Origin of the sequence: Ewingella sp. S1.OA.A_B6, from assembly GCF_049889095.1 — a bacterium.
In the GTDB taxonomy this organism is placed as follows: Bacteria; Pseudomonadota; Gammaproteobacteria; order Enterobacterales; family Enterobacteriaceae; genus Ewingella.
The window spans coordinates 1-57,671 of sequence record NZ_JBLJFK010000011.1 but is presented as its reverse complement, the minus strand read 5'-3'; the positions used below and the strand labels follow the sequence as shown (position 1 = coordinate 57,671).

The 57,671-nt window shown below is 54.3% G+C and carries 49 protein-coding genes, 1 tRNA gene and 1 other RNA gene (1 of these 51 running past the window's edge); 26 read left to right on the top strand and 25 right to left on the bottom strand.

What is annotated here, in order from left to right:
• Window positions 1-110: the 5' portion of a DNA-3-methyladenine glycosylase I gene (locus ACMV8I_RS17200; protein ID WP_498866421.1), read on the bottom strand. 460 nt of this gene lie to the left of the window's left edge; 110 of the gene's 570 nt are visible here — the first part of the coding sequence; it begins with the start codon at window positions 108-110; the stop codon falls past the left edge of the window.
• A gap of 192 nt (window positions 111-302) precedes the next feature.
• Between ACMV8I_RS17200 and ACMV8I_RS17195 the strand changes: the two genes are divergently transcribed.
• From ACMV8I_RS17195 to ACMV8I_RS17160, 8 genes are all read left to right on the top strand, one after another.
• Window positions 303-2,303, top strand: a complete 2,001-nt coding sequence (locus ACMV8I_RS17195) for an autotransporter outer membrane beta-barrel domain-containing protein (protein WP_498866420.1) — start codon at window positions 303-305, stop codon at window positions 2,301-2,303.
• Between the two features lie 154 nt (window positions 2,304-2,457).
• Window positions 2,458-3,372: a glycine--tRNA ligase subunit alpha gene (glyQ, locus tag ACMV8I_RS17190; protein WP_104923844.1), complete on the top strand. Its 915-nt coding sequence runs from the start codon at window positions 2,458-2,460 to the stop codon at window positions 3,370-3,372.
• 9 nt (window positions 3,373-3,381) lie between these two features.
• Window positions 3,382-5,451 carry a glycine--tRNA ligase subunit beta gene (glyS, locus tag ACMV8I_RS17185; RefSeq protein ID WP_498866419.1) on the top strand — a complete coding sequence of 690 codons (2,070 nt, stop codon included), beginning with the start codon at window positions 3,382-3,384 and terminating at the stop codon, window positions 5,449-5,451.
• Between the two features lie 794 nt (window positions 5,452-6,245).
• Window positions 6,246-6,968 carry a DUF3053 domain-containing protein gene (locus ACMV8I_RS17180; protein WP_498866418.1) on the top strand — a complete coding sequence of 241 codons (723 nt, stop codon included), beginning with the start codon at window positions 6,246-6,248 and terminating at the stop codon, window positions 6,966-6,968.
• A gap of 191 nt (window positions 6,969-7,159) precedes the next feature.
• Complete coding sequence (locus tag ACMV8I_RS17175; protein ID WP_498866417.1) at window positions 7,160-7,951, top strand: DsbA family protein; 792 nt, start codon at window positions 7,160-7,162, stop codon at window positions 7,949-7,951.
• Between the two features lie 535 nt (window positions 7,952-8,486).
• The gene (locus tag ACMV8I_RS17170; RefSeq protein ID WP_498866416.1) at window positions 8,487-10,400 is read left to right on the top strand and encodes a PTS mannitol transporter subunit IICBA; all 1,914 of its coding nucleotides are present in this window, start codon (window positions 8,487-8,489) and stop codon (window positions 10,398-10,400) included.
• Window positions 10,401-10,660: 260 nt separating this feature from the next.
• On the top strand, window positions 10,661-11,809 hold the full coding sequence (locus tag ACMV8I_RS17165; RefSeq protein ID WP_498866415.1) for a mannitol-1-phosphate 5-dehydrogenase: 1,149 nt from the start codon (window positions 10,661-10,663) through the stop codon (window positions 11,807-11,809).
• Window positions 11,810-11,955: 146 nt separating this feature from the next.
• A complete protein-coding gene (locus tag ACMV8I_RS17160; RefSeq protein WP_498866480.1) occupies window positions 11,956-12,504 on the top strand; it encodes an MltR family transcriptional regulator in 549 nt (182 codons plus the stop codon).
• 3 nt (window positions 12,505-12,507) lie between these two features.
• Here the strand turns inward: ACMV8I_RS17160 and ACMV8I_RS17155 are convergent, their stop codons facing one another.
• Complete coding sequence (locus ACMV8I_RS17155; RefSeq protein WP_498866414.1) at window positions 12,508-13,116, bottom strand: LysE family translocator; 609 nt, start codon at window positions 13,114-13,116, stop codon at window positions 12,508-12,510.
• A 151-nt stretch (window positions 13,117-13,267) separates the two neighbouring features.
• On the opposite strand from ACMV8I_RS17155, the gene ACMV8I_RS17150 reads away from it, so the two are divergent.
• Both ACMV8I_RS17150 and ACMV8I_RS17145 read left to right on the top strand, forming a co-directional pair.
• A complete protein-coding gene (locus ACMV8I_RS17150; RefSeq protein WP_498866479.1) occupies window positions 13,268-14,773 on the top strand; it encodes an aminotransferase-like domain-containing protein in 1,506 nt (501 codons plus the stop codon).
• A 64-nt stretch (window positions 14,774-14,837) separates the two neighbouring features.
• Entirely contained in the window at window positions 14,838-15,200 is a 363-nt protein-coding gene (locus ACMV8I_RS17145; RefSeq protein ID WP_498866413.1) for a YibL family ribosome-associated protein, read from the top strand.
• 139 nt (window positions 15,201-15,339) lie between these two features.
• Here ACMV8I_RS17145 and ACMV8I_RS17140 read toward each other — a convergent pair whose 3' ends face one another.
• The 3 genes from ACMV8I_RS17140 to fdhD form a co-directional block, all read right to left on the bottom strand.
• On the bottom strand, window positions 15,340-17,289 hold the full coding sequence (locus ACMV8I_RS17140) for a methyl-accepting chemotaxis protein (RefSeq protein ID WP_498866412.1): 1,950 nt from the start codon (window positions 17,287-17,289) through the stop codon (window positions 15,340-15,342).
• 229 nt (window positions 17,290-17,518) lie between these two features.
• Window positions 17,519-18,139 (bottom strand): superoxide dismutase [Mn], encoded by a 621-nt coding sequence (gene sodA, locus ACMV8I_RS17135; protein WP_498866411.1) that lies wholly within the window; start codon window positions 18,137-18,139, stop codon window positions 17,519-17,521.
• Window positions 18,140-18,358: 219 nt separating this feature from the next.
• Window positions 18,359-19,204 (bottom strand): formate dehydrogenase accessory sulfurtransferase FdhD, encoded by an 846-nt coding sequence (gene fdhD / locus ACMV8I_RS17130; protein WP_498866410.1) that lies wholly within the window; start codon window positions 19,202-19,204, stop codon window positions 18,359-18,361.
• A gap of 145 nt (window positions 19,205-19,349) precedes the next feature.
• Between fdhD and fdnG the strand changes: the two genes are divergently transcribed.
• From fdnG to exaC, 5 genes are all read left to right on the top strand, one after another.
• Window positions 19,350-22,397: a formate dehydrogenase-N subunit alpha gene (gene fdnG / locus ACMV8I_RS17125; RefSeq protein WP_498866409.1), complete on the top strand. Its 3,048-nt coding sequence runs from the start codon at window positions 19,350-19,352 to the stop codon at window positions 22,395-22,397.
• 12 nt (window positions 22,398-22,409) lie between these two features.
• Entirely contained in the window at window positions 22,410-23,321 is a 912-nt protein-coding gene (gene fdxH, locus ACMV8I_RS17120) for a formate dehydrogenase subunit beta (protein ID WP_498866408.1), read from the top strand.
• Window positions 23,318-23,974, top strand: a complete 657-nt coding sequence (gene fdoI, locus ACMV8I_RS17115; RefSeq protein ID WP_498866407.1) for a formate dehydrogenase cytochrome b556 subunit — start codon at window positions 23,318-23,320, stop codon at window positions 23,972-23,974. Before fdxH ends, fdoI begins: the two co-directional genes overlap by 4 nt.
• On the top strand, window positions 23,971-24,891 hold the full coding sequence (gene fdhE / locus ACMV8I_RS17110; protein WP_498866406.1) for a formate dehydrogenase accessory protein FdhE: 921 nt from the start codon (window positions 23,971-23,973) through the stop codon (window positions 24,889-24,891). The genes fdoI and fdhE overlap by 4 nt, the downstream gene beginning before the upstream one ends.
• 288 nt (window positions 24,892-25,179) lie before the next feature.
• Window positions 25,180-26,718, top strand: coding sequence for an acetaldehyde dehydrogenase ExaC (gene exaC / locus ACMV8I_RS17105; protein ID WP_498866405.1), 1,539 nt, complete (start codon window positions 25,180-25,182; stop codon window positions 26,716-26,718).
• A gap of 132 nt (window positions 26,719-26,850) precedes the next feature.
• On the opposite strand, the gene ACMV8I_RS17100 is transcribed toward exaC, so the two are convergent.
• The gene (locus ACMV8I_RS17100; RefSeq protein ID WP_498866404.1) at window positions 26,851-28,089 is read right to left on the bottom strand and encodes an MFS transporter; all 1,239 of its coding nucleotides are present in this window, start codon (window positions 28,087-28,089) and stop codon (window positions 26,851-26,853) included.
• 265 nt (window positions 28,090-28,354) lie between these two features.
• Here ACMV8I_RS17100 and ACMV8I_RS17095 point away from each other — a divergent pair, with 265 nt between their 5' ends.
• The gene (locus tag ACMV8I_RS17095) at window positions 28,355-29,350 is read left to right on the top strand and encodes an acyltransferase (protein WP_498866403.1); all 996 of its coding nucleotides are present in this window, start codon (window positions 28,355-28,357) and stop codon (window positions 29,348-29,350) included.
• 3 nt (window positions 29,351-29,353) lie between these two features.
• Here ACMV8I_RS17095 and ACMV8I_RS17090 read toward each other — a convergent pair whose 3' ends face one another.
• From ACMV8I_RS17090 to ACMV8I_RS17070, 5 genes are all read right to left on the bottom strand, one after another.
• On the bottom strand, window positions 29,354-30,268 hold the full coding sequence (locus ACMV8I_RS17090; protein ID WP_498866402.1) for a GlxA family transcriptional regulator: 915 nt from the start codon (window positions 30,266-30,268) through the stop codon (window positions 29,354-29,356).
• Between the two features lie 39 nt (window positions 30,269-30,307).
• Entirely contained in the window at window positions 30,308-30,862 is a 555-nt protein-coding gene (locus ACMV8I_RS17085) for a cysteine hydrolase family protein (RefSeq protein ID WP_498866401.1), read from the bottom strand.
• A 117-nt stretch (window positions 30,863-30,979) separates the two neighbouring features.
• On the bottom strand, window positions 30,980-31,576 hold the full coding sequence (locus tag ACMV8I_RS17080) for a DJ-1/PfpI family protein (RefSeq protein WP_498866400.1): 597 nt from the start codon (window positions 31,574-31,576) through the stop codon (window positions 30,980-30,982).
• 82 nt (window positions 31,577-31,658) lie between these two features.
• Window positions 31,659-32,690 carry an L-idonate 5-dehydrogenase gene (idnD, locus tag ACMV8I_RS17075; protein ID WP_498866478.1) on the bottom strand — a complete coding sequence of 344 codons (1,032 nt, stop codon included), beginning with the start codon at window positions 32,688-32,690 and terminating at the stop codon, window positions 31,659-31,661.
• 150 nt (window positions 32,691-32,840) lie between these two features.
• On the bottom strand, window positions 32,841-34,025 hold the full coding sequence (locus ACMV8I_RS17070) for a benzoate/H(+) symporter BenE family transporter (protein ID WP_498866399.1): 1,185 nt from the start codon (window positions 34,023-34,025) through the stop codon (window positions 32,841-32,843).
• A gap of 135 nt (window positions 34,026-34,160) precedes the next feature.
• Here ACMV8I_RS17070 and ACMV8I_RS17065 point away from each other — a divergent pair, with 135 nt between their 5' ends.
• Window positions 34,161-34,727, top strand: a complete 567-nt coding sequence (locus ACMV8I_RS17065) for a helix-turn-helix domain-containing protein (RefSeq protein WP_498866398.1) — start codon at window positions 34,161-34,163, stop codon at window positions 34,725-34,727.
• 43 nt (window positions 34,728-34,770) lie between these two features.
• Window positions 34,771-35,223 (top strand): GNAT family N-acetyltransferase, encoded by a 453-nt coding sequence (locus tag ACMV8I_RS17060; protein ID WP_498866397.1) that lies wholly within the window; start codon window positions 34,771-34,773, stop codon window positions 35,221-35,223.
• Between the two features lie 9 nt (window positions 35,224-35,232).
• On the opposite strand, the gene ACMV8I_RS17055 is transcribed toward ACMV8I_RS17060, so the two are convergent.
• The gene (locus ACMV8I_RS17055; RefSeq protein ID WP_498866396.1) at window positions 35,233-35,712 is read right to left on the bottom strand and encodes a GNAT family N-acetyltransferase; all 480 of its coding nucleotides are present in this window, start codon (window positions 35,710-35,712) and stop codon (window positions 35,233-35,235) included.
• A 5-nt stretch (window positions 35,713-35,717) separates the two neighbouring features.
• Window positions 35,718-36,260: a hypothetical protein gene (locus tag ACMV8I_RS17050; RefSeq protein ID WP_498866395.1), complete on the bottom strand. Its 543-nt coding sequence runs from the start codon at window positions 36,258-36,260 to the stop codon at window positions 35,718-35,720.
• A 217-nt stretch (window positions 36,261-36,477) separates the two neighbouring features.
• Between ACMV8I_RS17050 and yfcF the strand changes: the two genes are divergently transcribed.
• Window positions 36,478-37,122 (top strand): glutathione transferase, encoded by a 645-nt coding sequence (yfcF, locus tag ACMV8I_RS17045; RefSeq protein ID WP_498866394.1) that lies wholly within the window; start codon window positions 36,478-36,480, stop codon window positions 37,120-37,122.
• 65 nt (window positions 37,123-37,187) lie between these two features.
• Here the strand turns inward: yfcF and ACMV8I_RS17040 are convergent, their stop codons facing one another.
• The 3 genes from ACMV8I_RS17040 to bhsA all read right to left on the bottom strand — a co-directional run bounded on the left by ACMV8I_RS17040 (window position 37,188) and on the right by bhsA (window position 38,737).
• Window positions 37,188-37,658: a GNAT family N-acetyltransferase gene (locus ACMV8I_RS17040; RefSeq protein ID WP_498866393.1), complete on the bottom strand. Its 471-nt coding sequence runs from the start codon at window positions 37,656-37,658 to the stop codon at window positions 37,188-37,190.
• A gap of 16 nt (window positions 37,659-37,674) precedes the next feature.
• Window positions 37,675-38,310, bottom strand: a complete 636-nt coding sequence (locus ACMV8I_RS17035) for a LysE family translocator (RefSeq protein ID WP_498866477.1) — start codon at window positions 38,308-38,310, stop codon at window positions 37,675-37,677.
• Window positions 38,311-38,479: 169 nt separating this feature from the next.
• Window positions 38,480-38,737: a multiple stress resistance protein BhsA gene (gene bhsA / locus ACMV8I_RS17030; protein ID WP_498866392.1), complete on the bottom strand. Its 258-nt coding sequence runs from the start codon at window positions 38,735-38,737 to the stop codon at window positions 38,480-38,482.
• A 434-nt stretch (window positions 38,738-39,171) separates the two neighbouring features.
• Between bhsA and ACMV8I_RS17025 the strand changes: the two genes are divergently transcribed.
• Complete coding sequence (locus tag ACMV8I_RS17025) at window positions 39,172-39,420, top strand: GlsB/YeaQ/YmgE family stress response membrane protein (RefSeq protein ID WP_498866391.1); 249 nt, start codon at window positions 39,172-39,174, stop codon at window positions 39,418-39,420.
• Window positions 39,421-39,484: 64 nt separating this feature from the next.
• On the opposite strand, the gene ACMV8I_RS17020 is transcribed toward ACMV8I_RS17025, so the two are convergent.
• The 9 genes from ACMV8I_RS17020 to atzF all read right to left on the bottom strand — a co-directional run bounded on the left by ACMV8I_RS17020 (window position 39,485) and on the right by atzF (window position 52,365).
• Window positions 39,485-39,865: a hypothetical protein gene (locus ACMV8I_RS17020; protein ID WP_498866390.1), complete on the bottom strand. Its 381-nt coding sequence runs from the start codon at window positions 39,863-39,865 to the stop codon at window positions 39,485-39,487.
• A 94-nt stretch (window positions 39,866-39,959) separates the two neighbouring features.
• Entirely contained in the window at window positions 39,960-40,658 is a 699-nt protein-coding gene (gene urtE / locus ACMV8I_RS17015; protein WP_498866389.1) for an urea ABC transporter ATP-binding subunit UrtE, read from the bottom strand.
• A gap of 24 nt (window positions 40,659-40,682) precedes the next feature.
• Entirely contained in the window at window positions 40,683-41,480 is a 798-nt protein-coding gene (gene urtD, locus ACMV8I_RS17010; protein ID WP_498866476.1) for an urea ABC transporter ATP-binding protein UrtD, read from the bottom strand.
• Window positions 41,481-41,488: 8 nt separating this feature from the next.
• Complete coding sequence (urtC, locus tag ACMV8I_RS17005) at window positions 41,489-42,562, bottom strand: urea ABC transporter permease subunit UrtC (protein WP_498866388.1); 1,074 nt, start codon at window positions 42,560-42,562, stop codon at window positions 41,489-41,491.
• Window positions 42,562-44,124 carry an urea ABC transporter permease subunit UrtB gene (gene urtB / locus ACMV8I_RS17000; RefSeq protein ID WP_498866387.1) on the bottom strand — a complete coding sequence of 521 codons (1,563 nt, stop codon included), beginning with the start codon at window positions 44,122-44,124 and terminating at the stop codon, window positions 42,562-42,564. Before urtB ends, urtC begins: the two co-directional genes overlap by 1 nt.
• A gap of 642 nt (window positions 44,125-44,766) precedes the next feature.
• Entirely contained in the window at window positions 44,767-46,035 is a 1,269-nt protein-coding gene (gene urtA, locus ACMV8I_RS16995; protein WP_498866386.1) for an urea ABC transporter substrate-binding protein, read from the bottom strand.
• A gap of 85 nt (window positions 46,036-46,120) precedes the next feature.
• Window positions 46,121-46,846: a GntR family transcriptional regulator gene (locus ACMV8I_RS16990; protein ID WP_498866385.1), complete on the bottom strand. Its 726-nt coding sequence runs from the start codon at window positions 46,844-46,846 to the stop codon at window positions 46,121-46,123.
• Between the two features lie 26 nt (window positions 46,847-46,872).
• Entirely contained in the window at window positions 46,873-50,505 is a 3,633-nt protein-coding gene (gene uca, locus ACMV8I_RS16985; RefSeq protein ID WP_498866384.1) for an urea carboxylase, read from the bottom strand.
• Between the two features lie 12 nt (window positions 50,506-50,517).
• The gene (gene atzF, locus ACMV8I_RS16980) at window positions 50,518-52,365 is read right to left on the bottom strand and encodes an allophanate hydrolase (protein WP_498866383.1); all 1,848 of its coding nucleotides are present in this window, start codon (window positions 52,363-52,365) and stop codon (window positions 50,518-50,520) included.
• Between the two features lie 286 nt (window positions 52,366-52,651).
• Between atzF and ACMV8I_RS16975 the strand changes: the two genes are divergently transcribed.
• The 6 genes from ACMV8I_RS16975 to ACMV8I_RS16950 all read left to right on the top strand — a co-directional run bounded on the left by ACMV8I_RS16975 (window position 52,652) and on the right by ACMV8I_RS16950 (window position 57,563).
• Window positions 52,652-54,115, top strand: coding sequence for an alpha/beta hydrolase (locus ACMV8I_RS16975; RefSeq protein ID WP_498866382.1), 1,464 nt, complete (start codon window positions 52,652-52,654; stop codon window positions 54,113-54,115).
• 60 nt (window positions 54,116-54,175) lie between these two features.
• A complete protein-coding gene (locus ACMV8I_RS16970) occupies window positions 54,176-54,640 on the top strand; it encodes a MarR family winged helix-turn-helix transcriptional regulator (protein WP_498866381.1) in 465 nt (154 codons plus the stop codon).
• Window positions 54,641-54,865: 225 nt separating this feature from the next.
• A complete protein-coding gene (locus tag ACMV8I_RS16965) occupies window positions 54,866-55,288 on the top strand; it encodes an organic hydroperoxide resistance protein (protein WP_498866380.1) in 423 nt (140 codons plus the stop codon).
• A gap of 249 nt (window positions 55,289-55,537) precedes the next feature.
• On the top strand, window positions 55,538-57,223 hold the full coding sequence (gene eptB / locus ACMV8I_RS16960; protein WP_498866379.1) for a kdo(2)-lipid A phosphoethanolamine 7''-transferase: 1,686 nt from the start codon (window positions 55,538-55,540) through the stop codon (window positions 57,221-57,223).
• 101 nt (window positions 57,224-57,324) lie between these two features.
• A tRNA-Pro gene (locus ACMV8I_RS16955) sits at window positions 57,325-57,401 on the top strand.
• Window positions 57,402-57,433: 32 nt separating this feature from the next.
• A non-coding RNA gene (locus ACMV8I_RS16950) (RtT sRNA) lies at window positions 57,434-57,563 on the top strand.
• Window positions 57,564-57,671: the final 108 nt, after the last annotated feature.

Below are 57,671 nucleotides of genomic sequence, written 5' to 3'. Positions count from 1 at the left end.
CACAGCATTTCAAACAACTCACGGCCATCTTTGATCGGCACGCCCCATTCTTTATCGTGGTACTCAAGATAAATCGGCTCTTTTGAGACCCAACTGCAACGTATCGTCATTCGATTGTCCTTAATAAGGGAGCTACATGGATGGGATCAGTGTGTGGCTTCTCGGATAACTCTGCAACGTCGTAATTTACAGCCCTCCGACTTGACGCTGGTCGGATCTGAACAATATTTAAATCCATCCATTACGCAATCCTTACGTTTTCCATGGATTAGATCCGCTGATATTTTTGGGACATTACGACAATGACAGATAAGAAAAACGCCGTATTACGTTTGACACAGGGCGCTTTCGCCGTGGCGCTGTGCATTGGTTTACAGGCTCCGGCACAGGCTTACGATCAACTTTATGTGTTCGGCGACAGCCTGAGTGACACCGGCAATATTGGCCGCTGGACCTTTGACAGCAGTTCACATCAGCTTTATGACGAAATACTCGCGCAGAATATTGGAACCACATTAACCCCTTCCTCCCAAGGTGGCCTGAACTATGCTGAAGGCGGTGGCGTGGCTGTGCCGGGGCTTGATTCCGATTACACCACGCAGGATCAGGTGAAGAACTATCTGGTATCGACCGGCGGTAAAGCCGATCCGAACGGGCTTTATATTCACTGGATTGGTGGCAACGATTTAGCGGCAGCTGCGCTCAGCCTTAACCCAATTTCCGCTGTGAAGATTGCCACCAATAGCGCCACACAGGCGGCTTCGCAGGTGAATGACTTACTGAACGCCGGTGCCGGAACCGTTGTGGTGCCGACGGTGCCGAATATCGGGCTGACGCCAGTGTTGATGGAAGGCATTATCCAGGTCGGCCTGCTGCCGGTTCAGCAGCAAGCGTTGGAAGCCGCCTATAAATATTTGAATGCGCAAAATACCCCAAGCGCCGATGCACGTACCGAAGCGATTCATAACGCGCTGAAGGCCTCGACCGCCGCCGGTCTGGACTCTGAACTGGTGCAGGATCTGCTTTCGAAAGGGCTGGCTGCCGCATATGACGCCCTGAAAGTGGTGGCCAGCGGTCTGACCGACACCTACAACACCACCGAGGATATCGCGTTGGCAAAAACCGGCGGCAACATTGTGCGGGTGGACATCAACGGGCTGTTCAACGAAGTGATTGCCGATCCGGGGCTATACGGTTTTGCCAATACTGCGGGTATGGCTTGTCCGGTCGGGACGTCGGCCTCTGAATGTACGTCGAACCTGCCCGGTTTCGACAGCAGTAAATCCTTCTTGTTTGCCGACCATTTCCACCCGACACCGCAGGCGCATGCGCTGATCGCCGAGTATATGCAGTCGGTGATTAACGGTCCGCTTGAGGTAACTGCGCTGAATCGAGGTTCGCTGGCGCTGGCGCGAAATACGCAGGGGTTACTCGACAGCCGCTATCAGCAGTTGCGTTCGCAAGATAATGAATCCGGCACCTTTGGCATGTTTGGCGGGTATGCCGGACAGCGTCTGGACAGCAAAATCAGTCCGTCGCTCGGCGATGGGGATGCCACCACCAACTCGGGCAACATCGGCATGGATTACCAGCTCACCGACCGCTGGATGCTGGGGCTGATGCTTTCCGGTTCAGACGACAAACAGGATCCTACCCATCATTACAGCTATCGCACGCGCGGCTGGATGGCGACGGCTTTTACCGGCATCAAAATCGCCGATAATGGCTGGATCAACGGCGATATCCACTATGGTTCACTTAACTATGACGACATTAACCGCAGCATTACACTCGGGCCAACTACTCGCACCGAGCGCGGCGAAACTGACGGTAAACAGATTGGCGGACGACTTACCGCAGGCTGGGATTTCCCGATCCTGCCCGTGTTGAAAACCGGTCCGGTGGCACAATATAGCTGGGATTACAGCAGCATCGATAGTTATGAAGAGAACGACAATAACAGTACATCAATGCGCTTTGGCGATCAGACATCCCACTCGCAAATCGGCGCACTGGGCTGGCGGCTGAACGCTGAGCTTGGCATCCTCAATCCGTATGCGCAGGTGACCTATGACCGCCAGTTCGGCGACAAAACCTACACCGCGACGGGCGCCATTAAATCCACCCGTACTCGCTTTAGCCGCACCACGGGCGAACAGGACGACGATTGGGTCGACATGACCGTCGGCGCGAACGTACAAATCACCCACAGCATCTCGGCCTTTGCCGCTGTCTCACAAACCACCGGCCTGGATTCCGGTGAGCAAACCTCGTACAACGCTGGGATCAGTGCGCGGTTTTAAACATTATGGGGGCGAAAGCCCCCTTTTACTCCACCCGAAATTAAACACTTTCTCTTCGCTACGCTGGGGTTGCCTGATTCTGGCTGATTATCTTCCGTGCAGCGGGTATACTGGCGCACTCTTTTAAACCCACTTTCTCGCGTGCGAAACCAACATGCAAAAGTTCGATACCAAGACATTTCAGGGCCTGATCCTGACACTGCAAGACTATTGGGCGCAGCAGGGCTGCACCATTGTTCAACCTCTGGATATGGAAGTCGGCGCGGGTACCTCGCACCCGATGACCAGCCTGCGTGCACTCGGCCCAGAGCCTTTTGCGGCAGCCTATGTTCAGCCCTCCCGCCGCCCGACTGACGGTCGCTATGGTGAGAACCCTAACCGTCTGCAACACTATTATCAGTTCCAGGTGATGATCAAACCTTCCCCGGAAAACATTCAGGAGCTGTACCTCGGTTCGCTGAAAGAGCTGGGTCTTGATCCGCTAATCCACGATATTCGCTTCGTTGAAGACAACTGGGAAAACCCGACGCTGGGCGCCTGGGGTCTTGGCTGGGAAGTGTGGCTGAACGGTATGGAAGTGACGCAGTTCACTTACTTCCAGCAGGTCGGTGGCCTGGAATGTAAGCCCGTGACCGGTGAGATCACCTACGGTCTTGAGCGTCTGGCGATGTACATCCAGAGCGTAGACAGCGTTTACGATTTGGTCTGGAGCGACGGTCCGCTGGGTAAAACGACTTACGGTGACGTGTTCCATCAGAACGAAGTGGAGCAATCCACTTATAACTTCGAATACGCCGACGTCGATTTCCTGTTCTCCTGCTTCGAACAGCACGAGAAAGAAGCACAAACCCTGCTGGCGCTCGAAAAGCCTCTGGCATTGCCGGCGTACGAGCGCATTTTGAAAGCAGCACATTGCTTCAACCTGCTGGACGCGCGCAAAGCGATCTCCGTGACTGAACGTCAGCGCTACATTTTGCGCATCCGTACCCTGACTAAAGCGGTAGCTGAAGCGTATTACGCTTCCCGCGAAGTTCTGGGCTTCCCGATGTGCAAAAAGAACGAGAAGTGAGAAACAGTGATGACCGAAAAAACATTTCTGGTAGAAATTGGCACCGAAGAGCTGCCACCGAAAGCGCTGCGCAGCCTTGCTGAATCTTTTGCCGCTAACCTGACTGCCGAGCTGGATGCGGCAAACTTGCCACACGGCGACGTCAAATGGTTTGCAGCACCGCGCCGTCTGGCGCTGAAAGTTTCTGCTCTGCATGAATCACAGGCCGATCGCGAAGTTGAAAAACGCGGCCCGGCTGTTTCTCAGGCGTTCGATGCCGAAGGCAAACCAAGCAAAGCCGCGGAAGGCTGGGCTCGCGGTTGCGGCATCACCGTGGATCAGGCTGACCGTCTGGTTACCGACAAAGGTGAATGGCTGGTTTACCGTGCGCACGTCAAAGGCGAAAGCGCGCAGCATCTGCTGGCGCCGATGGTGGCCACCTCGCTCGCCAAACTGCCTATTCCTAAACTGATGCGCTGGGGCGATTCCGACGTGCAGTTTGTGCGTCCGGTTCACACCGTCACGCTGCTGCTGGGCGATGAGCTGATTCCGGCGAAAATCCTCGGTATCGATTCTGCCCGTACTATTCGCGGCCACCGCTTCATGGGCGAGCCGGAATTCACCCTCGACAACGCTGATCAGTATCCGCAAATTTTGCTCGAGCGCGGCAAAGTCATCGCTGATTACGAGCAGCGCAAAGCCATCATCAAACGTGATGCCGAGAAAGCAGCGAAAGAGATTGGTGGTATCGCCGATCTGAGCGAAAGTCTGCTGGAGGAAGTCACCTCGCTGGTGGAGTGGCCGGTGGTGCTGACCGCGAAATTCGAAGAGAAATTCCTGACCGTTCCTGCCGAAGCGCTGGTTTACACCATGAAAGGCGACCAGAAGTATTTCCCGGTGTACGACACTGCGGGCAAACTTCTGCCGAACTTTATCTTCGTCACCAACATCGAGTCGAAAGATCCGCAGCAAATCATTTCCGGTAACGAGAAAGTGGTGCGTCCGCGTCTGGCCGATGCGGAGTTCTTCTTCAATACCGATTTGAAAAAGCGTCTCGAAGACCATTTGCCGCGCCTGGCTACCGTGATGTTCCAGAAACAGCTCGGTACGCTGCGTGATAAAACCGACCGTATCGAAGCGCTGTCTGGCTGGATCGCCGATAAAATCGGTGCCAACGTTGAGAACGCAAAACGTGCTGGTCTGCTGTCAAAATGCGATCTGATGACCAACATGGTCTTCGAGTTCACTGATACGCAGGGCGTGATGGGCATGCACTATGCACGTCACGACGGCGAAGCGGAAGAAGTCGCGGTTGCGCTGAACGAGCAGTATCAGCCACGCTTTGCGGGCGACGCGTTACCGGCTTCCCCGGTAGCCTGTGCGCTGGCCATCGCTGATAAGATGGACACGCTGGCCGGTATTTTCGGCATCGGCCAACATCCGAAAGGCGATAAAGATCCGTTTGCACTGCGCCGTGCTGCGCTCGGCGTGTTGCGCATCATCGTTGAGAAAAACCTGTCACTCGATTTGCAAACCCTGACCGAAGAAGCGGTGCGCCTGTACGGCGACAAGCTGACTAACGCCAAGGTTGTGGATGATGTGGTTGATTTCATGCTCGGTCGTTTCCGCGCCTGGTATCAGGAAGAGGGCCACGCGGTTGACACTATTCAGGCGGTGCTGGCGCGTCGTCCGACTAAACCGGCTGACTTCGACGCCCGAGTGAAAGCGGTCAGTTATTTCCGCACGCTGGATGAAGCTGCCACGCTGGCTGCTGCCAACAAACGTGTTTCCAACATTCTGGCGAAATCGACGGATACGCTGCTGGAGAATGTTAGCGCCTCGGTGCTGAAAGAACCTGCTGAGCTGAAACTGGCAACCCATCTGGTGGTTCTGCGCGACAAGCTGGAGCCGCTGTTCGCTGCCGGTCAGTATAAAGAAGCGCTGGTTGAACTGGCTGCACTGCGCGCAACCGTGGACGGCTTCTTCGACACCGTCATGGTGATGGATGAGAATGAGGCGGTTCGAGTGAACCGATTAACACTTCTCTCCAAGCTGAGGGCGTTGTTCCTGCAAGTCGCGGATATTTCGCTGCTTCAGTAAGCAGGGGACTTTTCAGCTTTATTAACGCTGAAGCAAAATATTGAGCGGGGCCAGATTGCGATCTGTCCTCGCTTTTTTGTTTTTAATTTCAAATTCAAATTCAAATTCAAATTCAAATTCAAATTCAAATTCAAGGTCGTGGGCGTCGGCCCACACCGACCAAAGGGCGGCCAGTCGCCGCCGCCCTTTGGAATCCCGGGCTTTTTAAAAACAGCAGCTACGCAGGTCACAATGGCCGTGTTTCAGGTATTTCTGTTATAGCCGCGAAACCCCGCCGCGTTGCGGTTCCTTCTCTTCGGGTTACAACCCGCGCAAACTAACTCGCGGTTTTCCACCTCTCGTTCAGCGGCGTTTCTGAACGCGGCACACTGATTTTTACACCGAACACTTTCTTTTGACCTACATAGCCAGTAGACCGCATTCGAAAATGACGCTGAGCAAGTGGTTCGAGACCTAAGGCTCGAAACCCGCAGCGAAGGAACTGCCTAAGCAGCGGCATTTTTGCGGCTATCGCTTTGGCATCTGAAACATGGCCATCCCGATTCAGCGAAGCGCGCAGTTAAAAAAGCTCGGATTGTTAAGGCCCGAGCGACTGCGGGCCTTAACGCGGGTTTGGGCGGCAGCCCAAGGTCTTGCCCTTGAATTTTAATTTCAATTTGAATTTAAAAATTTTCCACGCTTTTTTAAAAAGCGTTCTCTCCCCAGATGTTCTATCCTATAACCCGCATGGAATGCACAAATCGGCAGGGAACTGGCCGGTAAAAAAAGAACATCGAAATCAGGAGTCAGGACTCATGGCTGTAGGGATCAGAAGCAGGGCATTCGCGCGCTGGCTGGCGCCGCTTGTGGCATTACTGGTCGTGTTTCAACTCACGGCATGTGGCGATAAAGAGCCGGAGCAACGCAAAGCCTTTATCGACTATTTGCAAAACACCGTAATGCGCAGTGGGCAGAACCTGCCATCACTGAGTGAAGATCAGAAACAGAAGTTTGGTAATTACGCTAATGACTACGGCATAATCCTGTCGTATTCACGCCAGATGAAGCAGGCAGTAGAAGGTAGTCTGGTTCCTGCGGTTAGCGGCATTGGGCAGATCCGTACACCGCAAGACTACATGACACAGCGTACTGAGCTGCAACAGTCGGTGGGTTCATTGAATCTGCTGAGTGCGCAAATTCGCGATTCTAAGAACAAGGCTGACACCGCCATGGCTGCTCTCAAGCAACCTGACGATCTTAAAGCCGTTTACGCGCAGGTTTACTCCAGCGTAGTGACCGAGCCTGCGAACGTGCTGACTCCGTTGGTACCGGCGCTGACCAGCTTCACACAGGACATCATCGCCGTTGGCGATTATCTGCAACAGCAGGGTGCACAAGTGGCTTTTGCTAACGGTGGCGTGCAGTTCCCGACGCAACAACAGGCAATGCAATACAACACCATGATGTCGAATCTGGTGGGTAAACAGCAGACCTTGCTCAGCGCGCAGAAAGTGGCGCAGGGCGATTTTAGCCATTAGTATTTAATTATCGGATTTATAATTTAAATAGAGCCGCGCTTTAATCAGCGTGGCTTTTTTATGGTGCAAGCCGCCATTTTGCACCAAAGGTTTATAAAAATTCACAATTTTTGCCTGCAAAGGCGATGGAATTGCTCTATTTTTTCAGCAACTTTATATGTTCCCGCTTTCTGTTAATTAAGGATTTACTGATGAAACGTCTGACGATGACTTTGCTGGCTGCGCTGATTATGGCACCGACAATCACTATGGCCGCTGACAGCGCCTCCGCTGATTTCACTCCAGCCCAGCAGGCAGCTATTGGTAAAATCGCATCCGATTACTTGCTTGCACATCCTGAAATTTTAGTACAAGTCAGCCAGAAATTGCAGGCTCAGCAGGCGGATCAACAGCAGCAGCAAACGCAGGCAGCGGTGCTGGATAATGCCAAAGCGCTGGTCAGCGACCCGGCAACCCCAAGCTATGGCCCGAAAGATGCCAAAGTCGCGTTCGTCGAATTCTTCGATTACCAGTGCCTCTACTGTAGCCGCATGGCACCGCTGGTTGAGCAAACCGTAAAGGCTAATCCGAACGTGCGTTTCGTCTTCAAAGAATGGCCAATCTTCGGTGACCGCTGGAAAGAGTCCATCACCGCCGCTGAAACCGGTATGGCTGTATGGAAAGAGAAAGGCGATCAGGCCTATTTCGACTACCACAACAGTATTTACCGCACTGGCCATGACGAAGGCAAACTGACTAACGCAGACATCACCGGTGCCGTGAAAGCTGCCAAAGCCGCAGCCCCCACCGCAGCCGAGTTGAAAGCTACCCATCAAGCCCTTGCTTCCAATGATCAACTGGCGCGCACTTTAGGCTTTAGCGGCACGCCGGGCTTTATCGTCATGCCGACCTCTGGGGCTAGCGCAGAAAATACGACTGTTCTGCCGGGCGCTGTCTCTGCGGAAGATTTGCAGGCCGCCATTGTGAAGGCGCAGGGCAAATAATTCCGGCTATTATCTAAGGCATCGCCCATACGATGCCTATTACTGTTCTGTTCGCTCCTCCCGTTTTATGACTTCATCACCTGCAGTTCTCGTTAATTAACTTCACTGTCAACCTGCTTATGCGTGCCAGAAACACATCTGAATGTTTTTTGAGCTGAATTTCAACGTGGAGCTGGAAATACTTTGTGACGGACGTCACATTTTAATAACAATGCTTTACCAGAAAATAGTGATGCTCATCACATTTTAATTATGGTTGCGTGCGTTTTTTGAGCGCATTGATTGGTTTTTAGGTCAATTTTGTGATCTACATCACCAGAAATGGATGTGTGGTGGGGTGTTGGAGGTGATCTTGCTCACATCTCGCGCTCTGGCTGCGCGGTGTCATAATCACGTGGTAGAGTCCGCCTCGCAGACAGCAATTCGACGGACGGATTTTTAAAGCAGTGGCACAAAGATCCGTATTAACCGTCACCGATAATTAACAGATATAACGCGCTCTTATTGTTAGCGCGTATCAATAGGGGTGCGTTTTATGCTTTCACCAAACGTTAAGGTCGGAGTTCAAAACTTTGGCCGTTTCCTGAGTAATATGGTGATGCCTAACATCGGGGCATTCATTGCCTGGGGTATCATTACTGCGTTGTTCATTCCTACCGGCTGGATCCCTAATGCAACATTAGCGAAACTGGTCGGCCCGATGATCACTTATCTCCTGCCACTACTGATCGGTTTCACCGGTGGTCGTCTGGTTGCTGGCGATCGCGGTGGTGTAGTCGGCGCAATCACGGTAATGGGTGTGATTGTCGGTACTGATATGCCGATGTTCCTCGGCGCGATGATTGGTGGCCCACTGGGCGGCTGGTGTATCAAACGCTTTGACCGTTGGGTTGACGGTAAAATCAAAAGCGGCTTCGAGATGCTGGTTAACAACTTCTCAGCCGGTATCATCGGTATGCTGTTGGCAATTCTGGCCTTCCTGGCAATCGGCCCGTTGGTAGAAGCCTTATCTAAAGGGCTGGCCGCTGGCGTACACATCATGGTTATTCATAACCTGCTGCCGCTGGCCTCTATCTTTGTTGAACCGGCGAAAATCCTGTTCCTCAATAACGCCATCAACCACGGGATCTTCTCTCCGCTGGGTATCCAGCAGGCAACGGAAACCGGTAAGTCCATCTTCTTCCTGATCGAAGCGAACCCAGGTCCGGGTATGGGCGTTCTGATGGCCTATATGTTCTTCGGTCGTGGCAGTGCCAAGCAGTCTGCGGGCGGTGCGGCAATCATTCATTTCTTCGGTGGTATCCACGAAATTTACTTCCCATACGTGCTGATGAATCCACGCCTTTTACTGGCTGTGATTCTGGGCGGTATGACTGGCGTATTCACGCTGACCGTACTCAACGGGGGTCTGGTATCTCCGGCTTCTCCGGGGTCCATCCTGGCCGTACTGGCGATGACGCCAAAAGGTGCTTACTTCGCCAACATTGCTGCTATCGTGGCGGCGTTCGCGGTCTCTTTCGTGGTCTCTGCATTCTTGCTGAAAACCACCAAAGCGAAAGAAGGCGACGATCTGGACGACGCAACCCGTCGCATGCAGGATATGAAAGCCGAATCTAAAGGTGGAAAAACGTCTGCCGCTGGCGTGGCGGGCGACCTGTCTACTGTCCGTAAAATTATCGTAGCCTGTGATGCTGGCATGGGTTCCAGTGCCATGGGTGCCGGTGTGCTGCGCAAGAAAGTGCAGGATGCGGGTCTGACCATCATCAGCGTCACCAACAGCGCCATCAACAGCCTGCCGGACGACGTGGATCTGGTTATCACTCACCGTGATTTGACCGAACGTGCAATGCGTCAGGTGCCACATGCGCAACACATCTCGCTCACCAACTTCCTCGACAGTGGCCTGTATACTGACCTGACTGCCCGTCTGGTTGCGGTGAATAAAACCAGCCAGTACAAAGAGAAAGTGAATACCACGCTGAGCGACAGCTTGGTATCAGAGCAGGAAAACGAAAACCTGTTCCGCCTGAGCGAAGCTAATATCTTCCTCGGCCTGCAGGCAACCAGCAAAGAACAAGCCATCCGTTTTGCCGGTGAGCAACTGGTAAAAGGCGGTTATGTACAACCTGAATATGTTGAAGCAATGCTGGCCCGCGAACAGCTGACTTCTACCTACCTGGGTGAATCTATTGCTGTGCCACACGGTACCATTGAAGCCAAAGATCGCGTACTGAAGACCGGTATCGTATTCTGCCAGTATCCGGCGGGCATTCACTGGGGTGAAGATGAAGATGACTCAGCCCGTCTGGTTATTGGTATCGCGGCGCGTAATAATGAGCACATCAACGTGATCACTAAATTGACCACGGCGTTGGACGAAGAGGGTGTGATTGAACGCCTGGCGAACACCACCAGCGTTGAAGAAGTTCTGAGTATTCTTCGCGGTTAATTAATGATTCGGAGCCGGAAGGCTCCTGATCATTACCCAAAATTATTGAAGTTGCAGCAAGGCGGCAAACGAGGGAGTCCCGACGAGCTGACATAGGTCAGTGATTCGGGTGAACGAGAGCTGCTAACGCCGCTGCGGCTTCAAGTATGAAGGGAACTAGAGCGTCACTCAGCGGGTCTTACGAGACCCGCTTGTTGATTCGGAGCCGGGCGGCTCCCCAGCTTTATCTCAATAATGATCTTCGATTTGAAGGAAATATGATGAAAGCATTACATTTTGGCGCAGGTAACATTGGCCGCGGTTTCATCGGTAAATTACTGGCCGATGCCGGCGTTGAGCTGACCTTTGCTGACGTCAGCCCGGTGTTACTCGACGCACTGAACAGTCGCCAGAGTTATGATGTACACGTTGTCGGTGAGCAGGCGAGCGTTGAGCCTGTCAAAAATGTTAATGCTGTCAACAGTGCCGGTCAGGATGCTATTAATCTGATTGCTGACGTTGATTTAGTGACCACCGCCGTTGGCCCGACCGTGTTGGAAAAAATTGCACCGAACGTCGCCAAAGGTCTGGTTCTGCGTCATCAGCAGGGTAATGAATCCCCGCTCAATATCATCGCCTGTGAAAACATGGTGCGCGGTACCAGCCAGTTCAAACAGCACGTATTCAACGCACTGCCGGAGGATGAGAAAGTCTGGGTTGAAGCCCACGTCGGTTTCGTTGACTCTGCGGTTGACCGCATTGTGCCGCCGGCGGCTGCCGGGACCACCGATCCGCTGGAAGTCACCGTTGAAACCTTCAGCGAGTGGATTGTCGATCAGACTCAGTTTAAAGGTTCGTTGCCGGCAATCGCGGGTATGGAACCGACAGACAATCTGATGGCCTTCGTTGAGCGCAAACTCTTTACGCTCAACACCGGCCATGCCATTACCGCGTATCTCGGTCAGCAGGCCGGTCACGCAACCATCCGGGACGCGATTCTGGACGAGAAAGTCCGTCTGGTGGTGCGCGGCGCGATGGAAGAGAGTGGTCAGGTGCTGATCAACCGTTACGGTTTCGACCCGGAAAAACACTTCGCTTATATCGAAAAAATCATCTCACGTTTTGAAAATCCTTACCTGCATGATGATGTTGAACGCGTTGGCCGCCAACCGCTGCGCAAACTCAGTGCGGGCGATCGTTTGATCAAACCTCTGCTCGGCACGCTGGAATATCGCCTGCCACACAACAATCTGGTGATCGGTATCGCCGCTGCTATGCATTACCGCAGTGATGAAGATCAGCAGGCAAAAGAGTGGGGAGCTCTGCTGGCGAAACTGGGACCAAAAGCCGCGCTGGCGCAGGTGTCAGGTCTGCCGGAGGACGGTGAAGTTGTCGCTCAGGCCGTCAGCATCTACGAGAAAATGCACTAAATAATACCCAAGCCAATACCAGGTAAACCAGGCGGTATCAGGCAGCAATTTCTGCCCGATACCTGCTTTTCACGGATGATAGCAGAGGCGTTATGGACACACCTGAAGCCGTAATCCATGACGCGATTCTCAAAGTAAGTAACTCGATGGAAAAAGCACAGGCGTTTGAAAACCGGGTACTGGAGAAGCTGAACGCAGGGAAAACTGTGCGCAGCTTTCTAATGACGGCCGTGGAATTGCTGGCGGAAGCACTGGATATTCTGGTGGTGCAGGTATTTCGTAAAGACGATTACGCCGTCAAATATGCCGTTGAACCTTTGCTGAACGGGAGTGGCCCACTGGGCGATTTAACCGTACGTCTGAAACTGATTTACGCGCTCGGCGTGATCAGCCGTCATGAATATGAAGATGCTGAACTGCTGATGGCTCTACGTGAAGAGCTGAATTACGACGGTGAAGATTACCGCTTCACCGATGACGAGATCCTCGGCCCTTTTGGTGAGCTGCATTGCGTGACTGAGCTGCCTCCAGCGCCAACCTTCCTCAAGCCCGGCGAAGCCGACGAATCGCTTATCGTCATGCAGCGCCAGCGTTATCAGCAAATCGTCCGTTCCACCATGGTACTTTCAGTCACCGGTTTGCTTGCACACATCAGTAATCAGCAGCCGTCACGTTTATCACCGGTTCAGCGCTGATGCCTACTGCAGCGCATGACGCACTTCGCCAACCAGCAGCCACAGTGCGGTGAGCGCCATCATGCCGCCCATGATCGTATTGAACAGTTTCAGCTTCCACTCAACACGTAACGCCTGACGTAACCTGTCCCCCATCAACACCCACACCAGAATGCACGGAAGGTTGATCAGCGCGAAACCGACGCAAATCAGCAGTGTGTGATGCAGCATATTGCCGTTCGGTGGCGTAAACAGAATGGCCACGTTGGTCGCCATTAGCCACGCTTTTGGGTTGATCGCCTGAAACAGCGCACCGCCGACCAAATTCATCGGCTGCTGTGTCTCGCCTTCTTTCGGTGTGCCGGAACGGTAGATTTTCCACGACAGCCAAAACAGATACGTGCAGCCCACCACCGCCATCGGCAGACGCACCGCGTTCATCCAACTGAGTAAAATCGCCAGCATCGAGGTCATCAGCGCGCACTGCACGACGCAGCCGAGCGTGATCCCCAGCATCATCGGCACGCTGCGGCGCAGTCCGAAATTGACACCCGATGCGGCCAGTAGCAAATTGTTCGGGCCTGGCGTAATCGACATCACGGTGACGTAACTGACAAAAGCGGTATCCAGCATTTCTATTCCTTGGTATCTAAAGTCTGTCCACACAGAGTAAGCAGTCAGAGGATTAGGTAACAGAACCAAAAATACGCTATTGTCATGGTTACAGTTGAATGAAAAATAAACTGTACCTATCCACTTTTGCGGAACTGACACCATGGCCGATATGCTGACCTCGCTCACCGACATTGCTAACGATACGCGCTATAACCAGCTGGCCGATAATCTGGCCGAAGCCATTCGGCGTGGCACATTGCCTGCGGGCAGCCGCTTGCCGTCAGTGCGGCGCAGCGCCCAAACCCATGCTGTCAGCATCAATACCGTGGTGGCGGCTTACCGGCGTCTGGAAGATCGCGGACTTATCGAAGCCCGGCCACAATCAGGTTTCTATGTGCGTACCGCGCTACCGGCGCTGGAGGTTCGTCATCTACCCCATGCGCCTGCCGCAGAACCGGCTGGCGACGTTCTGGATCTCATCGATACCGTGTTTGCTGCACAAATTAATCCGGCCTATACCAATCTTTCGCTGGCCTGCCCGCAGGCTAATGATTTCTACCCCGGTGCCAAACTGGGCCGCATCATGGCGTCGTTGCTGCGTCGTCAGCCGCATATCATCGGCCAGTACGCACTGCCGCCGGGAAATCTTGCGCTGCGCCAGCAGATTGCCCGCCGCTCTTTGGGGCTGGGTATGATGCTTGAAGCGGGGGACATCACCCTGACGCATGGCTGTATGGAAGCCCTGCAACTGGCGCTGCGGGTGACGACCAATCCAGGCGACAGCGTGGGGCTGGAGACGCCAACGTACTTTTATCTGCTGCCGTTGCTGGCCAGTCTGGGGCTAAAGGCGGTGGAAATCCCCACCGATCCGCAGACCGGTATCTCGCTGGACGCGCTGGAGTTGATGCTTAATGAAAAGCGCCTGAATGCGGTGATTGCCATGCCTACGGCGCAGAATCCGCTGGGCTTTACCATGCCGCTGGCAGCGAAAAAACGGCTGGCCCAGCTGATGAACGATCATCAGGTGCCACTGATTGAAGATGGCCTTTACGCTGAGATCCAATTTAGCGACGCACTCTCCCCGGCGGTAAAATCTTTCGACCGAAACGGTTGGGTGCTGTTTTGCACCAGCTTCACCAAAACACTGGCACCGGATTTTCGTATTGGCTGGATAGCCGGTGGCCGTTTTGCAGAGAAGCTGCGCAAGCTGAAGGCGATGTCCTCGATGTCGGAGTCTTTTTTGCTGTCGCAAACGCTGGCGGTGTTTCTTGAATCCGGCGGCTACGACCACCATCTGCGGGCCCTGCGCCGTCGCTACGCCGCGCAGGTCGATGAAGCACGGGCGCTGATCGCCCGCTATTTTCCTCAGGGTACCCGTGCGACGCAGCCGATGGGCGGCTTTGTTTTCTGGGTGGACTTTCCTGCCGCCGTTGACACCGTGGTGCTGTTCCAACAGTTGCTGGATGAGAAAATCTGCATGACGCCGGGCACGCTTTATTCGCCGAGCGGGCGCTACCGCAATGGCCTGCGACTGTCGTGCTGTTATCCTTTTAATGCCCGCTATACCGCCGCGTTGGCACGTCTTGGGCAGCGTGCCTGTGAAATGAGCGGACTGCCGCCGGGATTGGCAATAACAACGGCTGACGTGCTGGCTGATGAAACGCGGACTTCCTGATACACTAGACGCTATTATCTTGAGCAACATCGTGCCGACGCGGCACGCACGGGTCGAAAACACTATGAAAGAAATCGAAAAAACTGAAATTAAACGCCTTAGCGACAGGCTGGACGCACTGAATCACAAAGATGCCACTGTTATCCAGCAGGGCAATTCTGAACTGATTTCCAGGCATGAAGACGAAAAAGAGAAACTGGCTGCTGAAATCGCCCGTCTGAAAGACGTGCGTGTCGTCAAGCTGAGTGCGGAAGCGCAGAAGCTGGCAACGCTGCCGCACAGCCGTGAAATTACTAAAAAAGAGCAGGCCGATATGGGCACGCTGAAGAAAGTTGTGCGCGGTATCGTGGTGGTTCACCCGATGACGGCGTTGGGCCGTGAAATGGGCTTGAAAGTAGTAACCGGTTACGCTAAAAAAGCGTTCTGATGTGTTAACGGCCAGCCCTTCGCAGGGCTGGCCGTTAACTTTATCTCTCTCTGAACCCAAGACTTCCCCGAACCCAACACCCTTCTTCCGAAATCCTCGATGTTGCGGTTCACCCGTCGTATCTCAGGTTATCTGCGCCCTAAAATGTCTCCCAGTTTCCTTGCTCTGTGCCGACTGTGCGAGGCGCTGCAGCAAGAAGTTTAGCTGGCGCCGCACGCTTAACATCAGACGTAACGAAATTGTCATTCTCTGACAGCTTGAATACAGACACTGCATTGGTCAGCACGCGGGATTGATCTTCCAGCGAATCTGCCGCTGCGGACGATTGTTCTACCAGTGCGGCGTTCTGTTGGGTGGTGCTGTCCATTTCAACAATGGCCAGAGATATTTGCGCGATCCCACGGCTTTGTTCATCGGATGCCGACGCAATTTCTCCCATGATGTCGCGCACGTGAGTTACCGACTGTACGATGTCCTGCATGGTGCGGCCGGTATTTTCGACCAGTTTGGCTCCGGTGTTTACGCGCTCAACTGACTCTGCGATCAGCCCTTCGATCTCTTTGGCTGCCTGCGCGCTGCGCTGCGCCAGTGATCGCACTTCGGAGGCCACGACGGAGAATCCACGGCCCTGTTCGCCTGCTCGTGCGGCCTCTACTGCGGCGTTGAGCGCCAAAATATTGGTCTGGAAGGCGATACCGTTGATCACTGAGGTAATTTCGGCAATACGCTTTGAGCTGCCAGAAATTTGCTGCATGGTGACGACCACATCACTAACCTGCTTGCCACCGAGCGTCGCCGTTTGCGAGGCTTCCGACGCCAGCTTGCTGGCATGGTGGGCATTCTCGGCATTCTGTTTCACGGTTGAACTCAACTGCTCCATGCTGGCGGCGGTCTCTTCGACAGCGGCTGCCTGTTGCTCGGTTCGTGAGGACAAATCCGTGTTCCCCGCCGCAATTTCGGCAGCAGCGTGGGACACCTGGCCAACTCCCATGCGGATTTCGCCAATCATATTGCGCAGATTCTGGCTCATCCCGGCCACCGCATTCATCAGCATGCCCAGCTCATCGCGACGCGGTGTAGACTGCGCCGCCGTCAGGTCACCTTTGGCAATCAGCTCAGCCGTCGCCAGCGTAGCGCGCAGCGGATGAGTGATTTGACGGGTAATGCGCCAGGCGATCAGTGCACCGATAAACAGCGCTATCAGGGCAATTATCACCATCATTAACAGCGCCTTACTGATATCCTGATGCGTGCTATCCAGCTCGTGTTTAAATATTTTGCTGACCAGTGCGGACATTTCAGTCGCTTTTACCGACAACACCTGTGAATTCTGTTGTTCACGCTGGTAAGCGGGCATATAGGCGACAACGTGGGTTTTGTAGGTTGCCAGCGCGGACATCAGCGGTGCCAGCGTTTCCTGCTGGTTAGGCAGTAACAGGGCGTTAAGATTTTTAGCATTGGTTTGGGTGTCATCAATGGCTTTCAGCAGTGTGCTTTCGGATTCCTTATCCATATTTAGCAATAGGCCGCGCACGTAATAACGTACGCTGATCAATTTCTGAACCACTTGGGCTAACGAAAGGCGGATGACTGGATCGGCATCTTCTACCCGCAGTTGTTCCTGCAGACGTTTGACTACATCTTCTGTTTCCGACAGATTCCAGCTTTTGCGCACGGCGTCTTTTTCAGCCACCGCTTTTTTAAACGCTTCCTGGGCCTGGTCGTACTCTTTTATCTTTACCGGAACTTGATCGAGATTGGCCTGGCTTTGTGCGTCCCAAACCAGCCGGCCTTTCGACGAATCGATGAGCTTTTGCAATTCAGCGATGATGAGCTGATTTTTAGCCAGATAGTCAGGGTTGTAATTGAGCTGATATAACGTGCGGCTGAGGCGAGCTTCATTCAGTAACGTATTCATTTGGTTACTGAAATCCACTTTTTCGGCCCGATTGCTAATATCTTTGAACTTCACCATACCCACAATGGCGATCACCACGGCGATGGCCAGCACCAAACCAAAACCCAATCCAAGTTTGGTACCGACTTTTAGGTTTTCAATGCGTTGTGACAGACCTGTTCTATTTCCCATAACGGTTCTCCACCGATGTCCTTGCTTATTGAATTGTATTTTTCGTGAAGCCTCGTTGAAGGCATATCGGAAGAACTTAAGAGAAACTTTAGGGAAAAAAAGGACTTATTTAAGAACTGCGAACGGAGTCTGGTATTGGAATAAATAGACGGCGGGATTAGGACATAAAAAAGGCGGGGAAGGCCCCGCCATGGTGCGAACTAGTAACCCGGTTAAGGGCGGCGCGAAATTACTTCGCTTCGGCCAGACGTTTTGCTGCTTCGTCCCAGTTCACTACAGCCCAGAACGCTTTAATGTAATCAGGGCGTTTGTTCTGATATTTCAGGTAATAAGCGTGTTCCCACACGTCCAGACCCAGCAGTGGGTAACCGGAAACGCCAGAAACGGCTTCGCCCATCAACGGGCTGTCTTGGTTAGCCGTAGAAACGACCGCCAGTTTGCCGTCTTTCAGCACCAGCCACGCCCAGCCTGAGCCGAAACGAGTGGTAGCTGCTTTTTCGAAGGTTTCTTTGAACGCGTCAACGCTGCCAAAGTCGCGTTCAATCGCCGCTTTCAGGTCGCCCTGCAAGGTTGTGCCGGTTTTCAGGCCTTTCCAGAACAGGCTGTGGTTGGCATGGCCGCCTGCGTTATTACGCAGCGCAACTTTCTTGTCTGCTGGCACTTTATCGAGGTTAGCGATCAGCTCTTCAACGGACAGTTTTGCCAGTTCTGGCAGACTTTCCAGTGCAGCGTTAGCATTGTTAACGTAGGCCTGGTGATGTTTAGAGTGATGGATTTCCATCGTCTCTTTATCGAAATGCGGTTCGAGTGCGTCGTATGCGTAAGGCAGTGATGGCAGTGAATAACTCATGTTCATCGTCTCCATAGTGTAGGGCGGCACTATCTGATGTAAGTACCGCGTAATCAGTCGGATCATTATAGTTAATTAAATGATATTGAAAATGATTATCTATGCTCCGCACTTTGTGCGGGTATACGTAAGGTACTGTTATACAGGCCTTAGAGTGAGTTTAACTAAAGCTTGTTGCAAACGGTCTAAGGTGCGATTCGGACCATTCTGCCGAGATCTTTATTGTTTCAGTCTCCGCTCATGCGTATACACCGTGGCCCGGCCCGGTTTGCTGAAACCGACCAGGGTAAGGTTACAGCCTTTGGCGACATCGACGGCCAGCGTAGTGGCGGCGGAAACGGCGAACAGAATTTCGACACCGCACATGGCGGCTTTTTGCACCATTTCATAGCTGGCCCGGCTGGATACCAGCACGGCGCCTGCTTGCCACTCTGGTTTTTTCGCTCGCTGGCCGAGAATTTTATCCAGCGCCACGTGCCGGCCGACGTCTTCACAGCCACCAAGCAGCGCACCTCGTGGGCTTAGCCAGGCACCGGCGTGGGTGCAGCCGGTCAGTTGGCCGATGGTCTGCACCGATTTCAACTGATGCAACGCGCTATCCAGATGGTCTAAATCAAAGGTTTGAGTAAACGGCAGCGGGGCGAGCGGGCGGAAGAGATCGCCAAGTTGCTCAATGCCACAGACGCCACAGCCGGTGCGGCCAACCATCGCGCGGCGACGCTCTTTCAGCCCGGCGAAGCGGCGGCTTGATAACTCAATGTTAACTTCTATGCCGTTGCAGTTAGATGACACATCTATTGCGTAAATATCTGCGACCGAATCGATAATCCCTTCTGAAAGCGAAAACCCCAACGCGAAGGCGTCGAGATCTTTCGGCGATGCCATCATCACCACATGTGATATGCCGTTGTAGACCAGCGCGACGGGCACTTCCTCGGCGATCCAATCATCCTGCGGCGCATCGAGATGTCCGCGCTGCATCACCTTTTTGCAGGTAGCTCCGATGATCTGTGTCACTTTTTGGTCATCTTTTTCGTCAAATTCGTTTACGAGATGGACATCCATTGGCAATAACCTTATAAACATTCCGGTCACAATAGACCACAATTATAATCCGGATTTAGGCCACATATTTTAGCGCTTCTCGCCACGGCGGGCAAAGTGTGAATGTGAATGCAATATGTTAATAAATGATAGGAAGGAGTCTTTCATGCAGGTCAGCAGAAGACAGTTATTTAAGATCTGCGCGGGCGGTATGGCAGGAACCACCGCGACATTGCTCGGTTTTGCGCCGTCGCTGGCGCTGGCGGAAACCCGTCAGTATAAGTTGCTCCGCTCGCGTGAAACCCGTAACAACTGCACCTATTGCTCGGTCGGCTGCGGAATTTTGATTTACAGCCAGGGCGATGGTGCTAAAAACGTCACCGAGAACATTTTCCATATAGAGGGTGACCCGGACCATCCGGTGAGTCGTGGCGCGTTGTGCCCTAAAGGTGCAGGGGTATTGGATTACATCCACAGCAAAGGCCGCCTGATCCACCCGGAATACCGCGCAGCAGGCTCTGATAAGTGGCAGCGCATCAGTTGGGATGAGGCGATTTCCCGTATCGCCCGCCTGATGAAAGATGACCGCGACGCCAACTTCGTTGAGAAAAATGACAATAACGTAACGGTCAATCGCTGGTTGACCACCGGAATGTTGTGTTCTTCTGCGGCCAGTAACGAAACCGGCCTGCTGGATCAGAAATTCACCCGCGCGCTCGGTATGGTTGCCATCGACTGTCAGGCGCGTCTGTGCCACGGCCCGACCGTCGCGGCGTTAGCGCCGAGTTTTGGTCGCGGTGCGATGACCAACAACTGGGTCGACATCAAAAATGCCAACGTGATTTTAATCATGGGCGGCAATGCCGCAGAAGCGCATCCGGTCGGATTCAAATGGGTGATTGAGGCGAAAACGCGGAATAACGCCAAAGTTATCGTGGTCGATCCGCGCTTTAATCGCAGTGCGGCCGTGGCCGATATCTATGCGCCCATCCGTGCTGGCTCTGATATCGTTTTCCTGCTGGGTATGATCAACTACCTGATCACTCACGATAAAATTCAACACGACTACGTCCGCGAATACACCAACGCCAGCCTGTTGGTACGGGACGATTTCGCCTTCAACGACGGCCTGTTCACAGGTTTTGACGCGTCGAAAAAAACCTATAACAAAGAGAGCTGGCACTACCAGCTGGATGAAAATGGCTTCGCCCAAAGTGACAAAACCCTGCAAGACCCGCGCTGTGTCTGGAATCTGCTGAAACAGCACGTTTCCCGTTACACGCCGGAGCTGGTTGAGCGTCTTTGTGGCACCTCAAAAGAAGATTTCCTGCTGATAAGTTCCATTTTGGCGGAAACCTGCGTGCGCGATAAAACCTCCACCATCCTGTATGCGCTGGGCTGGACGCACCACACCGGTGGCGCGCAAACCATCCGTTGTGCGGCAATGATCCAACTGCTGTTGGGCAATATCGGCATGGCGGGCGGTGGCGTCAACGCGTTGCGCGGGCACTCAAATATTCAGGGTTACACCGACCTCGGTTTACTGTCGCTGAACCTGCCGGGATACATGGGCTTACCCTCTGAAAAACAAACCAATCTCGCGGATTACCTGAAACAAACCACGCCGGTACCGCTGCTCAGCGGACAGGTGAATTTCTGGAAAAACACGCCGAACTTCTTCGTCAGTATGATGAAAAGCTTCTGGGGCGATCACGCCACGGCGGAAAATGACTGGGGCTACGACTGGCTGCCTAAATGGGACAAAAGCTACGACGTGATGCAACAGGCCGAGCTGATGACCGAAGGCAAAATGAACGGTTACATCGTGCAGGGCTTCAACCCGCTGGCGGCTTTCCCGGATAAAAATAAATCCTCGCGAGCCCTCGCCAAACTCAAGTACATGGTGGTGATCGACCCACTGGTGACCGAGTCCTCCAACTTCTGGCAGAACCACGGTGCGATGAACGACATTCAGACCGCCGACGTGCAGACTGAAGTGTTCCGTCTGCCGTCGTCCTGCTTTGCCGAAGAGAACGGCTCGATTGTAAACTCCGGCCGCTGGTTGCAATGGCACTTCCAGGCAGCTGAGCCACCGGGTGAAGCACTGCACGATGCTAAAATCATCGCCCGTCTGTTTATGAAACTGCGCGAACTGTACCAAAAGGAGGGGGGGGCCAATCCGCTGCCGGTGCTGAATATGGCATGGGATTATCAGGACCCACTGGACCCGCTGCCGGAGGAGATTGCCCGCGAAGCCAACGGCAAAGCGCTGGCGGATATCACCGATGACAAAGGCAATATTCTGGCCAAAAAGGGCCAGCAGCTCTCTACGTTTGCTCATCTGAAAAACGATGGCAGCACCGCCAGCTTCTGCTGGATCTATACCGGCAGTTGGACCGAAGCCGGTAACCAGATGTCACGCCGTGACAACGCCGATCCGTCGGGTTTAGGTTGCACTTCCGGCTGGGCCTGGTCATGGCCGCTCAACCGCCGCATTTTGTATAACCGTGCCTCGGTGGACCCGCAGGGCCAGCCGTGGGATCCAAAGCGCGAAGTTATTCGCTGGGACGGCAGCAAGTGGGGCGGCTTTGATGTCCCTGATTACAGCAATGCCGCGCCGGGCAGCGGTGTCGGGCCGTTTATCATGCAGCCTGAAGGTATGGGACGCCTGTTCGCCGTGGATAAAATGGCCGACGGCCCGTTCCCGGAACACTACGAACCGATTGAAACGCCGATCGGCACCAACCCGTTGCATCCGAACGTGATTTCCAACCCGGTGGCGCGCATTTTCGCCAGCGACTTGCCGAATATGGGCACGGCGGCAGATTTCCCGTACGTCGCCACCACTTATTCCATTACCGAGCTATTCCGCCACTGGACCAAGCACGCTCTGCTCAACGCCATTGTTCAGCCTGAGCAGTTTGTTGAGATTGGCGAAGCGCTGGCTAAGTCGAAGAATATTGCGGCGGGCGACAGTGTCAAAGTGTCGTCCAAGCGCGGCTATATTCTGGCGAAAGCCGTGGTAACCAAGCGTATCAAAACCTTAACCATTGATGGGAAACCGGTCGACACCATCGGTATTCCCTGTCACTGGGGTTTTGAGGGGGAAACCCGCAAAGGTTTCCTGGCGAATACGCTGACGCCATCGGTGGGCGACGCCAACTCGCAAACGCCGGAGTTCAAGGCGTTCCTGGTTAACCTGGAAAAGGCGTAACGGAGACGAATTATGGCAATGCAATCTCAGGACATTATTCGTAAGTCCGCAACTAACGGTTTTACCCCGGCCCCGCGCGTCCGCGACCATCAGCAGGAGGTGGCGAAGCTGATTGACGTCACCACGTGTATCGGCTGTAAAGGCTGTCAGGTGGCCTGTTCCGAATGGAACGACCTGCGTGATGACGTCGGCCACAACACCGGCGTGTATGACAATCCGATGGATCTCAGCGCGAAATCCTGGACGGTGATGCGTTTCTCGGAAGTGGAAGAAAACGGCAAATTGGAATGGCTGATCCGCAAAGACGGCTGCATGCACTGCGCCGAGCCGGGCTGTCTGAAAGCCTGCCCGGCCGAAGGTGCGATCATTCAGTATGCCAACGGTATCGTCGATTTTCAGTCCGAACACTGTATTGGTTGTGGTTACTGTATCGCCGGTTGCCCGTTCAACGTGCCGCGCATCAACAAACAGGATAACCGTGCCTACAAATGCACGCTGTGTGTCGATCGCGTGAGCGTCGGTCAGGAACCGGCCTGCGTGAAAACCTGCCCGACCGGTGCCATTCATTTCGGCACCAAAGATGCCATGAAAGATCTGGCCGCGGAACGGGTCAGCGAACTGCAAGGGCGCGGCTTTGAACACGCCGGATTGTACGATCCGCCGGGCGTCGGCGGGACGCATGTGATGTACGTGCTGCATCATGCCGACAAACCTGAGCTGTACCACGGCCTGCCAAAAGATCCGGCGATCAGCCCGGCCATTACCCTGTGGAAAGGCATCTGGAAACCACTGGCTGCGGTGGGCTTTGCCGTGACTTTTGCCGCCAGCGCATTCCATTTCCTCGGCGTGGGACCCAACTATGTGAAAGATGAAGACCATGTGAAAGAGGAAGAAGAACATCATGATGAGGAGAAAAAGCCATGAAAAAAGAGAAGTTAATCCAGCGATATAGTCTGGTGGAACGCCTCAATCACTGGATCGTCGCTTTTTGTTTTGTGACTTTGGCGCTCAGCGGCGTAGGTTTCTTTTTCCCTTCATTTAACTGGTTGATGAATATTTACGGCACGCCACAACTGGCGCGTATCCTCCATCCGTTCTTTGGCGTGGTGATGTTTGTCTCGTTCCTCGGGATGTTCTTCCGCTACTGGAAGCACAATCTGCCGGAAAAAGATGACCTTGTATGGGTTAAAAATATCGACAAAGTGCTAACCAATCATGAAGTCGGCGACACCGGACGCTACAACTTCGGCCAGAAATGCGTGTTCTGGGCGGCGATAAGCTTCCTGGTATTGCTGATGGTGAGTGGTGTGATTATCTGGCGTCCGTGGTTCGCCGATTACTTCCCGATCCCGCTGATCCGCTTGGCATTGCTGATGCACTCTCTGGCTGGCATCGGGTTGATTCTGTTGATTATCATGCATGTGTACGCCGCAACCTGGGCAAAAGGATCGATTACCGCGATGACGGAAGGTAAAGTGCCGGCATCATGGGCGAAGTATCACCATCCACGCTGGTATCGTGAGGTGTTGGCGAAGCAGCAGAAAAAAGAACAAGACGACAAGAGGAAAGCCGGATGAGCATCCAGATTGTCCCGCAGGACGAACTGGCCGACGGCAAAAAAACGGCGGGGAATATCCCGCCGGTGCTGTTCGCCAACCTCAAAACGCTCTACCCGCGACGCGCCGATCGTCTGCGCAAACTGGCAGAAGATAGCCCGCTGGATAGGTATCTGAACTTTGCTGCATCGATTTGCGACGCGCAACAGCGCGTGTTGGAAGTGCTTCCGCTGAATATTGATCTCAGCGAGGAATTGCAGAAAGCCGCGGGAAAACCGCCGCTCGATTGCAGCCTTTTCCCGCGTACGCAGCACTGGCTGGCATTGCTGGATGCGCTGATTGCAGTACTCAAACCGGATGCCGCCGGACCGGTGCAGGCTGTACTGGAGTGCCTTGAGCATGCGCCAAGTCTGCAACGCGAAATGATGGCGACGCAGCTGTTGAGTCAGGATTTCAAGCACGTTCCCGCCGACAAAGCGCCGTTTATCTGGGCCGCGCTGTCACTCTACTGGGTACAGATGGCGGCGCAGCTGCGAGGCGTCGGCCGTGCAGACTACGGTGAAAACCGTCAGTTCTGCCCGGTATGCGCTAGTCTGCCGGTTGCAGGCGTGGTGACGCTGGGTACGATCACCGGCCTGCGTTATCTGCATTGCAGTTTGTGTGAAACCGAGTGGCACGTAGTGCGCGCCAAGTGCAGCAATTGTGAAGAGATGCAAAACGTTCACTACTGGTCGCTGGACAGCGAACGGGCGACGGTGAAAGCTGAAACCTGCGACGACTGCGGCTCTTACCTGAAAATCATTTATCAGGAGCAAGATCCGCAGGCCGACGCGGTGGCTGATGACCTGGCAACGCTGCCTCTCGACCAACTGATGGAAGAGAAAGATTTTTCCCGCAGCGGCTTAAACCCGTTCCTTTTTCCCGCGCATCAACCGTAACTTAAAGCAGCTCGCAGATAAAACCCTGCGTGGCTGCCAGCTTTATCAGGCTTGTCAGAAATTAACGAAGGCGTGATGAAGTTGATTGGCAGCTACGCCAGTTCTTATTTGCGGAAAGCCGCTGTAACCGCCTGCTTAATCATTCCGTGCGCCTCTCGTTGAAAAGTTGTGAGGCGGCTCGAAGAGTTCTCTTTAGATCCCGCCAGTTCTTTCTCCACTGCCTACGCTTTATGCAGCGCACTGCTTTCTTTATTCCCCTACGACCGATGCAGCATAAGGATCATTATCATGGCTTATGACAAAAACCCTCAGGTGGTTAAACCGGAAGAGTACGGTTTCCCGCTCAAATTACAAAAACGCTACGATAACTTTATCGGCGGTGAATGGGTCGCGCCGGTAAAGGGGAAATACTATTCCAATCTGACGCCGATCACCGGCGAAGCACTGTGTGAAGTCGCCAGTTCAAGCAAGGAGGATGTGGAGCTGGCGTTGGACGCAGCGCACGATGCCAAAGCCGCATGGGGCAAGCGTTCGGTACAGGAACGCGCCAACATTTTGAACCGGGTGGCCGATCGCATGGAGCAGAATCTTGAGCTGCTGGCTAATGCTGAAACCTGGGACAACGGTAAACCTATCCGTGAAACCACCGGTGCAGATGTGCCGCTCGCCATCGACCATTTCCGCTATTTCGCCGCCTGTGTTCGCGCGCAGGAAGGCGGCATCAGTGAAATAGACAGTGAAACCGTGGCCTACCATTTCCATGAGCCGCTGGGCGTGGTGGCGCAAATTATTCCGTGGAACTTCCCGCTGCTGATGGCCTGCTGGAAAATGGCGCCGGCGCTGGCTGCCGGTAACTGTGTGGTGCTCAAACCGGCCAAGCTTACACCGCTCTCGGTACTGTTGCTGATGGACCTGGTGAAAGACATCCTGCCGCCGGGCGTGATCAACGTGGTGAACGGCGCGGGTGGCGAGATTGGTGAGTATCTTGCGACCTCAAAACGTATCGCCAAAGTGGCTTTTACCGGTTCGACCGAAGTTGGTCAGCAGATCGCCGGTTATGCGGCGCAGAACCTGATCCCGGCCACGCTGGAGCTGGGTGGCAAATCGCCGAATATTTTCTTCGCCGATGTCATGGACAAAGAAGACTCCTTCTTCGACAAAGCGCTGGAAGGTTTCGCGTTGTTTGCATTCAATCAGGGTGAAGTCTGTACCTGTCCAAGCCGCGCGTTGGTGCAGGAATCGATTTACGATCGCTTTATGGAAAGGGCCATCAAACGTGTGGAAGCCATCAAGACCGGCAACCCGTTAGATGCTGAAACGCAGATGGGTGCGCAGGTCTCTGCCGGGCAGATGAAAACCATTCTGGATTACATCGAAATCGGTAAAAAAGAAGGTGCGCAGGTACTGACCGGTGGTGCGAAGAAAAAACTGGAAGGAGCACTCAACGAAGGTTACTACCTGCAACCGACTATCCTGCTGGGTAAAAATAACATGCGGGTATTCCAGGAGGAGATCTTCGGACCGGTACTGGCGGTGACGACTTTTAAAGATATGAAGGAAGCGCTGGAGATCGCCAATGACACGGCGTACGGGTTAGGTGCGGGCGTCTGGAGCCGCGACGGTAACGTAGCCTATCACATGGGGCGTAACTTGCAGGCCGGGCGCGTATGGACCAACTGTTATCACGCCTATCCTGCACATGCCGCGTTCGGTGGTTACAAACAGTCAGGGATTGGGCGGGAAACGCACAAGATGATGCTGGATCATTATCAGCAAACCAAGTGCCTGCTGGTCTCGTACTCTGACAAACCGATGGGCCTTTTCTGAGCCTGCTTGCTAATTTCAGCTTGGGCAGTGCTCGCACTCCTCACGTACTTTAAGTACGCTCCGGGTGCTGCCGCGCTGAAACGCGCTGCGCCAATGGTTCTGTTATTCGCCATTGGCGCTTTTATTTAATGCTTAAGCCGCGTTATTCGGTGCCACAAACACCTGACGTCGGCGGATAAACACCGCGACCAGCGCCAGCCAGCACAGGCCGCTGATTAGATTGAACAGATTGAACAACCCGCTGCCACCCCCGACGTAAGCCACTTTTGCCAGTTCGATGCCTAAGGTAAATACCATCATGCTGATCATCCCCATTGCGGCAGAAACCGTACCTTTACTCATACTGCTGGAGAACAGTGTCAGGCGGTACAGACCGGCGTTCGCCACGCCAATACCGAAAGCGTAGAAGCTCAGCCCGGCGGTCATCCACAGATAGGCATGGCCAGAGAGCAGGGTTGCTGCCGCAGCGATGATCAGGCCGACAATCATCGGCCCGGCACCCAGCTTGATTAACTGCTCAACGCTGCGCTTGCCGGTCAGTTTCGCCAGCGTTATGTTACCGATAATCAGCGCGCCGAAAATCGGTACCTGCAACAAACCATATTCAAACGGAGGCAGACCTTCGCCACTGATTAAAATCACCGGTGACTGTGCGATCCACGCCAGCAGCGGCAAACTGGCAAAGCCAATCGCCAATGCGCCACACAGGAACTGACGGTTTCTCAGCACCTCTTTATAATCATTCCACAGGCTTTTCATCGAGAAGGCTTCGCCAAGGCGTGAGGCGGTTTCTGGCATGGATTTCCACAATCCCCAGAAGGCTATCGCAGCCAGAACAGCGAACAGTACGAACATGGTTTCCCAGGGGGCGAACTGTACCAGCGCCGCACCAGCCAAAGGCCCGAGCAGCGGAGCGATCAGCGCCACGTTGGCCATCATTGCGGTGATTTTAATACACACCGACTCTTCGAAAGACTCCTGAATCGCTGCGTAACCCACTGCGCCAATAAAGCACAGGCTGATACCTTGCAGGAAGCGCATTACCATAAATTGTTCGATGCTTTGCACGAATAAAATCGCCAGACAGGTGATGATGAAAAAGCCGACACCAACCAACATTACCGGGCGGCGTCCGCGCCGGTCAGACAGCGGTCCGAGCAGCCATTGCAGGAACATACCGCCGGCTAAATAGGCGGTCATTGAGGTAGGCACCCACTCTTCCCCGGCGTTAAAACCCGCCACCACCGCCAGCATACCGGGCTGAATCATATCGTTGCCGATATAAGTAGCGAATTCAAAAAGCACCAGGCACAGAGGGAACAGCAGAGCCCGACGTCCCAAAAGGGACGCAGTATTTGGAGAATTATGCATTGTTTTTATTTCACAGACGTAAGGCTAATGATTTGAAAATTAATGAGAAAACCAGTAGCAAAAAAATAGGGACTGTCCGGGCGGGTAACGCAAGCGGAGGCAGTGATGGTGGCCATTTTGCAGATTTATTGAGCGTAACGCAATCAACCTTTTTGGCGTTAAGCACTTTCTGAGTTAATGGTTTATAGCTTGTTAGCGGCAGCAAAGCTGATTAACCTGCCCACAGCGCAATAAAACCTCCGCCGGGAGAAGGAATGGGCCGTCAATGAGTCAGAAAATCAGTTGGATAGATAACCTGCGTGCCATCGCTTGCATGATGGTGGTGATGATCCACGCCAGCACTGCGCAGGTGGTGAATTTTCAGGCGATCCATGATGTTGAATGGACGGTAGCGAACCTGCTTAATTCCGCCTCCCGGGTCTGCGTACCGTTGTTTTTTATGATTTCCGGTTATCTGTTTTTTGGCGAGAAAAGTGCCGCTAAACGTCATTTTTTGCGCGTGGGATTATGTCTGCTGTTTTACAGCGTGATATCGCTGATTTATATCTACGGCCTGACAAATATCGGTTTTTGGCCTTCCCTGCGGTATATCCTGCAAAAGCCGGTGTTTTATCACCTTTGGTTCTTTTACGCGATTGTGGTGATCTACCTGCTTTCACCGTTCATCAGAGTGAAAGAGGTCGCGGGAAGTTATGTGCTGGTGGCAGGGATTTTGCTCGGCGTGCTGGCTAACCCGCAGTTGCCGGTTCTGAACTGGCAGGGGTTCCATCTTTTGCCCCTCGATCTCTATATTAGCGGCGATACCTTCTATTATCTGCTCTATGCGCTGATGGGCCGCGCCATAGGAATGATGAATACGCAAAAAACCGGTATCACCGTGGCGGCTGCGAGCCTGTTTACGCTGAGCACGCTGGGTATTGCCTGGGGAACCCGATATCAGTCGTTGGTAAACCAGAACTTTGCCGACACCTTCTACGTCTATTGTGGCCCGCTGGTGTTCGTCTCCGCCCTTTCCTTATATGTTATCGTCAAAAATAGCTTATCCGAGCGTATCCTGCCGGGATTAGCGCTGATCTCCCGCTATTCTTTGCCGATCTACGGTTTTCACGCGCTGATCGTCATTGGCTTGCGTGCTGCGCATATTGGCTTCCCTCAGTGGCCGCTGGTTAACATCGCTTTCCTGTTTACCTGCGGTCTGTTTGGCAGCCTGGGGCTGGCGATATTGTTGGGAAAAGTGGATACGCGAAAGTGGGTGAGTTGACTCTCATCCCCATCTCTCCTGCGCCCGCCGTAACTGTCTGCCGGAAGAAAAACCTGCCGCCAGTGCGGCTTTCTCGATGCCCAGACCCTGTTGTAGGCGTTGGCTGGCGACGGCGATACGCAGTTGTTCGTGGTAGTCGCGCACGCTGATCCCCAGATGCTGCTTGAAAAGGCGGGTGAGGTGTCGGCTGCTGACATGGGATTTGGCGGCGACCTCTTCTACCTGCCATGAAGATTCCGGCTCAGCGGCCATCAGGTTTTGCGCGCGGTGTACGGCTGGATGTAGGTGATTACGGTAGCGCAGCCACGGCGACAGTTGTGGGTCATCGCCTGCGCGGCGGAAATAGACCACCATCTCGCGGGCGACATCCAGCGCAGCCTGCGCACCCAAACGGCTGGAAATAATGTGCAGTGCAAGATCGATACCTGCCGTGATCCCGGCGCTGGTCAGTACAAAACGGTCTTCGACGAAAATCCGGTTATCTTTCACCTGCGCGGTCGGCACCTGCTGACGCAGACGGGCGATCACGTCATGATGAGTGGTGCACTGGTAGCCATCGAGTAGACCGGCCTGACCGGCCAGCAGGCTGCCGGAGCAGATACACACCAGCGTCAGATCGCCCCGTTCGATAGCGGTTTTTTGCAGGCTCAGCCAGTCGCGTGTGATCATAGCGACTGGGCTGACGAAGTTTTCTGCGGAATGCTCAACGCCGGGCACAATGACAATGCTGTCCGCCGCAAGACGATCCGGCAGCGGTTGCAGCCGCCCGACGACCAGACCGGTAGACATTTCGGCCTCCGTCTGCGGGCTGATGTAGTGCAGCCGAAACTGCCCGGCCAACCGTAACGCTTCTGCTGGACCGGCCAGGTCGAGCGCCATGACGCCCGGCAGCGTAACGAAATAGATGTCTTGCGCCATAGAAGTCTCTTTATTACATAGGCTACCAAAACATCATCTTCACACAGCCAGGTCGAGTTCCGCCAGCGCGCCGTCAACGTCGGTAATGGTCGCGAAGCGATCGGCCAGCACCAGTTCGGTATGGCGCTTGATGGCCGCGGTAGAAAACACTTCGCCGTCGGCGTGTGCCATCGGGAAGGTCATAGTGGCTTCGGTCACGAACGTCACTTTATATCCGGTGTCCGACGCCACGCGGGTCGTGGTTTCGCAGCACTGTTCGGTGCGCAGGCCGGCGATGATCAAATGCGTAATACCTTGTTCGCGCAGCCATGTGTCCAGACCGGACTCCAGCAGCGCATTGTGCACGTGCTTGTGAACCGTTTTTTGTGGCGTGTGGCTGAGGAAGGTCATCGGCGTCACCAATCCGGACTCCAGCGAAAACACACCTTCGGGATTAACGTGAAACACATCTACGATCGGGATATTACGCGTCTGGCAGCCGTCAATCAGGCGGCTAAGCGCACGCTGAAATGCAGGAAGGTCGTCTTCCTGCCAGAAAGGGCGATGCTCGAATGAGCGTTGAACATCGATATTTAACAGGGCACTTTTAGTCATTTTCGGACTCCATCTGGTAAGTGTGAAACCAGTGTGCGCCAGAAATAATGATGGAAGAATGCCAAAAACGGACACGATAGTGACCGGGGCGGACGACCTGCGCCGCCCGCCGTCAGATCAGCATTTTTGATCGGCACGCCAGTGGTGATAATCGATATGATCGGCCTGGAAATTGGTGGCTTCGGCGTTGCCTGTCAGACGGTAGGCCAGCTGGAAAGCAAAATCGAACGCCAATCCTAAGCCTTTACCGCTGAGCAAATTACTGTCTTCGACGAAGCGCTGATTCACATATACGCCATCGTTGACGTCTTGGTATAAATCGCCGGAACAGACATAACGTCGCCCTTTTAACAGGCCGTTACCGCCCAGCACGCGCGCGGCCGCAGAACACAGCGGACAAATCAGTTTACCGGCCTCGTCGTGGCGGCGGACAAATTCCACCACCTCTTTGCTGGCCGCCAGCGCCATTGAGCCTTCCGGTCCACCAGGCATCACCACCGCATCAAACAGGCGGTCGCCTTGTGCGCTCAGTCGCTGATTGGCCTGCATCTGAATACCGTGATAACTGCGCAGGGTCTGGTCTTCCTGACAGGCCAGCGTTGTGACCTGAATCTCCAGCCGCTCCAGAATATCGAGCACGATCACCGCTTCGCCTTCTTCAAATCCATCAGCCAGCAGCAATGCGACCTGTTTCTTCGCGTTGTCCTTTTGCATAAAAAATGTCCTCGTGAAAGTAAAAATCAGGAGGACATCATAAAATGAAACGATGTTTTAATATTGTGAGTAAAGTTGCAGACTAGAAAACCAACTGCACTTTTGATGCTTTAGATTTATCCAGTGCGAACTCCAGCGCTTCCACCAAATTCTCCTGTGGGAACTCGGCGGAGAGCAGCGGCATAGGATCGACGGTTTTATTCGCCAGCCACTCTACTGCCGTGTTGAACTCTTCGGTGAAGCGGAAGCTGCCGACCCAGTTAATCTCTTTGGCAATCAGCATCATCAGCGGGAAATCATTCACCACCGGCCCCATACCGACCTGCACCAGCGTGCCGCGCGCACGGGTCACTTCCAGACAGCGGCGGATGGAAGAAGGGTGGCCGGAGGCATCGAAGGACACATCGAAAAAGCCTTTCTCAGCCTGGTAGGCGGAGAAATCGCCCTGTGCGGCGTCCAGTGCTTTACTTGCCCCGACCGCCAGCGCCAGTGTACGGCAGCGCTCACTTGGGTCGGTTACGATGATTTCAGCAGCGCCCTTTGCCTTAGCGGCCAGCACAATCAGACAACCAATCGGGCCGACACCGGAAACAAACACGGTTTTTCCCTGAATATCTCCGGCCTGATTGACGGCGTGGATCGCGACCGCCAGCGGCTCGGCGAATACCATCAGGCGGTCGCTGACCTTGCTATCAAAGGGAATACACTGGCTGCTGTCGACGATTTTATACTGTGTGAATGCGCCGTTGATGTGCGGGAAGTACATCGCGCTGCCGAAGAATTTCATGGTGGTGCACTGGTTCTCATCGCCGGACAGACAGTATTTACAGGCCTTGCATGGTTTGCTGGGGTTGAGTGCCACTTTTTGGCCCGGTTTCAGGCGGTCTGTATCCGATTGCTCGACCACGCCGACCACTTCATGGCCCAGTACCATGGCTTCACGCACTTTAAAATCGCCGACCTGACCGTGTTCATAATAGTGCAGGTCCGAGCCACAGATACCGCCACGGGTAACTTTGACCAGCGTTCCCTGGCCCTGGTAATCAATCGTCTGATCGACCACGGAGACATCTTTTTTACCGGTGACGACGCAGGATTGGGTGTCAATATTCATCATTTTCACTCTTTATTTGACGCCGTGACGACAGCATTTACGGCAGGTTAGGCATCAGTAAAGAGGGTTTGTCCGGACAGAAATGTGATCAAAGTCACTTTAAGCCGTGTTACGAAAAACTGTTACTCAGAACTTGAACGACCTCAACTTTTACACCGTTCTTTGGCGCGAGTAACTCAGAATAAAGTGCGTGATCACCCCACCCACCAAACCCCAGAAGGCTGAACCGATGCCGAGCAGCGAAAGACCTGAAGCGGTGATCAGGAAGGTGACGATGGCGGCATCGCGCTGACTCTCTTCAGCCAGTGCGCGGTGTAAGCTGCCGGAAATTGTCCCCAGCAGTGCCAGCCCGGCGATGGTGTGAATTAGCGGCGTCGGCAATGCGGTAAATAGCATGCCAATCGAGCCGCCAAACAGACCGGCCAGCAGATAGAATCCTCCCGCTGCCACGGCTGCGATATAGCGTTTTTTGGGATCAGGATGCACATCTTCCCCCATGCAAATTGCGGCAGTAATGGCGGCAATACAGAAGGTAAAACCGCCGAACGGTGCCAAAACCAACGCAGTCAGCGCCGTCCATGAAATAAGAGGGGACACCGGCAGGTTATAGCCGTGCGCTTTCAGGGTGGCAATGCCGGGCGCATTTTGCGATGCCATAGTGACGACAAAAAACGGAATACCAATACCCAGCAGCGCAGAGAGCGTGAAGTGCGGCATGATGAATTCTGGCATCGCAAACGCCATGCTCTGGCCCTGATCCTGTGAGGCGATTTCCCCCTGCCACGCCGCGACAATTAGCCCGACAGCCAGCGTCAGGACAATCGCGTAGCGTGGGAGCAGGCGGCGGGCCAGCAAATACACCAGACACATCGCGCCCGCCAGCGGAAAATTGCTTTGCAGCGAAGTGAAAGCATCCAGCCCGAAGCGCAGCAAAATGCCGCCAAGCATCGCTGCCGACAGCGCTTGCGGAATATATTTCATCAGGCGAGCGAACAGGCCGGTTACGCCGCATAACAGAATCAGCCCGGTGGCGAAAATAAATACCCCGATGGCGTCGTTAATTGAGGTGCCGGGCAGGCTGGTGACCAGTAGCGCCGCACCGGGTGTTGACCAGGCCGTGACCACCGGTGTGCGGTACCAGAGCGATAGCCCGATGGATGTTATACCCATTCCAAGGCCCAGCATCGTCAGCCAACTGCCGATTTGCGCCACGCTGGCACCCGCTGCCTCGGCAGCCTGGAAAATAATCGCCGCCGAACTGGTGTAACCGACCATCACCGCGACAAAGCCGGCGAGCACGGCGGAAAAGGTGAAATCCTTTAAATGGGAATTCATGATTGAAAATCCTTCTGGTCAGGCGACGACGGCGGTATTCTGTTGTGCGTTATAGCGCACAGGTACTGCGCTCAACATATCACTGTGCGTTATAACGCACAACACCCATTCAGGTTGCTGAATGAAGGAAGCCCTATGCAAGAACTCGCCCAACGGATCGGCAGGCAACTTAAAACGGTGCGCGCTGAACGCGGCTGGAGTCTCAGCCAAACGGCGGAAAAAACCGGCGTGAGCAAGGCCATGCTCGGCCAGATTGAGCGTGGGGAATCCAGCCCGACGGTGGCAATGCTGTGGAAAATAGCCAGCGGGTTGAATATATCGTTTTCAGAATTTATCGAAACGCCGCCCAAAATGTCATCAACGCTACATCGCCATGACCTGTTGGCTATGTTTAACAGCGAGACCTCGGGTATGCGCGTCGTGCCACTGTTTCCTTTTGATGTCGCGCTGCGCATGGACATGTTCCTGATCGAGATGGAGCCAGGCGGCGTCAGTGAATCGTCGCCACACGAAAAAGGCGTGATTGAACACGCGATCGTGCTTGAGGGGCAGTTAACGCTAGAAGTGGATGGTGTCATACGTACGCTCTGCGCCGGGGAAGCACTGCGCTTTACTGCGGATTGCCCGCATGCCTACCGCAATGAAAGTGCAGATATCGTCCGTTTTCATGACCTGATACATTATCCCTACACTTGGCCTTGATGGGGTGTTCCTGCTGTATCGGTTTATTTGAGGAGAGCGTTATATGAGTTCATCGCCAGCCATCATGGTTCGCCCACTCACCCCTAATGATCGTGAAAGTTGGGAAATTCTGTGGCGCGATTATCTGGACTTTTATCAGTCAGAGCTTGACCCAGCGCAGTTCGACTATACCTTTCAGCGTTTGTCGCAGCCTGACCATGTCAGCATGTTTGGCTATGTGGCGGAATATCAGGGAAAACTGGTCGGGTTGGTGAACTGCATCAATCACGATCACGGCTGGCATATGCAGCAGGTGGTCTATTTGCAGGATTTATACGTCGATGAAAGCGCGCGCAAGTTGGGTGTCGGGCAGAAATTGATTGAAGCAGTGTACGAGTACGCTGACCAGAACGATAAAGCCAACGTCTACTGGACCACCAAAACGGCCAATCACACGGCCCGCAAACTGTATGACCGTATTGGAGTACTGACGGATTTCATCAAATATCAGCGCTGATGGGCGCTGTTAAACCGCTTTTAACGCTTTTACCATGGTCAGATTGGTCGGCGCATAGCCCAGGCTAGCATACAGCGCCTGCGCCGCATTGTTGTGGTAAAACACATTCAGTCCGATGGATTTCAAACCCAGTTCACGCACTTTCTCTTCCAACTGCCAAAAGGCAGCGCGGGCGTGGCCCTGACGGCGAAATTCGCTAAACACCGACACTTCATAGATAAAAGCGCTGCGTTCGCCCTGACGATCGCTGACAGCAAACCAGATATACCCGGCAGTTTGCCCATCGACATTGGTTTTAATTTCAAACAAATAATTTTCCGGCGTGGCGATGCCCTGTGGCAGCAACCGTGCTATTTCATCCTGCGAACGTGCCAGTGCGTTTTCCGCTGCCCAGCGGCCTGAGGCGACATTTTCTTTGGCATAGTCCGTGACCAGTTGCTCAAAAAATTGCGGGTAAAACGCTTTGCTCATCGCCGACAGTACTGTCATGAGGATCAATCCTTAGTGGGTTTTTTATAGGGGGTAACAAAGCATTCGCTGACGCTGGTGCCGTTGCTTTCCACTGTGGTGATGACGTAGCCCTTGTCGTTGAGGACAATCGCGCTGTAGGGCAGAAGATCCTGTTTTGCACTGGTCATCTTTTCAAACTCGCGGAGAAGCTTGGCTTTGGCATCGGCCTGTTCAGGTTTATCCATGCCTGAAACGTCAATGAAAGCTTGTTTAAATACCGTACTTAACCCATTTTTCCCTATCCGACTTTCAACGATAGCTTTCACGTTAGCCGTCACATCGTTGCCCAGTAAAAACATACTGACTATCTGATAAGTCAGTACATTATTTTTCTTACTGATCACAAAACCGTTCTCAAACGATTTCATCTTTAGGTTGTTGGGATAGGTAAACTCATCCAGGCAGATGGTTTTGTCACCCACCTTAAACTGATTGAATCGCGCTTTAATCTCCTTGGGGGATGAAGCTTGCGCTGCACATACCAGCAGCGGGAGGAGCATCGCAAAGGCAAGGTTCCGTTTTTTCATGGTCTGTTCCTGGAGTAAAAAGCCCGACATCAGGGGATTTCAGCAGTATAGGGAGACAGTCGTAGGATGCGAACGTTTATCTTTGCGGACGGGACGACATTTTACTTTATACACCGCTACACGATGGCACGATTATTCCACGTGTTTTTTAACGACAGCCCCTCATTTCTGCGCTATGTTTTTCATCCTTTTGCTTTTCTTTTTTCAGGAGTTCGCCATGAGCCAACCTTCGCTGACGCTTTATTCCGATGCCAACTATTTCAGCCCCTATGTCATGTCTGCTTTTGTGGCGCTGACCGAGAAAGGTATTCCTTTTGAGCTGGAAACCGTCAATTTAGCCGAGGCCGAAAACCTGAAAGATCATTATTCAGCGATTTCAGTGACCCGCCGCGTACCGACACTGGCGAACGGCAGCTTTGTGTTGTCAGAATCTTCCGCCATTGATGAATACGTGGAAGAGTTGTTTCCCGCACCGACCTTCCCGGCGATTTATCCACAAGACCCGGAAAACCGCGCCAAAGCCCGTGAAGTCCAGGCGTGGCTGCGCAGCGATTTAATGCCGATCCGCGAAGAACGTTCAACCGACGTGGTGTTTGGCGGCAAAAAATATCCGGTGCTGACGCCCAAAGGCCAGGCGGCTGCCGAAAAACTGATCGGTGCCGCTGAGCGTCTGCTCGAAGACCGTGAAAATCTATTCGGTGAATGGTGTATCGCCGATACGGATTTGGCACTGATGATCAACCGGTTGCGCTTAAACGGCGACGCTGTGCCAGAAAATCTGGCGGCCTATGCGGATGCCCAATGGCAACGCCCATCGGTTCAAGAGTGGTTAGCGCTATCCGCGGGTCATCCTGCGAATTGAGTCCGCGTTAGCTGCATTTATTCACCCCGGTCACTTATCTGAGTAAGTTTCCGGGGGATGCTGAGTCAATCCAAATGATTTTGTGCGCTGTTGCTCAGTATTTTAGTCAGGTAAAAGCGGGTATGGGTGGACGGCGCATCATCTGGCGCTCGAATATCGTCAATATAATCTTCCAGCGACATTTGCAGGTGATAACCCATACGTTCATAAAAGGGCCGTGCCTGAAAACTAAAGGTATCGACCAGTGAATAACGGCAACCCCGCCGCTTGGCCTCTTCTTCCGCTTCGTTGATCAACTGTGTACCGACGTCTTTACCGCGCAGAGATTCATCGACCCATAGCATCTGGATATACATCCAATTGCCGACGGTTTCAGCAACAATGCCCGCCTGTTTCTGACCATGCTCATCCTCAACAAAAATCCCTAACGCGCGGAGTTTCTGCTGCGGAACAAAATGGCTGTTGAAATTACGCAGGCCACTTTTCATCTCTTCAAGATCGTCGTCGGTTGGGGCTGAGGTGATACGTGTTTTCATGGCAACTCCTTTTTTGTTAGCGTTTTGTCGTAGCGAGTCGAACTGCAAAGGCGATAAAAACGGTGCCGGTTAAACGATCCAAGGTTCTGACCACTGCCGGACGCCGCAGCCAGCGGGACAAAGGGCGTGTCGCTGAAATCATCACGCACGACCATAGCGTACCGATGACTGCGTGCATGGCGGCGAGGCCAAAAATATACGGGCCGACCGGATAACCCGTTGCCACAAACTGTGGCAAGAAAGAGACGTAGAACACGCCGACCTTCGGGTTAAGCACGTTGCCAAATAGTCCTCTTATGAACGGTGAATTTCCGATGCGTAATACAGTTCTGCTACTTTCCGGCGCGGCCATGTTCATTTCGCTTCTCGGTTTCAGCAACATTTGCAGACCAAGCCAGCAAAGATACGTGGCACCGATCCACTTCAGGGCGGTGAACGCGATTTCCGAGGAGGCGAGCACCGCCCCCAATCCGAGAGCGACCATTGCGCCCCAAACCAGGCAACCGGTGCTGATCCCACATGCTGATAAGAGTGCTTTTTTGCTGCCTTGGCTAGCCGCAGTGCGCAATACCAGCGCAGTGTCCAGGCCGGGAGTGAGCGTTAAAATACCCGCGGCAAGCGCGTAAGAAATCAGAGATTCTGCGAGGGTCATGGCTTTTCCTGATGTGCGAAAAAACCAGAATAGTGAACCTGATAGAGAAAATGCAATCTTGCAGATAAAGAAAGTCTGAGAGTGGATAGCTGGAAAGTAAAAAAGCCTGTGGAAGATGATCTTCCACAGGCTTTTGGGAGGGTATTGGTTCAGCAGTTTTGCGTGCCGATTATTTATAGATTTCAGCGTTAGCATGCATACGGTTGTTACCGGTTGCAGAGATGATGCGGTAAGAAGAGGCACCTGCTTCACTTGCCTGAGCTGCCAGTTTACTTTCCAGACCACCAAGCGTGGTTGGGCCTGACACTGAGATCACACCGATTTTTTGTGCGCCGTCGGCAGGTTGAGAAACCTGCTCAGCAGCAAAACTACCGAAAGAGATCAGAGAAAGGGTGGCGGCTACAGCAAAAATTTTGATGTTTTTCATGATAATTATTCCATTCAGTTTATGAGCGTGAAAGGTGATTGCCTTTCGATGAATGAATAATAGACCTGTCTGTCGCAGATGAAAAACGGATTGATTTGAGGAAGTCATTCAAAAAAACTGTCTTATTTTTTACGCAATTTTACAGGCTTCTGCGGCCGATTGACGAAACGCCGTGGCCGTTTACACTGGCTGAAAGATACAGCACAAACTGACGGAAAACAGTCCTCCTTCCTGATTTTGAGCGCGCTTCCCCATTTCTGCTAGACTGCACCTGCAGTGTCAGAAAAAAGGTTTGTGGTGTTTTTTCGCCGACCTGAAAGTCGGACGTTGTTGGTTCCGCTCTTGTTTAGCCAAATTGGTTCAACACAATTCATGGTGAGACCATGCGATTTTACTAACATCACGGTAACGAAATTTATTTGGAGGAGTCAAAAATGGGAATTTTATCCTGGATTATCTTTGGTCTGATTGCGGGTATTTTGGCGAAGTGGATCATGCCGGGTAGAGATGGCGGCGGTTTCATTCTGACCGTGGTTCTTGGTGTTGTCGGTGCCGTTGTCGGTGGTTACATCAGTACGTTCTTCGGTTTTGGCCGCGTAGACGGTTTCAACTTTGGCAGCTTTATCGTCGCTGTGATCGGTGCGCTGGTCGTGCTGTTTATCTACCGTAAAGTTCGCAGCTGATCACTCTCGGCTGTGCCTAACGTGAAAAGCCGCGCCAGTCGCGGCTTTTTTGTGTCTTAAAACGTCACTCCACCGGCGTTGTGGGCAACCTCACGATGTCCTGATAATCATTACCCATCCAGTAGACCCCTTCTTTCGCCCAGAACGGCCCTTCGATGAGGTCGAGCAGGTCGGAGTACTCTTCGTAGAACTGTTTGCCATCGCGGTTATACACGCGGATGTAGCCGGAGTAATGCCCGCCGTCGCCCGGCATAGTCATGCGCGGAATAAAATTGAACGTCCGGTATTCGCGCACGACATACTGCTTATTCGGGCTCCAGGTTTCGGAAATCAGTTTTCCCTGCTTCCACCACAGATAGCATCCGGCAATCACCGCCAGCAGTAATGCGAGTTTTACCCAGCGTTTGCGCTGGCGAACCAGCGCGTCCTGACTTTTGATTTTCATACTTACTGCGAGTGTCCTTTCCAGCATGTTTGAGAAAAACCGCCCCAAATGTGTCTGAAAAGTTAATGGTTGTCTTGTGAAAATTCAGCCTGAGCTAAATCGCTACCAAACCTCGCACATTTTCCGCTTCCATATCTTCCCCGCGTCCGCGTTTGACGATGCTGCCACGTGACATCACCAGATAGCTGTCGGCGAGGTCGGCGGCGAAATCGTAGAATTGCTCGACCAGCAGGATCGCCATGTCGCCTTTGGCGGCCAGTTGTTTGATCACCGCGCCGATCTCTTTGATGACGGAAGGCTGAATACCTTCGGTGGGTTCGTCGAGGATCAGCAGGCTGGGTTTGCTGGCCAGTGCGCGGCCTATGGCCAGCTGTTGCTGCTGGCCGCCGGACAAATCACCGCCGCGGCGATGTTTCATTTCCAGCAGGATCGGGAACAGGTGGTAGATTTCATCCGGCACCTGTTTGGCGTTGCTGCCGGAAAAGCGCGACAGCCCCATCAGCAGGTTTTCTTCCACCGTCAGACGCGGAAAAATCTCGCGACCCTGCGGGACATAGGCGATGCCCGCCTGCACGCGCTGATGCGGTTTGCGGGTGTTGATCACCTGATCCTGCCAGCTGATGGTGCCGGATTTCGCCGGGATCAGCCCCATCAGGCATTTCAGCAGCGTGGTTTTGCCCACGCCGTTGCGCCCAAGCAGGCAGGTGACTTCGCCGATTTTGGCGTCGAATGACAGGTCGCGCAGAATATGGCTGCCGCCGTAAAACTGATTCAGTTCATTGACTTGCAACATGCTTTCTCTTCCTCTGCTTAAACCTCAGCGTCCTAAATAAACGTCGATAACCTGCTCGTTGGCCTGCACCTGTTTCAGCGAGCCTTCCGCCAACACCTGCCCCTGATGCAGCACGGTGACGTGATCGGCGATGCTTTCGACAAAACCCATATCGTGCTCGACCACCATCAGCGAATGCTTGCCCGCCAGCTGTTTGAATAGCTCAGCAGTGTATTCGGTTTCGGCGTCGGTCATGCCCGCTGCCGGTTCGTCGAGCAGCAGCAAATGCGGCTCCTGCACCAGTAACATGCCGATCTCCAGAAACTGTTTCTGGCCGTGCGACAGCAAACCGGCCGGACGATGCCGTTCGGTTGTCAGCCGCAGTGTGCCGAGCATTTCATCGATGCGGTCGCGCTGTTCGCTGTTCATTTTGGCGTGCAGGCACGCCCAGACCGATTTATTGGTTTTCTGCGCGATCTCCAGATTTTCGAACACGGTCAGCGCTTCAAAGACCGTTGGCTTCTGGAATTTACGGCCAATGCCGGACTGCGCAATCTGCACCGGATCCAGCTTAGTGAGATCGGTGCGCTGGTCGTAGAATACGCTGCCGCTCTGCGGTTTGGTTTTGCCGGTGATGACGTCCATCAGCGTGGTTTTCCCCGCGCCGTTCGGGCCGATCACGCAGCGCAGTTCGCCGACGCCGATGTTCAGCGACAAGTTGGTCAGCGCCTTAAAACCATCAAAACTGACGTTGATGTTTTCCAACTGCAAAATCGGGTCGGTCTGTTTGCGGTGCCTGTCTGCCAAATGTGGCTGGGTAAAAAGATCTTCGGTCATGATCATCGGGCTCATCAGGATTTCCTCTTACGCAGCAGGCCAATCACGCCGTGCGGCAGGAACAGCGTCACTACAATGAACATACCGCCGAGCACAAATTGCCAGTATTCGGGTATGGCGACGGTGAACCAGCTTTTCGCGCCGTTGACGATACCTGCGCCCAGAATCGGGCCGATCAGCGTGCCGCGGCCGCCGAGTGCCACCCAGATGGCTGCTTCGATGGAGTTGGTCGGGGACATTTCGCTTGGGTTAATAATACCGACCTGAGGCACATACAGCGCGCCAGCGATACCGCATAACATGGCGGAAATCGTCCAGACGAACAGCTTGAAGCCTTTCGGATCGTAGCCGCAGAAAATCAGCCGGTTTTCTGCGTCACGTACGGCGGTCAGCACGCGGCCATATTTGCTGCGCGCCAGCGCAAAACCGAGCGCCAGACTGGCGACCAGTACCAGAACGGTCATCAAAAATAATCCGATCCGGGTGCCGGTGGCGGTGACTTGAAAACCGAGCAAGGTGGTGAAACCGGTGAAGCCGTTATTGCCGCCGAAGCCGGTTTCATTGCGGAAAAACAGCAGCATGCCGGCGTAGGTCAGCGCCTGTGTCATGATCGAAAAATAGACGCCTTTGATTTTCGAACGGAACGCGAAGTAGCCGAAGACAAACGCCAGTGCACCGGGAACCAGCACGATCAAACACAGCGCCCATGCAAAATGCTGCGTGCCCGTCCAGAACCATGGCAGTTCGGTCCACGACAGAAACGACATGAAATCCGGCAGGCCACTGCCCGCCGCCTGCCGCATTAAATACATGCCCATCGCATAACCGCCGAGCGCGAAAAACAGTCCGTGACCGAGCGACAGTAAACCGGCGTAGCCCCACACCAGATCGAGAGCGATCGCGACGATCGCATAGCACAGGATCTTACCGACCAGCGTTAGCGTATACGTTGAGATCGCCAGCGGATTGTCGGCCGGAAGAAGTGCCAGAAATGGCATGATAATCAGCCCAATAAGCACCAACGTGCCCAGGGTAATCGCAATCTTCGGCGCTTTTTGCACGCCGGTAAGGGTTAGAGGTTGGCTCATCAGTCAATCACCCGGCCTTTGAAGGCGAAGAGTCCCTGTGGACGTTTCTGGATGAACAGGATAATCAGCGCGAGGATCAGGATTTTTCCCAGTACCGCACCGATTTCCGGCTCAAGAATTTTGTTCACCATGCCCAAACCAAAGGCTGCCACCACCGTACCTGCCAGCTGGCCGACGCCGCCGAGCACCACCACCAGGAAGGAGTCGATGATGTAACCCTGACCGAGTTCGGGGCCGACGTTGCCGAGCTGCGACAGCGCTACGCCCCCAAGGCCCGCGATGCCGGAACCGAGGCCGAACGCCAGCATATCGACGCGGCCAGTCGGCACGCCGCAGCAGGCGGCCATCGCACGGTTTTGCGTGACGGCGCGCACGTTCATGCCGAGGCGGGTTTTATTGAGCAGCAGCCAGGTCAGGCCAAGCACCAGCAGCACGAAAATAATCACCGCGATGCGGTTGTAAGGCAGCACCAGATTCGGCAGCAGCTGAATGCCGCCGGAGAGCCAGCCGGGGTTTGCCACCTCGAGGTTCTGTGCGCCAAACAGTACGCGCACGCCCTGAATCAGAATCAGGCTGATGCCCCAGGTCGCCAGCAGTGTTTCCAGCGGGCGGCCATATAAATGACGGATCACGGTGCGTTCCAGCACCATGCCGATGCCTGCGGTAGTAAAGAAGGCGACCGGCAGCGCGACCAGTGGATACAGCGCCAGCAGCCCCGGCGCATAGTGTTGAAACAGAGCCTGCACCATATAAGTGGAATAGGAACCGAGCATTAACATCTCGCCGTGCGCCATGTTAATTACGCCCAGCAGACCGTAGGTGATCGCCAGACCCAGCGCGGCGAGCAGCAGAATCGAGCCGAGCGACAAACCAGTAAATGCCTGACCGAGCAAATCGCCGATCATTAAACGGTGCTCAACGGCTTTCAGACTGATAACAGCCGCAGCGCGCACCTTGGTGTCAGCTTCGGTTTTCGGGTCGGTCAGTTTTTGCAGACGACTCTGGGTGTCCGGATCGCCGGAAGTGCCGAGTCGCTCAACGGCGTTCAGGCGCACCTGCGGATTGGCGTCGGCCAGCTGTAAATTTGCCAGTGCGATGGCCAGCGCGTCGTGCACCGTGCGGTCTTTTTCCACGTCAAAGCGATGGTTCAGCAAGGGTAACTGGTCGGCCTGCGCGTCGCGTTGTAAGGATTTGGCGGCCTGCAAGCGCACGGCGCTGTCGGCGCTGACCAGACGATGTGCGGAGAGTGCATTGGCAATCAAAATACGCAGGCGGTTGTTCAGCCACACTTTTTTGGTATCGCCCTGCGGTTTGGCATCACCTTCCAGCGGTGTTAGCTGTTCACCTGTTTGCGTGAAGGCGTGCTTAGATTCGTCAATAACGACGTTTTCATGCTTCAGCGCTTCGAGCAGAGGCAGTTTTTCTGGCTGCGGATCGGCCGCCCATTGTTGCAACAGTGCCGCCTGTTGAGAGCGGCTGGCGGCAGCAAAATCATTTGCAGCAGCGGCTTCGGCCAGCAGGGGCAGGGAACAGACCATGAAAAGCAGTATTCGGATTATCATTATGTCTTCGCCATAAAAAGTGGACCTTGGGTTTGAAGCCCGCACCTGTTAAAACCTTGGGCTCGCCGCCCAAACTGGCCCAGAAGGAGCGCCAAGGCGCGCCCCTTCTGGACATCCCGCGCCTTTTTGTTTGTGACACCGACAGCTATCGCCGCTGGCAGGGAACGTGTTTCATATACTTCCGTTCACGGCGCAAACGCCGCCGCTGCGCGGTACTCTCATTTCAGGTTCGGACCAACTCGAAAAAAGACTCGAATTGTTTCTCACCGTTCATTCGACGTCGTTTTGACTGCGCCTTAGCAGAATTTCTAAATTCCAAATCAGTCTTCTTATCTGGGCCTTTGAGGCTTTCTTAAATTCCAAACCAGTTTGCTCCGCTCTGTTGTTTTCTTTTGACTTACATAGCCACCAGGCCGCAGTCAAAATCCCGCTGAGCAAGCGGTTCGAGACCTGAGGCTCGAAACCCGCCGCGAAGGCACCGCGTAGCGGTGGCATTTTGCGGCGAGAACGAAAGCTCCTGGAACACGGTGCCTGTATGGCGCGAAGCTGTCGGTGCCTCATAGAAAAAACGCAGGATTCCAAAGGAGGCACGTTTATGCCTCCTTTGGGCCAGTTTGGGCGGCGAACCCAAGGTCTTGACTGTTAGTTAGTCGTTTTCACCGGAGTCTCTGACTTCTTATCATTGCCTGCAATATAAGGACTCCACGGCTGGGCGCGGATCGGTTTGTCGGTCTGCCAGACCACGTTGAACTGCCCGTTGGATTCGATTTCGCCGATCATCACCGGTTTGTGCAGGTGATGGTTGGTCACATCCATGGTCAGCGTGAAACCAGACGGTGCGGCGAAGGTCTGACCGGCCATCGCGGCGCGGACTTTATCCACGTCGGTCGTCCCGGCTTTCTCGACTGCCTGTGCCCACATATGAATACCGACGTAGGTCGCTTCCATCGGGTCGTTGGTTACTGCTGAGTCGGCGTTCGGCAGTTTGTGGGCTTTGGCGTAAGCCTTCCATTCGGCGACGAATTTCTTGTTGGTCGGGTTATCGACGGACTGGAAGTAGTTCCACGCCGCGAGATCGCCGACCAGCGGTTTGGTGTCGATGCCGCGCAGTTCTTCTTCACCCACCGAGAACGCCACGACCGGTACGTCAGTCGCTTTCACGCCCTGGTTCGCCAGCTCCTTGTAGAACGGCACGTTGGAGTCGCCGTTGATGGTGGAGATCACCGCCGTTTTGCCGCCTGCGGAGAATTTCTTAATGTTAGAGACGATGGTCTGATAATCGCTGTAACCGAACGGCGTATAGACCTCTTCGATATCGCTGTCTTTCACGCCTTTGGAATGCAGGAAGGCGCGCAGAATTTTGTTGGTGGTGCGCGGGTAGACGTAATCCGTGCCGAGCAGGAAGAAGCGTTTGGCCGCGCCGCCGTCTTCACTCATCAAATACTCTACCGCCGGGATCGCCTGCTGGTTAGGCGCAGCGCCGGTGTAGAACACGTTAGGCGACATCTCTTCGCCTTCATATTGCACCGGATAGAACAGCAGACCGTTCAGCTCTTCGAATACCGGCAGCACCGATTTACGCGACACCGACGTCCAGCAGCCGAACACCACGGCGACTTTATCCTGCGTCAGCAGCTGGCGGGCTTTTTCGGCGAACAGCGGCCAGTTAGACGCCGGATCGACCACCACCGGTTCCAGCTTTTTGCCGAGTACGCCGCCTTTGGCGTTGATGTCGTCAATGGTCATCAGCGCGATGTCTTTCAGTGGCGTTTCAGAAATCGCCATGGTGCCGGAAAGGGAGTGCATGATGCCGACTTTGATGGTCTCGGCAGCCTGTGCGCTCCAGGCTAACCCCATGCTGACTACGGTGGCGGACAGAGCAAAGGCTTTAATAAAACGTCGACGTTGCATAGTGAAATCCTCTGTAAAAACGCTGTGATTTAAATGAGTTAAGAGAACATTGTCATGGTGTAAGTCGAAAAAATTTTTAAAAAAGTCATGACGGAAGGCTTCCGTCATTCTCCGCCCGGGCCTGATGCAGCATATGCAGGGTAATTTTGCGCACCTCGGCTTTACTGACGGCAATATGGTCGTGTAGTTGGCGTTGAGCCTCCTCAGTGCGTTGCCCTATGATGGCGAGCAAAATGCTCGCGTGTTCTTTGTAGGTGGCGTTCACCCGCTCGTCTTTGGTGAAATCCAGCCGACGGATGATGCGGATTTTCTCGGTCAGCTCGCGGTGAATACGCGCCATTTCGGCGTTACCGGCGGCGGCCACCAGTGTCATGTGAAACTCTTCGTCAAAGCGTGATACCGTCTGACCGTCTTCCTGCCGTGGCTGGTCAATCCAGAAATCTTTCAGCTCGGCCAACTGCAAGGGCTGTGCGCCCGGCGGACAGGCGCACAGGCGTTTCACCGCTTCCAGCTCTAGCACAATGCGCAGGTCATACAACTGCTCGAAGAAGTCGAAATCGAACGGGCGCACCTGCCAACCGCTGCGGAAAAATACTTCGACATAGCCTTCGCGCTCAAGCCAGAACAGCGCCTGACGCACCGGCGTGCGGCTTACTTCCATGCGATCGGCGATGTCGTTCTCGCTGAAGCGATCGCCCGGCAGCAGGCGGAAACTGAAAATGTCGGCCTTCAACTGCTGATAAATGCGCTCCGCCAGCCCTTCCGGACGGTTGTTTTTCGTACGTGTCGATTTGGCGCCTGTCAGTTGCATAAAAAGTCCCTTGTGGTTTTACCCGCTTAAACCGCTACATCCAGCCACAGCAGCGCGTCACCCGGCCCGACCGGACGGCCTTGCTGGCAGCTGATTTTCAATACCGTGCCGGCGCACGGTGCGTTGACTGACAGCTCCATTTTCATGGCTTCGACTACGATCAGTGGCTGGCCTTCCACCACCTGCTGGCCCGGCTCCACCAGGATTTTCCAGATATTGCCGTTGAGATCGGCGCTGACCAGATGCCCGTCCTGATCCGCATCGTCTTCCACTAACTGGACGGCGTTGGCTGCCGTCTCTACCGCCGCGCTTTCCGCTTCATGCCAGTGCGCGACCTCTTTGGTAAAGGCATCAGCTTGTTTCGCCCTGAAATCGGCGATATCGGCGGCGTTGTCGGCAATAAATTGGGTATATTGCGCAAAATCGAACTCTGTCTCTTCGATGCGCACCTGCGCACGCCCCTCGCGGAAGGTGTCGCGCTGGGCGTCCAGCTCCGCTTCGGTCACTTCATAGAAACGCACCTGATCGAAGAAGTGCAGCAGCCACGGCTCGCCGTTTTTGAACTGTTCGTTTTTGAGGAATTTGTTCCAGATCGGCAGCGTGCGGCCAACCAGCTGATAGCCGCCCGGCGAATCCATGCCGTAGATGCACATGTACATGCCGCCGATGCCGACCGTGCCTTCGGCGGTGTAGGTACGCGCCGGGTTGTATTTGGAACTGAGCAGACGATGGCGCGGATCGACCGGCACCGCGCACGGCGCGCCGAGGTACACATCGCCCAGCCCGAGGATTAAATAGCTGGCGTCGAAAATGATATTTTTGACTTCTTCGCGGCTCGCCAGCCCATTGGTGCGCTGGATGAAATCGACGTTATTCGGCAGCCACGGCGCATCGGCGCGCACGGTTTGCTGATAGCGTTCCACCGCGCCGAGCGTGGCAGAATCTTCAAACGCCATCGGCATATGCACGATCCGGGTGGGGATTTTGAGCTGGCTGACGTCGGCCAGGTCATGTTCGAGCGTCAATAAATGTTGCAGCAGTGCGCTTTGGTGCAATACGCGGCTGTCATAGCGGATTTGCAGCGACCGCACGCCCGGAGACAGCTCTTCGATGCCGGCCTGACCGGCGGTTTTGATGGCGTTCATCAGCAGATAAATGCGCATTCGCACCGCCAGATCCAGCACGTTATCGCCGTACTCAATCAGCACGTAGCCGTCGCCTGCCTGCCGGTATTCCACCGAAGGACGATCCGCCGTGGCCGGTAAGGCGGCGAGAATAGTGGCTGAGGCGGTGGTGTCCGGCAGCAACGACGGCACCGGCAGCGCCATCGCGTCAATCGGCATCAGTGAATCGATAGTGCCTTGCTGCGCCCGTTCCAGCGCCTGCGCTTGTTCGAAACTGACCGGATGGAAGCGGATTTTATCGCCCGGTTTCACCTGTCCGACTTTCCACAGTTCGGCTTTGGCGATGGTCACCGGACAGACGAAACCGCCGAGGCTTGGCCCGTCGCGGGTCAGGATCACCGGGAAATCGCCGGTAAAGTTAATCGCGCCGATGGCGTATTCACAGTCATGCACGTTCGATGGATGCAGACCGGCTTCGCCGCCGTCCTGCCGCGCCCACTGTGGCTTCGGGCCGACCAGACGTACGCCGAGGCGGTTGGAGTTGTAATGCACCTGCCATTCGGCGGCGAAAAATGTGTCGATGGATTCTTTGGTGAAGAAGTCCGGTGCGCCGTGCGGGCCATACAGCACGCCAATGTTCCAGAGATCGCCATAGGTTGGGACGATATTTTCTGCCGCCGCCTGCGGTAAACCGACCGGCGCGGGCGTGGTGCAGGCGGCGAGTTCGGGTTGGGAAACGGTCAGCACGTCGGCGACGCGCAGCGTGCGACCGGCGTGGCCGCCGAACTGTCCGAGTGCGAAGGTCGAACGGCTGCCGAGATAGACCGGCACGTCGAAACCGTTACGCACGGCAAGATAGGTTCGGCAGCCCTGCGTGGCGCGCCCAAGGGTCAGCGTCTGACCGGTTTTTACGTTCACCGGCAGCCAGTAATCAATGCTTTCGCCATCGAGGTCTGCCGGGCAGCGCGCGCCGGTCAGGGCGATAGTGGCATCGCAGTGAAAACGCAGCGTCGGGCCTTGTAGCGTGAACTCCAGACCGGCGGCGTCGAGGTGGTTGCCGACAATACGGTTGGCGAGGCGGAACGCAAAATCATCCATCGGGCCGGACGGCGGTACGCCGATATCCCAGTAACCGAGACGCCCCGGATAATCCTGCACGCTGCTGTAGGTACCGGGTGCAATCACTTCGATAGCGCTTGGCGCGTAAGCAAAACTGTCGAGCATGCGGGTCCACATTTCGCCGTCGCGGAAGATCGGTGTAGCCACCACCTGGCGCAGATAATCAATATTGGTGGCGATGCCGTGCAGGCGGGTGGCCGCCAGCGCGGCGGACATTTTTTCCAGTGCGTCCTGACGGTCAAGGCCGTGGACGATCAGCTTGGCAATCATCGGGTCGTAAAACGCCGAGACTTCACTGCCGGTAGAGACCCAGCCATCAACGCGGACATCGTCCGGGAAGAACACTTCAGTCAGCACGCCTGGGCTTGGCTGAAAGTTTTTCAACGGGTCTTCGGCGTAAATGCGCACTTCCATCGACGCGCCCTGCGGTGCCTGTTCCAGATGTGGCCAGTCGAGTGGTTCATCGGCGGCGACGCGCAGCATGCATTCGATCAGATCCAGTCCGGTGACCATTTCGGTGACCGGATGCTCGACCTGCAAACGGGTGTTCACTTCGAGGAAATAAAATTCGTCGCGCGCGGCGTCATAAATAAATTCGACGGTACCGGCGCTGCGGTAATTCACCGATTCGCCCAGTTGCACGGCGGCGCGATGCAGGGCTTCGCGGCTGGCCTGCGGCAGGTTCGGCGCAGGCGTTTCTTCTACGACTTTCTGATTGCGGCGTTGCAGGGAACAGTCGCGCTCGCCGAGCGCCACCACGCGGCCTTTGCCGTCGCCAAAAATCTGCACTTCAACGTGACGGGCGCGATCCACAAACCGCTCCAGAAACACGCCCCCATCACGGAAAAAATGTTCACCGAGGCGCTTCACGCTGTCCCACGCGGCGCGCAGTCCGTCTTCGTCGTCGCAGCGCGTCAGGCCAATGCCTCCGCCGCCTGCGGTGCTTTTCAGCATAATCGGATAACCGATTTTCGCCGCGGCGATCACCGCGTCCTCAATACTGTCGAGCAAGCCGGTGCCCGGCGTCATCGGCACATTGGCGGCACCGGCTAATTCGCGGGCGCGGTGCTTGAGGCCAAACTCGCGGATTTGTCCGGCAGTGGGGCCGATAAACGCCATTCCTGCGGCTTCACAGGCATCGGCAAATTCAGCGCTTTCGGATAAAAAACCGTAGCCGGGATAAATCGCCTGCGCACCGGTTGCTTTCGCAGCGGCCAGAATCTTGTCGATCATCAGGTAGCTTTCGCTGGCTTTTTCGCCGCCGAGTGCGATGGCGATATCGGCATCGGTGACGTGCGGCGCGTTACGGTCGGCGTCGGAATACACGGCCACGCTGGTGACCCCAAGGCGTTTCAATGTGCGGATGGCGCGGCAGGCGATCTCGCCACGGTTGGCGACCAGAACAGTCGTGAACATAGGTGTGGCTCCTCAGGCGTTTTTCAGGGAGGCGAGGTGGGAGATGTAACTTCTCCAGCCGCCAAAATGGGTGATGTCGGTGGCGTCAGGGACCGCCCAGGGTTCACAGATAAAGCCTTTTACGCTGCGCCCGTCTGCCAGTTCGAGAGAGCCGATCCCCAGCGGTGCCGGGATTTCTGCGACGAATTCACCAAAGCGGGCCAGCGGTATGTCCCACAACTCGACGATAATGGCGCGGCCTGTTTCAGCTCGTACCAGTCCCGGCTTGGGTGGCGTGGTGTTGGCGAGGGCGTAGAGTTTGTAGGTGGCGGCGGTGGTGGTTTGTTCAACGCGAACGGCGTTACGTTTGGTGAGTTGGACATTCAGCGGCATGCCGGTCAGGTGCGCACCGACCACCGCGACGCGCACGCAGGCAGGGTTGACCGGTGCGGAGGCCATGAACTCTTCCGGCTTGAGCATGATCCCGGTCGCGCCGAGCGGCAGGTTGAGGCTGCGCTGCCACTGACGCCCAAAGCTGGCTAAGGCATCGTCATGCCAGGCTGGCGCAATCAGCGTGATCCCGGCGGGCAGGCCGTCGGCACGCAGGCTGGCCGGCAGCGCCAGCGCAGACAAATCCGCCAGATTGGTGAAGTTGGTGTAAAACCCGAACTGTGAATTATAAAGTACCGGCTCCTGCACCATCTCTTCCTGTGTACGGATGGTTGGTGAGGTCGGCACCACTAACGCATCAAAGCCTTCCAGCGCCAGATTGATTTTCCTCGACAGCTCCGCGCGCAAATATTCAGCCCGCCATGCGTCGCAGGCACTGTAATTCAGGCCGTTCGCCACAATGCCACGCACCACCGGATCCATCACTTCAGGGCTTTCTTCGAAAATCTGACCCACCGCTACCGTGCGTTCAGCCACCCATGCGCCGTAGTACAGCTGCTCCGCCAGTTCGCGAAACGGGGTGAAATCAATCGGCACCAGCGTGGCGCCGCTGCTGCTCAACCGCTCCAGTGCCTGATCGAATTCAAATTCGGCCAGTGCATCGCCGCAAAATTCCAGACTGTCGGGTACTGCAAAGCGCGGATGAGCAGAAATCGCGACCGGGGCGGTACGTGGATTTTTACGCGAATAGGCATCGGCGGCGTCATATCCGCCCGCCGCATGGGCAACGGTCTGCGCATCGGCGACGGTCAGGGCGAAAATGGAGACAGAGTCGTTCAGGCGGCAGGCGGGAACCACGCCTTTATTCGACAGCCAGCCTTTGGTCGGTTTCAGGCCAACGATGTTGTTGAACCCGGCAGGCACACGGCCGGAACCCGCAGTATCGGTGCCGAGAGAAAAGCCCACCAGCCCGCGTGCCAGCACGGAGGCGGAACCGGAGCTGGAGCCACCGCTGACGTAATCCGGATTGAAGGTGTTGCGCACTGCGCCGAACGGCGAGCGGGTGCCGACCAGACCGGTGGCAAACTGGTCGAGGTTGGTCTTGCCGATCACAATCGCGCCTTTGGCTTTCAGGTTAGCAACGACGGTGGCATCGGCTTCGGCGGTGTAAGTGAAAGCCGGGCAGGCGGCGCTGGTCGGCCAGCCCGCGATATCAATATTGTCTTTGACCGCGAACGGTACGCCAAACAGCGGCAATGCGTTCAATGAGCCTTTTGCCTGCTGACGCAACGTTTCCAGATGCGCAATCTGGTCTTCCAGCTGATTGGCCGTGGCGCAATAGATCCAGGCGTTGTCGGTATGACTCAGACTGCCTAAGACCATCGAAAGCGTGGTACGCAGGCTCTCCGGCGCAGTGCGGTAATGCTGCTGCCATTCCCGCAGGGTAAAACCGCGATAAGGCGAATTCGTAGAGTGTGAAGCGTGGGTCATAGGTTGAATTCCATCTGGTACACAAGATTGAATTCATCAAAGCAAGACCTGTGCCAATTTTTTATTTATTGATTTATAAGAATTTTATTTTCATTGAATAAATAAGTGGTTTGTTTTCTGCACCATGGCGGGAATGCAAATGGACAAAAATGGGGCGAAAATTTGCACTTCGTGGCGTCGCCGTTCAGCTTAATAGCATCATTATTTAGTTAAGAATGTGCTGTATGAACGACACATCGTTAAACTTCGCCATATGCCCTGACGGTTTTTAGGAAAACGCAATTTGATGCAACTTCGTAATATCTTTAAACGCCTGAAAACGTTTTTACTGGTGTTCTTTCTGGTGGTCATCACACTCTTATGCGTGCGGACATATGACGCATTGCAGGGGCCGCCGCTCGAGCTGTGGCACCAGCTCGCGCCGGATGAATTGAGCGCGGATCAACTGGATAAAAGCGACTGGGCGGCCTATTTACGTGCTGAGCAGCAAGCGTTTATTGAAGTGAAGCAAGAAGTGACGGATAGGCTGGATGCCGAAGATCGCATCCCACTCAACCGGTATTACGATCGCAGCCCGATTTATCCTGAACATTTTGCACAGGACTGGAACCGTTCTTATGAGCTGATGCCCGTCGGCAAGCCGGTGGGCGCGGTGGTGTTGTTGCACGGGCTGACAGACTCTCCTTATAGCCTGCGTCATATCGCGGAGGATTACCGTCGCCGTGGGTTTGTTGCCGTTGGGATCCGCCTGCCGGGGCATGGCACGGTACCGGGCGGATTGACTCATGTTGATTGGGAGCAGTGGATGGCGGCAACGCGTTTAGCCGTGCGTGAGGCTGGTCGTGCGGCCGGTGCGGATGTGCCGTTGCAGCTGGTCGGCTTTTCCAACGGAGGTGCGCTGGCGATGAAATACACGCTCGATACACTCGACGACTCCGCCCTCACGCGACCTTCCCGTGTGGTACTGATCTCCCCGATGATTGGTGTCACCCGTTTTGCCCGCTTCGCCGGTTATGCGGGTTGGCCTGCAATTTTCCCCGCCTTCGCCAAAACCGCCTGGCTTAGCGTGATGCCTGAATTTAATCCTTTTAAATACAATTCATTTCCGGTGAAAGCGGCCCGCCAGTCCTATCTGATTACCCACGTTTTGCAGCAGCAAATCATCCAGGATGCAAAATCCGGTAAACTGGCGCAGTTACCGCCGTTGTTGGCGTTTCAGTCGGTGGTGGATTCCACCGTCAGCACCCGCGCGGTGGTGACCAGTCTGTTTAATCAGCTGCCCGCCAATGGCAGCCAATTGGTGCTGTTTGACATCAACCGCAGTGCGTACGTCGGGACGTTACTGCGTCCGGCGGTAGAAACAGCGGTTGAACGACTATTGCCACCAACCCCGCGTCGTTATCAGACCACGGTGATCACCAATGTTTCGCCCGATCAGGCGGCCACCGTGGCGCAGATCACCCCGGCGGGACAGACAGAAGTGGAGACGGAGGCGCTGGGGTTAGATTATCCTGCGGAATTCTTTTCGCTATCGCACGTTGCGCTGCCGTTCCCGGCCGATGACTCGTTGTATGGACGAAATCCGCAGGGTGCGCCGCAATACGGTATTCATCTCGGTCGTCTTGCCGCCCGTGGGGAAGTGGGGGCGCTGGTGGTGAGTATGGATCAACTCATGCGGGTCTCATCGAATCCATTTTATCCGTATCTGTTGCAGAAAATCGCAGAGCAAACAGCGGCGATGCCACAGTAAAATGCGACATCGCGCTTAAACAGCTTGCTATAATATAGTGCACTATATATATTGAGGCCTATGAGCACTCACAATAATTCTTCCTCACAGGCCAATGCCCTTTTACATCTCGATCAACAGATGTGTTTCGCGCTTTATTCAGCGAACCTGGCATTGCACAAAGTTTACCGTAAGCTGCTGAGCAAGCTCGATTTAACCTATCCGCAATATCTGGTGATGTTGGTATTATGGCAGCGAGATGACGTGACGGTGTCTGAGATTGGCGAAAAGTTATTCCTCGACTCTGCGACGTTGACGCCATTGCTGAAACGGCTGGAGTCCGCAGGTTTGCTGATACGATGCCGTGCCAAAGCGGATGAGCGTCAGGTGATCATCACTCTGACCGACGCTGGTAAACTGCTACGTGAACAAGCTAAAGGTATTCCTGAAGCTATTTTGTGTGCGACCGAGTGCGATATCACCGAAATGGTCACACTGAAGCAGCAGCTTGAATCTCTGCGCGCTAACTTGAAAGACAAAGCCTGAAAGATAAGCCCTGATCTGCACGACAAAGCTCTCCACAGCAAAGTTCTGCATGACAAAGCCCAGGGCGAGATTGATTAAACCTATTGCAATGACAGATAAATCCGACGGGCGCTTTCGAATTTGTCTGATAATGTTTAATACATAGCGCACTATTATATAGTGCTAAATTCAGTCTTGTTAATAAAGTCTTCTACCGAAGTCATCTGACCCGAAAAGGAACGAAATATGTCTATCCAAAAAGTTATGTATCGTGCTCATGCATCCGCTACCGGTGGCCGTGACGGCCGTGCTGTTTCTGACGACGGCGTTCTCGATGTCAAACTGGGGGTGCCTAAAGAAATGGGCGGCATGGGCGGCGGTACCAACCCTGAGCAGCTGTTTGCTGCGGGCTACTCCGCCTGTTTTCTCGGCGCACTGAAAGCGGTAGCAGCGCAGGAAAAAATCAAGATCCCTGCGGATGCGAAAATTGAAGGCGCGGTAGGCATTGGCGAGATCCCGGGCGGTTACGGTATTGAAGTTCAGCTTGATATCACTTTGCCAGGTTTTGAACGCAGCGACGCAGAAGCGCTGGTAGCCAAAGCACATCAGGTTTGCCCGTACTCAAATGCCACCCGTGGCAACATCGATGTGATATTGAATATTAAATAATTCCTTAGAAGTATCGCCTTCACCAGGGGCGCGTTTGGTAGGAAAATATCCAGGAGGCTTCGGCCTCCTGTTTCATGTCTAAGACCGTTTCATTCAGGGTCTTTTCTCCGCGCCGGAAGGTGCTTATGCACAGAACTTTCTGGAAGTGTGTATATAAACGTAATCTCAGCCTAATCTGTGAACTTGCCGCCTATAAACATGTCACAATGATTCAGAATCTTTCTAAAATCGTCTGGATAATTACATTACATGAATAGAGTGAAGACTCTATCGCAGCAAAATATCTCTTTCTTGTTAGCGATCTATATCGGCATTTTTCTCAATGTCTCCGTTTTTTCCCGCCGCTTCGCCTCCCTCACTCACGGTGTCAATTTCATTGAATTGTCCCAGGCAGTGACCGAAGTGGTCGCTATTGTGCTTTTCACTTTCTTCCTGCTGCGCTTGCTTTCACTGGGCGGCCGAACATTTTTTCGCATCGTAGCCAGCGCGTTACTGCTGATTTCCGTGGCGGCCAGTTACTACATGGTGATGTTCAATGTGGTGATCGGCTACGGCATTATTGTGTCGGTGATGACCACAGATATTGATCTAAGCAAAGAAGTGGTTGGCTGGTATTTCTTCATATGGATGATCGTCGTCAGCGCTATTCCACTGCTGCTGATCTGGAAAAACGACCTGCGGTTAACGTTGATTGAACAGATCAAAACGCCGGGCCAGCGCTTATTACCCTTAGGTATTTTAGTGGTCGTTGTCGCCCTGGTATGGTTGCCGCTGCGCATGCTGGATAAACAGCAAAGCCGCAATGAAAAGCTGACCAATATCGATTTACCAAGCTATGGCGGCGTAGTCGCGCACTCCTATTTGCCTTCTAACTGGCTGGCAGCGCTTGGTCTGTTTGCTTATACCAAGGTGGATGAAAGTCAGGATGCGGGTAATTTCCTCGATCCGGCGAAAGAATTCACTTATGTGCCACCGACAGGTGTCGATGATACCTACGTCGTCTTTATCATCGGGGAAACTACCCGCTGGGACCACATGGGGTTGCTGGGCTATGAGCGCGATACCACGCCGCGTTTGTCGAAAGAGAAGAATCTGGTCGCGTTTCGCGGCAAGTCCTGTGATACCTCCACTAAGCTCTCTTTACGCTGTATGTTCGTGCGTGAGGGTGGGGTGGAGAATAATCAGCAGCGGACCCTGAAAGAGCAGAATATTTTTGCGGTGCTTAAGTCGTTGGGTTTCAGTTCTGAACTGTTCGCCATGCAAAGTGAAGTGTGGTTTTACAACAACGCCAACCCCGATGACTACTCGTTCCGTGAAATTATCGCTTCTGAGAAACGTAATGACGGTAAACCGGTGGATGACATGCTGCTGGTTAACGAGTTGCAGGAGTCCCTGAAAACGCATCCGCAGGGCAAACATCTGGTGGTGCTGCACACCAAAGGTTCGCATTACCTCTATTCCCAGCGCTATCCACGCAGCTTTGCGCGTTATACCCCAGAATGTATGGGCGTAGATCGCGCCTGCAGTAAGGCTCAGTTGATTAACGCTTTCGATAACAGCGTGCTGTATACCGATACCTTTATTGCGAACGTGATGGATCAGCTGCGTGATAAAAAGGCGTTGGTATTTTACGCTTCTGATCACGGCGAATCTATTGATGAAAACTCGCATCTGCATGGGACACCGCGTGAAATGGCACCGGCGGAGCAGTTCCGCGTGCCTATGTTGGTATGGGCATCAGACAGCTTCCTTGCACAACCCGATCACCAGCAGGCGTTCGAACGCTTGAAAGCCCAGCAGCGGGTCGGAGGTGAAAAACGTCACGAAGAGCTGTTTGATTCGATCCTCGGTTGTCTGGGTTATACCTCACCGGACGGTGGGATTAACTCAGCGAACAATTGGTGTGCTAAACCTCCGTCTGAGAAGGCTATTTAAGCCAGAAGACAGGGGATTCGCTGGAATTCTAAGCAGACAGCGTCTGCGCTACAAAAAGGCGTTGACGCTCTGAATCAGCGGCAGTAATATGCGCTCCGATTCGGCGAGTAGCGCAGCTTGGTAGCGCAACTGGTTTGGGACCAGTGGGTCGGAGGTTCGAATCCTCTCTCGCCGACCAATTTGAAAAGCCTGCTTTTGAAGCAGGTTTTTTTTCGCCTATCGTTTGTGAGGATGAGAACCTCCGCAGGAGGTTTGAGCCGAGCGCAGCGAGACCACGTTGCTTTAGCAACGACCCGCAGGGCAAGCATCGAAGATGCGCGTAATCCTCTCTCGCCGACCAATTTGAAAAGCCTGCTTTTGAAGCAGGTTTTTTTTCGCCTATCGTTTGTGAGGATGAGAACCTCCGCAGGAGGTTTGAGCCGAGCGCAGCGAGACCACGTTGCTTTAG

Coding starts and splice junctions, on each gene's coding strand:
- ACMV8I_RS17195 (WP_498866420.1), top strand. CDS start 303: ATGACAGATAAGAAAAACGCCGTATTACGTTTGACACAGGGCGCTTTC.
- glyQ (WP_104923844.1), top strand. CDS start 2,458: ATGCAAAAGTTCGATACCAAGACATTTCAGGGCCTGATCCTGACACTG.
- glyS (WP_498866419.1), top strand. CDS start 3,382: ATGACCGAAAAAACATTTCTGGTAGAAATTGGCACCGAAGAGCTGCCA.
- ACMV8I_RS17180 (WP_498866418.1), top strand. CDS start 6,246: ATGGCTGTAGGGATCAGAAGCAGGGCATTCGCGCGCTGGCTGGCGCCG.
- ACMV8I_RS17175 (WP_498866417.1), top strand. CDS start 7,160: ATGAAACGTCTGACGATGACTTTGCTGGCTGCGCTGATTATGGCACCG.
- ACMV8I_RS17170 (WP_498866416.1), top strand. CDS start 8,487: ATGCTTTCACCAAACGTTAAGGTCGGAGTTCAAAACTTTGGCCGTTTC.
- ACMV8I_RS17165 (WP_498866415.1), top strand. CDS start 10,661: ATGAAAGCATTACATTTTGGCGCAGGTAACATTGGCCGCGGTTTCATC.
- ACMV8I_RS17160 (WP_498866480.1), top strand. CDS start 11,956: ATGGAAAAAGCACAGGCGTTTGAAAACCGGGTACTGGAGAAGCTGAAC.
- ACMV8I_RS17155 (WP_498866414.1), bottom strand. CDS start 13,116: ATGCTGGATACCGCTTTTGTCAGTTACGTCACCGTGATGTCGATTACG.
- ACMV8I_RS17150 (WP_498866479.1), top strand. CDS start 13,268: ATGCTGACCTCGCTCACCGACATTGCTAACGATACGCGCTATAACCAG.
- ACMV8I_RS17145 (WP_498866413.1), top strand. CDS start 14,838: ATGAAAGAAATCGAAAAAACTGAAATTAAACGCCTTAGCGACAGGCTG.
- ACMV8I_RS17140 (WP_498866412.1), bottom strand. CDS start 17,289: ATGGGAAATAGAACAGGTCTGTCACAACGCATTGAAAACCTAAAAGTC.
- sodA (WP_498866411.1), bottom strand. CDS start 18,139: ATGAGTTATTCACTGCCATCACTGCCTTACGCATACGACGCACTCGAA.
- fdhD (WP_498866410.1), bottom strand. CDS start 19,204: ATGGATGTCCATCTCGTAAACGAATTTGACGAAAAAGATGACCAAAAA.
- fdnG (WP_498866409.1), top strand. CDS start 19,350: ATGCAGGTCAGCAGAAGACAGTTATTTAAGATCTGCGCGGGCGGTATG.
- fdxH (WP_498866408.1), top strand. CDS start 22,410: ATGGCAATGCAATCTCAGGACATTATTCGTAAGTCCGCAACTAACGGT.
- fdoI (WP_498866407.1), top strand. CDS start 23,318: ATGAAAAAAGAGAAGTTAATCCAGCGATATAGTCTGGTGGAACGCCTC.
- fdhE (WP_498866406.1), top strand. CDS start 23,971: ATGAGCATCCAGATTGTCCCGCAGGACGAACTGGCCGACGGCAAAAAA.
- exaC (WP_498866405.1), top strand. CDS start 25,180: ATGGCTTATGACAAAAACCCTCAGGTGGTTAAACCGGAAGAGTACGGT.
- ACMV8I_RS17100 (WP_498866404.1), bottom strand. CDS start 28,089: ATGCATAATTCTCCAAATACTGCGTCCCTTTTGGGACGTCGGGCTCTG.
- ACMV8I_RS17095 (WP_498866403.1), top strand. CDS start 28,355: ATGAGTCAGAAAATCAGTTGGATAGATAACCTGCGTGCCATCGCTTGC.
- ACMV8I_RS17090 (WP_498866402.1), bottom strand. CDS start 30,268: ATGGCGCAAGACATCTATTTCGTTACGCTGCCGGGCGTCATGGCGCTC.
- ACMV8I_RS17085 (WP_498866401.1), bottom strand. CDS start 30,862: ATGACTAAAAGTGCCCTGTTAAATATCGATGTTCAACGCTCATTCGAG.
- ACMV8I_RS17080 (WP_498866400.1), bottom strand. CDS start 31,576: ATGCAAAAGGACAACGCGAAGAAACAGGTCGCATTGCTGCTGGCTGAT.
- idnD (WP_498866478.1), bottom strand. CDS start 32,690: ATGAATATTGACACCCAATCCTGCGTCGTCACCGGTAAAAAAGATGTC.
- ACMV8I_RS17070 (WP_498866399.1), bottom strand. CDS start 34,025: ATGAATTCCCATTTAAAGGATTTCACCTTTTCCGCCGTGCTCGCCGGC.
- ACMV8I_RS17065 (WP_498866398.1), top strand. CDS start 34,161: ATGCAAGAACTCGCCCAACGGATCGGCAGGCAACTTAAAACGGTGCGC.
- ACMV8I_RS17060 (WP_498866397.1), top strand. CDS start 34,771: ATGAGTTCATCGCCAGCCATCATGGTTCGCCCACTCACCCCTAATGAT.
- ACMV8I_RS17055 (WP_498866396.1), bottom strand. CDS start 35,712: ATGACAGTACTGTCGGCGATGAGCAAAGCGTTTTACCCGCAATTTTTT.
- ACMV8I_RS17050 (WP_498866395.1), bottom strand. CDS start 36,260: ATGAAAAAACGGAACCTTGCCTTTGCGATGCTCCTCCCGCTGCTGGTA.
- yfcF (WP_498866394.1), top strand. CDS start 36,478: ATGAGCCAACCTTCGCTGACGCTTTATTCCGATGCCAACTATTTCAGC.
- ACMV8I_RS17040 (WP_498866393.1), bottom strand. CDS start 37,658: ATGAAAACACGTATCACCTCAGCCCCAACCGACGACGATCTTGAAGAG.
- ACMV8I_RS17035 (WP_498866477.1), bottom strand. CDS start 38,310: ATGACCCTCGCAGAATCTCTGATTTCTTACGCGCTTGCCGCGGGTATT.
- bhsA (WP_498866392.1), bottom strand. CDS start 38,737: ATGAAAAACATCAAAATTTTTGCTGTAGCCGCCACCCTTTCTCTGATC.
- ACMV8I_RS17025 (WP_498866391.1), top strand. CDS start 39,172: ATGGGAATTTTATCCTGGATTATCTTTGGTCTGATTGCGGGTATTTTG.
- ACMV8I_RS17020 (WP_498866390.1), bottom strand. CDS start 39,865: ATGAAAATCAAAAGTCAGGACGCGCTGGTTCGCCAGCGCAAACGCTGG.
- urtE (WP_498866389.1), bottom strand. CDS start 40,658: ATGTTGCAAGTCAATGAACTGAATCAGTTTTACGGCGGCAGCCATATT.
- urtD (WP_498866476.1), bottom strand. CDS start 41,480: ATGATCATGACCGAAGATCTTTTTACCCAGCCACATTTGGCAGACAGG.
- urtC (WP_498866388.1), bottom strand. CDS start 42,562: ATGAGCCAACCTCTAACCCTTACCGGCGTGCAAAAAGCGCCGAAGATT.
- urtB (WP_498866387.1), bottom strand. CDS start 44,124: ATGATAATCCGAATACTGCTTTTCATGGTCTGTTCCCTGCCCCTGCTG.
- urtA (WP_498866386.1), bottom strand. CDS start 46,035: ATGCAACGTCGACGTTTTATTAAAGCCTTTGCTCTGTCCGCCACCGTA.
- ACMV8I_RS16990 (WP_498866385.1), bottom strand. CDS start 46,846: ATGCAACTGACAGGCGCCAAATCGACACGTACGAAAAACAACCGTCCG.
- uca (WP_498866384.1), bottom strand. CDS start 50,505: ATGTTCACGACTGTTCTGGTCGCCAACCGTGGCGAGATCGCCTGCCGC.
- atzF (WP_498866383.1), bottom strand. CDS start 52,365: ATGACCCACGCTTCACACTCTACGAATTCGCCTTATCGCGGTTTTACC.
- ACMV8I_RS16975 (WP_498866382.1), top strand. CDS start 52,652: ATGCAACTTCGTAATATCTTTAAACGCCTGAAAACGTTTTTACTGGTG.
- ACMV8I_RS16970 (WP_498866381.1), top strand. CDS start 54,176: ATGAGCACTCACAATAATTCTTCCTCACAGGCCAATGCCCTTTTACAT.
- ACMV8I_RS16965 (WP_498866380.1), top strand. CDS start 54,866: ATGTCTATCCAAAAAGTTATGTATCGTGCTCATGCATCCGCTACCGGT.
- eptB (WP_498866379.1), top strand. CDS start 55,538: ATGAATAGAGTGAAGACTCTATCGCAGCAAAATATCTCTTTCTTGTTA.